This is a genomic window from Stenotrophomonas acidaminiphila, assembly GCF_001431595.1.
In the GTDB taxonomy this organism is placed as follows: domain Bacteria; phylum Pseudomonadota; class Gammaproteobacteria; order Xanthomonadales; family Xanthomonadaceae; genus Stenotrophomonas; species Stenotrophomonas acidaminiphila.
In genome coordinates, this window is record NZ_LDJO01000031.1 from 1 (window position 1) to 56,348 (window position 56,348).

Annotated in this window: 54 protein-coding genes (1 of these 54 running past the window's edge); 26 read left to right on the top strand and 28 right to left on the bottom strand. The window is 69.3% G+C overall.

Going from position 1 to position 56,348, the window contains the following annotated elements:
- Positions 1-73: 73 nt before the first annotated feature.
- From ABB33_RS11100 to ABB33_RS11110, 3 genes are all read right to left on the bottom strand, one after another.
- Entirely contained in the window at positions 74-685 is a 612-nt protein-coding gene (locus ABB33_RS11100; RefSeq protein ID WP_056932152.1) for a DUF937 domain-containing protein, read from the bottom strand.
- A gap of 252 nt (positions 686-937) precedes the next feature.
- Positions 938-2,581, bottom strand: coding sequence for a catalase (locus ABB33_RS11105; protein ID WP_056932153.1), 1,644 nt, complete (start codon positions 2,579-2,581; stop codon positions 938-940).
- A 139-nt stretch (positions 2,582-2,720) separates the two neighbouring features.
- Positions 2,721-3,380, bottom strand: coding sequence for a glutathione S-transferase family protein (locus ABB33_RS11110; protein ID WP_054664286.1), 660 nt, complete (start codon positions 3,378-3,380; stop codon positions 2,721-2,723).
- A 146-nt stretch (positions 3,381-3,526) separates the two neighbouring features.
- Between ABB33_RS11110 and ABB33_RS11115 the strand changes: the two genes are divergently transcribed.
- Entirely contained in the window at positions 3,527-4,231 is a 705-nt protein-coding gene (locus ABB33_RS11115; protein WP_054664289.1) for a helix-turn-helix transcriptional regulator, read from the top strand.
- Positions 4,232-4,287: 56 nt separating this feature from the next.
- Complete coding sequence (locus ABB33_RS11120; RefSeq protein WP_056932154.1) at positions 4,288-4,911, top strand: glutathione S-transferase family protein; 624 nt, start codon at positions 4,288-4,290, stop codon at positions 4,909-4,911.
- A gap of 438 nt (positions 4,912-5,349) precedes the next feature.
- Here ABB33_RS11120 and mutS read toward each other — a convergent pair whose 3' ends face one another.
- From mutS to ABB33_RS11155, 7 genes are all read right to left on the bottom strand, one after another.
- Entirely contained in the window at positions 5,350-7,905 is a 2,556-nt protein-coding gene (mutS, locus tag ABB33_RS11125) for a DNA mismatch repair protein MutS (protein ID WP_056932155.1), read from the bottom strand.
- A 356-nt stretch (positions 7,906-8,261) separates the two neighbouring features.
- Positions 8,262-9,275, bottom strand: coding sequence for an aromatic ring-hydroxylating oxygenase subunit alpha (locus tag ABB33_RS11130; protein ID WP_152985051.1), 1,014 nt, complete (start codon positions 9,273-9,275; stop codon positions 8,262-8,264).
- A complete protein-coding gene (locus ABB33_RS11135; protein ID WP_056932157.1) occupies positions 9,272-10,387 on the bottom strand; it encodes a hypothetical protein in 1,116 nt (371 codons plus the stop codon). Before ABB33_RS11135 ends, ABB33_RS11130 begins: the two co-directional genes overlap by 4 nt.
- Positions 10,384-11,508 carry an ATP-grasp domain-containing protein gene (locus ABB33_RS11140; protein ID WP_225546691.1) on the bottom strand — a complete coding sequence of 375 codons (1,125 nt, stop codon included), beginning with the start codon at positions 11,506-11,508 and terminating at the stop codon, positions 10,384-10,386. The genes ABB33_RS11135 and ABB33_RS11140 overlap by 4 nt, the downstream gene beginning before the upstream one ends.
- Before the next feature lie 35 nt (positions 11,509-11,543).
- Positions 11,544-12,383, bottom strand: a complete 840-nt coding sequence (locus ABB33_RS11145; protein ID WP_056932159.1) for an MBL fold metallo-hydrolase — start codon at positions 12,381-12,383, stop codon at positions 11,544-11,546.
- On the bottom strand, positions 12,370-13,362 hold the full coding sequence (locus tag ABB33_RS11150) for an NAD-dependent epimerase/dehydratase family protein (protein ID WP_056932160.1): 993 nt from the start codon (positions 13,360-13,362) through the stop codon (positions 12,370-12,372). The genes ABB33_RS11145 and ABB33_RS11150 overlap by 14 nt, the downstream gene beginning before the upstream one ends.
- Before the next feature lie 2 nt (positions 13,363-13,364).
- Positions 13,365-14,381 (bottom strand): beta-ketoacyl-ACP synthase 3, encoded by a 1,017-nt coding sequence (locus ABB33_RS11155; protein ID WP_056932161.1) that lies wholly within the window; start codon positions 14,379-14,381, stop codon positions 13,365-13,367.
- A 21-nt stretch (positions 14,382-14,402) separates the two neighbouring features.
- On the opposite strand from ABB33_RS11155, the gene ABB33_RS11160 reads away from it, so the two are divergent.
- Complete coding sequence (locus ABB33_RS11160; protein ID WP_225546692.1) at positions 14,403-15,284, top strand: helix-turn-helix domain-containing protein; 882 nt, start codon at positions 14,403-14,405, stop codon at positions 15,282-15,284.
- A 235-nt stretch (positions 15,285-15,519) separates the two neighbouring features.
- Here the strand turns inward: ABB33_RS11160 and ABB33_RS11165 are convergent, their stop codons facing one another.
- Together ABB33_RS11165 and ABB33_RS11170 are read right to left on the bottom strand one after the other, a co-directional pair.
- Positions 15,520-16,641 carry a metallophosphoesterase gene (locus ABB33_RS11165; protein ID WP_056932186.1) on the bottom strand — a complete coding sequence of 374 codons (1,122 nt, stop codon included), beginning with the start codon at positions 16,639-16,641 and terminating at the stop codon, positions 15,520-15,522.
- 67 nt (positions 16,642-16,708) lie between these two features.
- Entirely contained in the window at positions 16,709-18,142 is a 1,434-nt protein-coding gene (locus tag ABB33_RS11170) for a GGDEF domain-containing protein (RefSeq protein WP_056932163.1), read from the bottom strand.
- Between the two features lie 196 nt (positions 18,143-18,338).
- Between ABB33_RS11170 and ABB33_RS11175 the strand changes: the two genes are divergently transcribed.
- The 4 genes from ABB33_RS11175 (at position 18,339) to ABB33_RS11190 (ending at position 21,357) form a co-directional block, all read left to right on the top strand.
- Positions 18,339-19,142 (top strand): TlpA disulfide reductase family protein, encoded by an 804-nt coding sequence (locus tag ABB33_RS11175; RefSeq protein WP_054664303.1) that lies wholly within the window; start codon positions 18,339-18,341, stop codon positions 19,140-19,142.
- A 28-nt stretch (positions 19,143-19,170) separates the two neighbouring features.
- On the top strand, positions 19,171-19,983 hold the full coding sequence (gene dsbG, locus ABB33_RS11180; protein ID WP_056932164.1) for a thiol:disulfide interchange protein DsbG: 813 nt from the start codon (positions 19,171-19,173) through the stop codon (positions 19,981-19,983).
- 104 nt (positions 19,984-20,087) lie between these two features.
- Positions 20,088-21,035, top strand: a complete 948-nt coding sequence (locus ABB33_RS11185; RefSeq protein ID WP_056932165.1) for a cation diffusion facilitator family transporter — start codon at positions 20,088-20,090, stop codon at positions 21,033-21,035.
- Between the two features lie 70 nt (positions 21,036-21,105).
- Entirely contained in the window at positions 21,106-21,357 is a 252-nt protein-coding gene (locus tag ABB33_RS11190) for a hypothetical protein (protein WP_056932166.1), read from the top strand.
- Here the strand turns inward: ABB33_RS11190 and ABB33_RS11195 are convergent, their stop codons facing one another.
- From ABB33_RS11195 to ABB33_RS11245, 12 genes are all read right to left on the bottom strand, one after another.
- On the bottom strand, positions 21,358-22,089 hold the full coding sequence (locus ABB33_RS11195) for a sulfite exporter TauE/SafE family protein (RefSeq protein WP_225546693.1): 732 nt from the start codon (positions 22,087-22,089) through the stop codon (positions 21,358-21,360).
- Positions 22,090-22,091: 2 nt separating this feature from the next.
- Positions 22,092-22,292, bottom strand: a complete 201-nt coding sequence (gene ccoS, locus ABB33_RS11200; protein ID WP_056932167.1) for a cbb3-type cytochrome oxidase assembly protein CcoS — start codon at positions 22,290-22,292, stop codon at positions 22,092-22,094.
- Positions 22,292-24,721: a heavy metal translocating P-type ATPase gene (locus ABB33_RS11205; RefSeq protein ID WP_225546694.1), complete on the bottom strand. Its 2,430-nt coding sequence runs from the start codon at positions 24,719-24,721 to the stop codon at positions 22,292-22,294. Before ABB33_RS11205 ends, ccoS begins: the two co-directional genes overlap by 1 nt.
- Positions 24,722-24,729: 8 nt before the next feature.
- Positions 24,730-25,233: a FixH family protein gene (locus ABB33_RS11210; protein ID WP_056932169.1), complete on the bottom strand. Its 504-nt coding sequence runs from the start codon at positions 25,231-25,233 to the stop codon at positions 24,730-24,732.
- Positions 25,230-26,780 (bottom strand): 4Fe-4S dicluster domain-containing protein, encoded by a 1,551-nt coding sequence (locus tag ABB33_RS11215; protein WP_056932170.1) that lies wholly within the window; start codon positions 26,778-26,780, stop codon positions 25,230-25,232. The genes ABB33_RS11210 and ABB33_RS11215 overlap by 4 nt, the downstream gene beginning before the upstream one ends.
- A 147-nt stretch (positions 26,781-26,927) precedes the next feature.
- Positions 26,928-27,227 (bottom strand): hypothetical protein, encoded by a 300-nt coding sequence (locus ABB33_RS11220; protein WP_054664328.1) that lies wholly within the window; start codon positions 27,225-27,227, stop codon positions 26,928-26,930.
- Positions 27,224-28,156: a cytochrome-c oxidase, cbb3-type subunit III gene (gene ccoP / locus ABB33_RS11225; protein WP_225546695.1), complete on the bottom strand. Its 933-nt coding sequence runs from the start codon at positions 28,154-28,156 to the stop codon at positions 27,224-27,226. Before ccoP ends, ABB33_RS11220 begins: the two co-directional genes overlap by 4 nt.
- 5 nt (positions 28,157-28,161) lie before the next feature.
- Entirely contained in the window at positions 28,162-28,320 is a 159-nt protein-coding gene (locus tag ABB33_RS18230; RefSeq protein WP_082393911.1) for a cbb3-type cytochrome oxidase subunit 3, read from the bottom strand.
- Positions 28,317-28,946, bottom strand: coding sequence for a cytochrome-c oxidase, cbb3-type subunit II (gene ccoO / locus ABB33_RS11230; protein ID WP_056932171.1), 630 nt, complete (start codon positions 28,944-28,946; stop codon positions 28,317-28,319). The genes ABB33_RS18230 and ccoO overlap by 4 nt, the downstream gene beginning before the upstream one ends.
- Before the next feature lie 15 nt (positions 28,947-28,961).
- Positions 28,962-30,401, bottom strand: a complete 1,440-nt coding sequence (ccoN, locus tag ABB33_RS11235) for a cytochrome-c oxidase, cbb3-type subunit I (protein ID WP_054664337.1) — start codon at positions 30,399-30,401, stop codon at positions 28,962-28,964.
- Between the two features lie 195 nt (positions 30,402-30,596).
- Positions 30,597-31,055: an azurin gene (gene azu / locus ABB33_RS11240; RefSeq protein ID WP_056932172.1), complete on the bottom strand. Its 459-nt coding sequence runs from the start codon at positions 31,053-31,055 to the stop codon at positions 30,597-30,599.
- Positions 31,056-31,356: 301 nt separating this feature from the next.
- The gene (locus ABB33_RS11245) at positions 31,357-33,420 is read right to left on the bottom strand and encodes a 3-hydroxyacyl-CoA dehydrogenase NAD-binding domain-containing protein (RefSeq protein WP_056932188.1); all 2,064 of its coding nucleotides are present in this window, start codon (positions 33,418-33,420) and stop codon (positions 31,357-31,359) included.
- A 312-nt stretch (positions 33,421-33,732) separates the two neighbouring features.
- Here ABB33_RS11245 and rpoE point away from each other — a divergent pair, with 312 nt between their 5' ends.
- The 9 genes from rpoE (at position 33,733) to recO (ending at position 42,416) form a co-directional block, all read left to right on the top strand.
- A complete protein-coding gene (rpoE, locus tag ABB33_RS11250) occupies positions 33,733-34,353 on the top strand; it encodes an RNA polymerase sigma factor RpoE (protein WP_054664342.1) in 621 nt (206 codons plus the stop codon).
- A complete protein-coding gene (locus tag ABB33_RS11255) occupies positions 34,350-35,228 on the top strand; it encodes a sigma-E factor negative regulatory protein (protein ID WP_056932173.1) in 879 nt (292 codons plus the stop codon). The genes rpoE and ABB33_RS11255 overlap by 4 nt, the downstream gene beginning before the upstream one ends.
- Positions 35,229-35,352: 124 nt before the next feature.
- Positions 35,353-36,870, top strand: coding sequence for a DegQ family serine endoprotease (locus ABB33_RS11260; protein WP_056932174.1), 1,518 nt, complete (start codon positions 35,353-35,355; stop codon positions 36,868-36,870).
- 154 nt (positions 36,871-37,024) lie between these two features.
- Complete coding sequence (gene lepA, locus ABB33_RS11265; protein ID WP_054668627.1) at positions 37,025-38,818, top strand: translation elongation factor 4; 1,794 nt, start codon at positions 37,025-37,027, stop codon at positions 38,816-38,818.
- 43 nt (positions 38,819-38,861) lie between these two features.
- Positions 38,862-39,680: a signal peptidase I gene (gene lepB, locus ABB33_RS11270; RefSeq protein ID WP_056932175.1), complete on the top strand. Its 819-nt coding sequence runs from the start codon at positions 38,862-38,864 to the stop codon at positions 39,678-39,680.
- A 27-nt stretch (positions 39,681-39,707) separates the two neighbouring features.
- The gene (locus ABB33_RS11275) at positions 39,708-40,076 is read left to right on the top strand and encodes a DUF4845 domain-containing protein (protein WP_056932176.1); all 369 of its coding nucleotides are present in this window, start codon (positions 39,708-39,710) and stop codon (positions 40,074-40,076) included.
- Complete coding sequence (gene rnc, locus ABB33_RS11280) at positions 40,069-40,743, top strand: ribonuclease III (RefSeq protein ID WP_054664356.1); 675 nt, start codon at positions 40,069-40,071, stop codon at positions 40,741-40,743. The genes ABB33_RS11275 and rnc overlap by 8 nt, the downstream gene beginning before the upstream one ends.
- Positions 40,740-41,639 carry a GTPase Era gene (gene era / locus ABB33_RS11285; protein ID WP_056932177.1) on the top strand — a complete coding sequence of 300 codons (900 nt, stop codon included), beginning with the start codon at positions 40,740-40,742 and terminating at the stop codon, positions 41,637-41,639. Before rnc ends, era begins: the two co-directional genes overlap by 4 nt.
- 54 nt (positions 41,640-41,693) lie before the next feature.
- Positions 41,694-42,416 carry a DNA repair protein RecO gene (recO, locus tag ABB33_RS11290; RefSeq protein WP_056932178.1) on the top strand — a complete coding sequence of 241 codons (723 nt, stop codon included), beginning with the start codon at positions 41,694-41,696 and terminating at the stop codon, positions 42,414-42,416.
- A 23-nt stretch (positions 42,417-42,439) separates the two neighbouring features.
- Here the strand turns inward: recO and ABB33_RS11295 are convergent, their stop codons facing one another.
- The gene (locus ABB33_RS11295; protein ID WP_054664365.1) at positions 42,440-43,156 is read right to left on the bottom strand and encodes an Hpt domain-containing response regulator; all 717 of its coding nucleotides are present in this window, start codon (positions 43,154-43,156) and stop codon (positions 42,440-42,442) included.
- Positions 43,157-43,280: 124 nt separating this feature from the next.
- Between ABB33_RS11295 and rlmD the strand changes: the two genes are divergently transcribed.
- From rlmD to ABB33_RS11340, 9 genes are all read left to right on the top strand, one after another.
- A complete protein-coding gene (gene rlmD, locus ABB33_RS11300) occupies positions 43,281-44,618 on the top strand; it encodes a 23S rRNA (uracil(1939)-C(5))-methyltransferase RlmD (RefSeq protein WP_056932189.1) in 1,338 nt (445 codons plus the stop codon).
- Between the two features lie 212 nt (positions 44,619-44,830).
- Positions 44,831-45,334 carry a CYTH domain-containing protein gene (locus ABB33_RS11305; protein ID WP_056932179.1) on the top strand — a complete coding sequence of 168 codons (504 nt, stop codon included), beginning with the start codon at positions 44,831-44,833 and terminating at the stop codon, positions 45,332-45,334.
- 26 nt (positions 45,335-45,360) lie between these two features.
- Entirely contained in the window at positions 45,361-46,056 is a 696-nt protein-coding gene (locus ABB33_RS11310; protein WP_056932180.1) for a DsbA family oxidoreductase, read from the top strand.
- 54 nt (positions 46,057-46,110) lie between these two features.
- Entirely contained in the window at positions 46,111-47,118 is a 1,008-nt protein-coding gene (gene nagZ, locus ABB33_RS11315; RefSeq protein WP_056932181.1) for a beta-N-acetylhexosaminidase, read from the top strand.
- Positions 47,118-47,669 (top strand): hypoxanthine-guanine phosphoribosyltransferase, encoded by a 552-nt coding sequence (locus tag ABB33_RS11320; protein WP_054664375.1) that lies wholly within the window; start codon positions 47,118-47,120, stop codon positions 47,667-47,669. Before nagZ ends, ABB33_RS11320 begins: the two co-directional genes overlap by 1 nt.
- Positions 47,670-47,904: 235 nt before the next feature.
- Positions 47,905-48,651 (top strand): S-methyl-5'-thioinosine phosphorylase, encoded by a 747-nt coding sequence (locus ABB33_RS11325; RefSeq protein WP_054664377.1) that lies wholly within the window; start codon positions 47,905-47,907, stop codon positions 48,649-48,651.
- Between the two features lie 90 nt (positions 48,652-48,741).
- On the top strand, positions 48,742-48,948 hold the full coding sequence (gene cspE, locus ABB33_RS11330; protein WP_003488188.1) for a transcription antiterminator/RNA stability regulator CspE: 207 nt from the start codon (positions 48,742-48,744) through the stop codon (positions 48,946-48,948).
- 72 nt (positions 48,949-49,020) lie between these two features.
- A complete protein-coding gene (locus tag ABB33_RS11335; protein WP_056932182.1) occupies positions 49,021-50,250 on the top strand; it encodes an FAD-dependent oxidoreductase in 1,230 nt (409 codons plus the stop codon).
- A gap of 83 nt (positions 50,251-50,333) precedes the next feature.
- Entirely contained in the window at positions 50,334-51,977 is a 1,644-nt protein-coding gene (locus ABB33_RS11340) for an acyl-CoA dehydrogenase family protein (RefSeq protein ID WP_056932183.1), read from the top strand.
- A gap of 132 nt (positions 51,978-52,109) precedes the next feature.
- On the opposite strand, the gene ABB33_RS11345 is transcribed toward ABB33_RS11340, so the two are convergent.
- From ABB33_RS11345 to ABB33_RS11355, 3 genes are all read right to left on the bottom strand, one after another.
- Positions 52,110-52,505 carry a hypothetical protein gene (locus ABB33_RS11345; RefSeq protein WP_054664406.1) on the bottom strand — a complete coding sequence of 132 codons (396 nt, stop codon included), beginning with the start codon at positions 52,503-52,505 and terminating at the stop codon, positions 52,110-52,112.
- 210 nt (positions 52,506-52,715) lie between these two features.
- Entirely contained in the window at positions 52,716-53,057 is a 342-nt protein-coding gene (locus tag ABB33_RS11350) for a hypothetical protein (protein WP_054664409.1), read from the bottom strand.
- A gap of 122 nt (positions 53,058-53,179) precedes the next feature.
- The gene (locus tag ABB33_RS11355) at positions 53,180-54,355 is read right to left on the bottom strand and encodes a thiolase family protein (RefSeq protein WP_056932184.1); all 1,176 of its coding nucleotides are present in this window, start codon (positions 54,353-54,355) and stop codon (positions 53,180-53,182) included.
- A gap of 184 nt (positions 54,356-54,539) precedes the next feature.
- On the opposite strand from ABB33_RS11355, the gene ABB33_RS11360 reads away from it, so the two are divergent.
- On the top strand, positions 54,540-56,348 hold the 5' portion of the coding sequence (locus ABB33_RS11360; RefSeq protein WP_056932185.1) for an autotransporter serine protease. The gene runs 1,029 nt beyond the window's last position; the window shows 1,809 of its 2,838 coding nt (coding positions 1-1,809); it begins with the start codon at positions 54,540-54,542; its stop codon lies beyond the right edge, outside the window.

A 56,348-nucleotide genomic window follows, 5' to 3' on the forward strand; every position in this document is an offset into this window, starting at 1 on the left:
CAGGCCCGCAGGCCTGCGCCGGTGCCGTACCACCAGCGACGCCGCGGGCAGCGCCCGCCGCCGGAGCGGTGGCTCAGCGCTTGCCGCTGCCCAGCAGGCCGCTGCCGAGCCGGATCAGGTCGGATACACCGAGCTGGCCATCGCCGTCCTGGTCGAGCAGGCTGCCGAGCAGGCCGCCGGCAACACCCCCCTGCTGCACCACGTGCTGTTTTTCCTGGCCGAGCATCCGGCCCAGGCCGTCGGCATCGACCTGCGCCTGGTCGCCCGCGGACATGCGCTGGGCCAGGTAGGCCATCACCACCGGCGCGAGGATCCTGAGCAGTTGCCCGGCACGGTCGCTGCCCAGGCCGGTGGCCTGGGCCAGGCCGGCCTCGGCACGGCCCTGGCTGCCGCCGAAGATGTGGCCGAGGGTGCCGGCGCCGTTGGTGGCCGGGCTGTTTCCGCCGCCAAGCACCGCCCCGAGCACGCCGCCGATGTCCAGGCCGCTGTGGTTGTCCTGCAGCGCCCCCAGCAGGGCTTCGGCGCCCTGCGGCCGGGCGGCGTTGTTGCCCAGTGCGCCCATCAGCAGCGGCAGCGCGGCGCTGATCGCGCCTGCGGCCTGCTGGCTGTCCAGCCCCAGCTGCTGGGAGACCTGCTGCAGCGGTGCGCCCTGCAACTGGGCAAGAAGATCGTCGGTGAGGCTCATCGGGCGGGTCCTGGCGGTGAATGTGCATGGCCATGGTAGCGCCGCCGGGGACGGGCATGGGCGGCCATGCCGGCGGCGGACCCGGCCGGACGGGCCCGGTACGTGCGCCGCACAGCCATGGGGCGGGGGCATTGGGCGCGGCCCGGCAGCGGACGCCCCGTTGAGCGCCTGTCGGGCGAGGGCGGTGGGTGCGTGGGGTGATGGGCCGGCCGCGGCGCAACCGGCCCCGCCCGCAGGCGGGGCCGGGGACGTTTACAGCACGATGTCTTCCGCGCCTGGCGTGGCCCTGGGGAACCCGGCTTCCGGCCGTGCCGGTGCGAACGGGTCCGCCGGGCCGCTTTCCGCCAGCTTCCTCAACGCCGCCGCGACACCGGCGCCATAGGCCGGGTCGGCCTTGCTGCAGTTGTCCACGTGGCGCTGCTTGATGAAGTCAGGCGCATCGCCCAGCGCGCGCGCAGTGTTGTCGAACAGGCGCTGCTGCTGCGCCGGGTCGTAGCTGCGGAACAGCGCGCCGGGCTGGCTGAAGTAGTCGCTGTCGTCCTCGCGGAAATTCCAGAAATCGGCATCGCCGCGGATGCGCAGCGGCGGCTCGCGGTACTGTGGCTGCTCCTGCCACTGGCCGTAGCTGTTGGGCTCGTAATGCGGCAGCCCGCCGTAGTTGCCGTCCACGCGCATGGCACCGTCGCGGTGGTTGCTGTGCACCGGGCAGCGCGCCGCGTTCACCGGGATCTGGTGGTGGTTGACGCCCAGCCGGTAGCGCTGCGCATCGGAATAGGCGAACAGTCGCGCCTGCAGCATCTTGTCCGGCGACGGACCGATGCCCGGCACCAGGTTGCTCGGCGCGAACGCCGACTGTTCGACGTCCTGGTACCAGTTGTCCGGGTTGCGGTTGAGCTCGAACTCGCCCACTTCGATCAATGGGTAGTCGCTCTTCGGCCACACCTTGGTCAGGTCGAACGGATGGAACCGGTAGGTCTCGGCATCGAGCTCGGGCATGATCTGCACGAACAGCTTCCATTTCGGGAAATCGCCGCGCTCGATCGCCTGGAACAGGTCGCGGCCGTGGCTTTCGCGGTCCTTGCCGGCGAGCACTTCGGCCTGGGCGTCGGTCAGCGCCTCGATGCCCTGCTGGCTGTGGAAGTGGAACTTCACCCAGAAGCGCTCGCCGCCGGCGTTGGTGAAGCTGTAGGTGTGCGAACCGAAGCCGTGCATGTGGCGGAACGTGCGCGGGATGCCGCGGTCGCTCATCACCACGGTGACCTGCATCAGCGCTTCCGGCAGCAGGGTCCAGAAATCCCAGTTGTTGCGCGCGCTGCGCAGGTTGGTATGCGGGTCGCGCTTGACCGCCTTGTTGAGGTCGGCGAACTTGCGCGGGTCGCGCAGGAAGAACACCGGCGTGTTGTTGCCCACCAGGTCCCAGTTGCCTTCCTCGGTGTAGAACTTCAGCGCGAAGCCGCGGATGTCGCGCTCGGCATCGGCCGCGCCGCGTTCGCCGGCCACGGTGGTGAAGCGGGCGAACATTTCCGTCTTCTTGCCGACCTCGGAGAAGAGCCTGGCGCGGGTGTAGCGGGTGATGTCGTGGGTGACGGTGAAGGTGCCGAACGCGCCCGAACCCTTGGCATGCATGCGCCGTTCCGGGATCACTTCGCGGTTGAGGTTGGCCAGCTTCTCCAGCAGCCACACGTCTTCCATCAGCAGCGGCCCGCGCGGCCCGGCGGTGCGGCTGTTCTGGTTGTCCACCACCGGCGCGCCGAAGGCGGTGGTCATCGGCGTGACCGGTGCGTCGCCGTGCTTCTGGGCGGGGGTGGTACGGGTATCGCGCTGCGACTGCGCGGCCTGCGTCGGCGTGGGCGCGACATGGTACGGGCAGGTGGGTTTGCTGTCGTTGCTGCTCATGGCGGGCTCCTGGCTGGCATCTGGAAACATCGTGCAACGACGATAGCTACGGGTGGGTGAAATGGAAAATCGAATGATCCGCTCGGAGTAATAGGCCCCGTCTATGGCGTGACGCGCCGGTTGCGCCGGCTGCAAGGGGTCAGTCGCGGTCGGGCGCGCCCAGCGGGAACAGCGGCCGGTAGGGCCGGGCTTCGGCGACGGCGCGGGCGAACGAAGGCCGGGCGAGCAGGCGCGCCCGGTAGTCGCACAGCGCGCGATGGTGGGCGGCGATGCGGTGCGTCCAGTCGGCGTAGAACAGCGCCGGTGCGGCGGCGCAGTCGGCCAGGGTGAAGGCTGCGCCGGCCGCCCACTGCCTGCCGGCCAACTGGTCCTCTAGCCAGGCGTAGGCCAGCTCCAGCCGTTCCACCGCGCTGGCCAGTGCATCGCCGGCCTTGCCGTCGTCGCCGCTCAGCGCACCGCCGACCGCATGCTGCACCGGACTCATCACGTGCAGGTCGAAGAAGCGGTCGAGGAAGCGTACTTCCAGCGCGGCCTCCGGGGCGTCCGGCAGCAGCCGCACCGGGCCGGCATGCCGCTGCTGCAGGTACTCGATGATGATGCTGCTCTCCACCACGCTGCGCCCGTCGTCCACCAGCAGCGGGAACCTGCGCAGCGGCCAGCGCCGCAGCCATTCGGCCGCATTGTCCGGCGTGTCCGGACCCAGCATGCGGAACTGGAACGGCGTGGCGTTCTCGTACAGGGCGATGAGCACCTTCTGGGTGTACGAGGAGAACGGATGGCCATAGAGCTGCAGCGACATGGGAGCCTCCGCGGCGGATGCCGGCGATGGCAATGTGGGCGGAATGCCGGCGCCGCGCAAGGGGCACGGGCGGCCATGCCGATGCCGTGGACGGCCGCCATCTGCCAGACTGCGCATCGCCCCCGAACCCTCCTGGACCGCCCCGCATGAGCGAACGCGCCACCCGCCTGCTGCACCTGCTGGACGAACTGCGGCGGCGGCGCAACCCGGTGCGCGGTGCGCAGCTGGCCGAACAGCTGGGGGTGAGCCTGCGCACGCTGTACCGCGATATCGACGCGCTGCGCGGGCAGGGTGCGGACATCGGCGGCGACCCGGGCGTCGGCTACCAGCTGCGTGGTGGCTTCCTGCTGCCGCAGATGATGTTCTCGGCCGAGGAACTGGAGGCGATCGTGCTTGGCGTGCGCTGGGTGGCCTCGCACGCCGACCCGGACCTAGCCGCCGCCGCCGGCGCGGCACTGGACCGGGTCACCGGGGTACTGCCGGAGAACCTGCGGCTGCAGGTGGAGACCAGCGGCCTGTACGCGCCGCAGTGGCACCCGACCGAGCCGGAGCCCTGGCTGCCGGCGCTGCGCCGCGCGATCCGCGCCGGGCATGCGGTGCGCATCCATTACCGCGATGCCGAGGACCGCGCCAGCGAGCGGGTGATCTGGCCGTTCGCGATGGCCTTCCTGGCCGAGGTCCGGCTGCTGGCGGCCTGGTGCGAGATGCGCGGCGATTTCCGCCATTTCCGCGCCGACCGCGTGCTGGCCCTGCACGATACCGGCCAGTGCTACCCGGAGCAGCGGCACCGGCTGCTCAAACGCTGGGGCGAGCAGCGGCGGCAGCGCAAGGCGCTGGCTGCCGACTGCTGACAGCCGCTGTCAGCAGCCCCCGCGCACACTGCCGGCTCCCGCCACAGGAGCTCGCCATGCACACGTTGGTTTTCTACACCCACCCGTTCTCCCGCGGCCGCGTCGCGCGCTGGATGCTGGAAGAGACCGGCCTGCCCTACGAGGAGGTCATCCTCGATTACGGCACCACGATGAAGGCGCCGGAGTACCTGGCGATCAACCCGATGGGCAAGGTGCCGGCGCTGCGCCACGGCGACAGCGTGGTGACCGAGAACGCGGCCATCTGCCTGCACCTGGCCGAACAGGTCCCGGACCAGCACCTGCTGCCGCCGCCGGGTTCACCGGCACGTGGCGAATGCTACCGCTGGGTGCTGTTCGCCGCCGGTCCGCTGGAGTCGTTCATCAGTGCACGCCGGCATGGCGCGCTGGCACCGGCGAGGGAGGCGGGCTACGGCAGCGAGGCCGACCTGATGCGCACCCTGGAAGGTGCGCTGGCAGGCCGGCGGTATCTGGTGGGGGACCGGTTCAGCGTCGCCGATCTGTACATGGCGGCGGTGCTTGGCTACTACATGCGGATGGGCGAGCTCGAGCCCAGGCCGGCGTTCGAAGCGTATGCGGCGGCGCACCTGCAGCGGCCGGCGGCAGTGCGGGCCAACGCGCGGGACGATGCGCTGGTGGCGGCGCGGGCGGAGAGTGCCTGAGCGAGGCACGCTGCCCACCGTTGCCGTTGCCGTTGCCGTGCTTGTGAAGTTGCTCTGCTTTTGACTTCCGGATTCCCTTCCGCAGCGACGGAGCCGACGGACAAGACCCCGCAGGGGCGACGTGCAGGGACGCATGTCGTTTTTCGACACGACAGGGGCGAACCGGAAATAGGCGAAGCACTGCTTCGCCCCGGTGAGCGGGCTGGCGCCTTGAGGCGACTGCCCCGGCCCCAGCTGCATCGCAGCTGGGGCGTGTCGAAAAATCCCGGAGGTGGAGTGGACCCAGCCCGCGTAGCGGGTTGGGCGCGTAGGCAGGGGATCCGGAAGTCAAAAGCCATCGGGCAACTGCAGAATCACGGGCAACCGCAACCGCAACCGCAACCGCAACCGCAACCGCAACCGCAATTGCAGCGGCATGCAGTCAGTGAGCGATTCCGCTCACAGCAACGACTTCATCCGGTACAGCGCTTCCAACGCCTGCTTCGGCGTCAGCTCGTCCGGATCGATCGCCTGCAGTGCTTCCAGTGCCGCCGAGGACACGGGCGCGAACAGGCCGAACTGCTGCGGCGCATCCAGGGCCTGTGGCGCCATCTGCGCGGCGTGGGTCTCGCCACCGCGCTGTTCCAGCTCGGCCAGGCGCCGCCGCGCCTGCGCCACGGTGGCACGGGGCAGGCCGGCCAGCGCGGCCACCTGCAGGCCGAAGCTGCGGTTGGCCGGGCCGTCCTTGACCGCGTGCATGAACACCAGCGTTTCACCGTGTTCCACCGCGTCCAGGTGCACGTTGGCGATGCCGCTGGGACCGCCCTCGTGCGGCTCGTCGGCCAGTGCGGTCAGTTCGAAGTAGTGCGTGGCGAACAGGGTGTAGCAGCGGTTGACGTGGGCAAGGTGGCGCGCGACCGCGTCGGCCAGGGCCAGGCCGTCGTAGGTGGAGGTGCCGCGGCCGATCTCGTCCATCAGCACCAGCGAGTGCGCGGTGGCGTGGTGCAGGATGTAGCTGGTCTCGGCCATTTCGACCATGAAGGTCGACTGGCCCTTGGCCAGGTCGTCGCCGGCGCCGATGCGGGTGAGGATGCGGTCGATCGGGCCGATCACCGCGCGGCTGGCCGGCACGAAGCTGCCGATGTGGGCCAGCAGCACGATCAGTGCGTTCTGCCGCATGTAGGTCGATTTGCCGCCCATGTTCGGGCCGGTAATGACCAGCATGCGCCGCTGTGGGTGCAGGTCCAGGTCGTTGGGCTCGAACGGCGCCTCGCGCACCGCTTCCACCACCGGGTGGCGGCCGCGCTCGATCTTCAGGCACGGCGCGGTGTCCAGTTCCGGCCGCGCCCAGTCCAGCGCCTGCGCGCGTTCGGCGAAGCAGGCCAGTACGTCCAGCTCGCTCAGCGCGGCGGCGCAGCGCCTGAGCGGTTCCAGGCGCTCGCCGATGGTATCCAGCAGGCCTTCGTACAGCAGCTTCTCGCGCGACAGCGAGCGCTCGCGCGCCGACAGCACCTTGTCCTCGAAGTTCTTGAGTTCCTCGGTGATGTAGCGCTCGGCGTTGGTCAGCGTCTGGCGCCGGGTGTAGTGCACCGGCGCCTTGTCGGCCTGGCCCTTGCTGATCTCGATGTAGTAGCCGTGCACCCGGTTGTAGCCGACCTTCAGGTTCGCGATGCCACTGCTCTCGCGTTCGCGCGCCTCCAGGTCGATCAGGAACTGGTCGGCATGGGTGGACAGCCGCCGCAGTTCGTCCAGTTCGGCATCGAAGCCCTCGGCGATCACCCCGCCGTCGGACAGCTTGAGCGGCGGTTGCGTGGCGATGGCGCCGGCCAGCAGGTGCGCGCTGTCGTCGTGCGAGCCGAGCTCGGCTCGCAGCTGCTGCAGGCGTGGCGAATCCAGCGCCTCCAGCTGCGCGGCGATCGCCGGCAGCATGCCCAGGCCGTCGCGCAGGGTGGAAAAATCGCGCGGGCGCGCCGAGCGCAGCGCCATGCGGGTGAGGATGCGCTCGATGTCGCCGAGCGCGCGGAACGACTCGCGCAGGTCGGCGTCGGCGCCGCGGTCGATCAGCGTCGCCACCGCGTGGTGGCGCTGCTGCAGTACCTCGCGCAGGCGCAGCGGGCGGTGCAGCCAGCGTCGCAGCAGGCGCCCGCCCATCGGCGTCACCGTGCTGTCGAGCACGCCCAGCAGGGTGTTGCGGGTGTCGCCGTCCACGCGCGTGTCCAGCTCCAGGTGGCGGCGGGTGGCGGCACTCATCGCGATCGCCTCGCCGGCGGTTTCCACCGCGATCGAGGTCAGGTGCGGCAGCCGCTGCTTCTGGGTTTCCTCGACATAGCCGAGCAGCGCGCCGGCGGCGGCGGTGGCGCGCGGCTTGTCGTCGATGCCGAAGCCGGAAAGATCGTGCAGCTTGAAGAAGGCCAGCAGCTGGCGGCGGCCGCTGTCGGCATCGAACAACCATGGCGCGCGGCGGCGCACGCCGCTGCGCTGGCGCAGGAATTCCGGCCAGTTCTCTTCGTCCGGCACCAGCAGCTCGGCCGGTTCCAGCCGCGCCAGCTCGGCTTCCAGTGCGTCCTCGGTCTCGACCTCGTTGACCATGAAGCGGCCGCCGGCCAGGTCGGCCCAGGCCAGGCCGTAGCCCTGCTTGCTGCGCGAAAGCGCCATCAGCAGGGTGTCGCGGCGCTCGTCCAGCAGGGCTTCGTCGGTGACCGTGCCGGGGGTGACGATGCGCACCACCTTGCGTTCGACCAGGCCCTTGGCCAGCGCCGGGTCGCCGATCTGCTCGCAGATCGCCACCGACTCGCCCAGCGCCACCAGCCGCGCCAGGTAGCCCTCGTAGGCATGCACCGGCACCCCGGCCATCGGGATCGGCGCGCCACCGGAGCTGCCGCGCTGGGTCAGGGTGATGTCCAGCAGCCGCGCGGCCTTGCGCGCGTCGTCATAGAACAGCTCGTAGAAATCGCCCATCCGGAAGAACAGCAGCAGGTCCGGGTAATCGGCCTTGGCCGCGAAGAACTGCTTCATCAACGGCGTTACTTGTGCGGTTGGTTGTACTTCTTTCGTATTCAATGGCTTATGTGGATTTTTGGAGCAAGTTGTCTTGCTCATGAACATTATCGGTGTATGCCATTACTTGGTAGGTACTTCCCAAGTTGGAGCAACAGCTTACGCGTTTTTCCAATGCTCTTTGGTAGGGTGAACAAGGGCGCAAAACAGGCTCTGGGCAGCTGTGGAGTGTTCATCGGGTACCCATGCGGGACATGGCGACTTGAGAACGACTTCATTGACAGCGGTAGAGGGTAATGATCCCAAGTGGCCATTTGAACCGATTCGCCCCCGGCGGACATCGATTTACCGACAATGACCGCGGCAGATCCTGCCTAGAGCATCATCTGCACTTCCCGCGTCGTCGGGAGCTCGGGCCATTCGCCGTTCGTCCAGAATTGTTCCAGCGCGCCGCGCAAGATGTCCAGGGAGGTCGAGGCGCCATTCCGGTTGCCGAACCGCTGCTTGTTCATGGCTTGCAACCGGAGCATTTCCGTGTCCTGGGCATTGACCCGTTTCAGGAACGGCCAGGCCAGCAGGCGTACTGCCCAGGCCGGCGCCCAGCGGCCTTCGACATGCAGGGCGACGAAGACATCTGTCGTGTCCTGCGTCCGCGGCGTGAAGTGCAGGTCGATCAACACTCGGCTGCCGTTCGCATAGGCATATTCCAGCCGGGTACTGCCGGGTGCGGCGAAGTGCGCGCGTTCGACGATGCGTTTGGATTCGAACAGTCGATACAGCAGCCCGGATTGGGAAGGCATGCCGTGGTACTCGACGGTAAAGCCTTCTGCCGTGGTATGGAAACCGACGGTCGCCGGCACGCGGCGATCATCGCGCCGGACCAGTCCGGCGTGAATGAAGTGCGTATGCATCGGGTCGAGGAAGTTCTCCATCGCGTCGACCACGTTGGCCGGCCAGCAGGTGCGCCACAGGAAGCGGCGTGTGTTCGGATCGGTCGCGCGGATCATGGCATTGGGCTCGGTCGCGCCGGTACGACCCGGCCGCAGCCAGACGAAGCCGTCGAGCTCGCACGTGGCGAAGGCGTGGACACGCACGTCGGGCAGTGCGATATCCGGCGGCAAACCGGGGATATCGCACAGGCGCCCATCCGCACCGAACGACCAGCCGTGGTACGGACACGCCAGGCGATCGCCTGAGACGCGGCCGGCGGATAGCGGTGCGTGGCGGTGCGGGCAGCGGTCTTCCAGCGCAATCAATGCACCTGCGCCTGTGCGTGCCAAGGCCAGATGTCTGTCCATGACCGAAATCGCCATCGGCCTCGGCCCGACCTCGTCGGCGCGGGCCACTGCGTACCAGTGCGCGAACAGCGAGGGATGCCAGGGCTTCACAGGCGGTACCTGCGCAGCAATGGAATGCCGATCCGGCACGTGGTCGATGACAGCGCATCGACCGCGATGCGCGTGCGCGTCGGAAGGTGGCGTGCGTAGACCGCGCTGTACTCGATCGAGGGCATGCCGCCACGGAGACGTTTGAAGCCTGCTGCACCTGCGCTGAAGTTCAGCCGCCAGCCGTGCTCGAGGCAGGCACGGTAGGCGCAAGCGGTCGTCAATCGATACAGTGCCGACTTTTGCGGCTGCGTTGTGTCATAGCCGACGATGGGCGCTGTAGCCGTGCGCCCCATGCGGAACAGGCCGATAACGCACGTCAGCCGGCCGTCGGCATCACGGAAGCCCTCGAACGCCAGCAGGCCAGCGTGGTGCCAGCAGCGCAGGAACGCCTCGCTGTACATCGGATTGAAACGCGAATACTTGCCGATGTAGAGCAGGGCATATAGTTCGGCGATGCGCGCGTAGTCAGTGTCGGTGATGTCCTGGTCCCGGCAGTGCCGCAACGAGGTCTTCCGCGGCAGCGCCAGATCGCGCTTCAAGTTGCCATGCATGCCTGCCAATGCGCCGATATCGGCGTACAGGTAAACCTGGCGGCTGGCGACGAGGCGGCAACCGGCCGCCTGCAGTGCCTCGAGCCAGTCGGCGTTGTCATGCTCATTGAGCGAGCGGAACCATAGCGCATGGTGGGGCCAACGGGCGACCGCTTGCTCCAGCAATACACCGGGATCCAGCCACGCCCGCGGCGGGTACAGGTTGGTCGACAACAGCCAGTTGTTGATCGCCACGGCATGGTCGATTCCGGCCCAGCCCAAGGACCGCCCGATCGACGAGATCATGCGCAGCGATGCCGGCGCCATCCAGCCGGGAAGGTAGCGTGCACTCTCCTCAGCGGCGCAATCAGCGTAGGTGGTGCGTGGCGAACAGACCCACGCGTCACCGGCGCGGCCGTCGTGAACGGTCACGGGCAGGTCGCCGGCAGCGCAGCGGATCGTTTCGACGCGCGCATGCAGATTGGATATCAGCGTTTCCGTCGCGCGGCCGGCATGAATCGTCGCAAAGGCACGGGCGCGTGCCGCGAAGCTCTCCTCATCGGCGGCGGCAAGTGCGGTCATACGCCCAGTGCCTCCAGTGGTTCGCCGTCCCATTCGATGTCGCGTGTCGCCGCCTCGCGCAGGCTGCAGCGCTGCAGGAGCGCCAGCCGTGAGTAGGAAGCCAGGTCGCCGATGCTGCCTGCCGGCGGCAGGCGATCGCCGGGTACCGAGATCACGTCATCCGCACGCTGGAAGTCTCTCAACCACTTTCCAAACCGTCGGTTCCTCACTGCCGCCGGCAACCCCGCCATCGTCATCAGCGCGGCGATCATCTTCGGCTTTGCGGGCCAAGGTTCGCGCAGATCGCCATCGCCGAGCAGCGCCGTCGGCAGATCCGCAGCGAACGGGAATAGGTGCAGACCGCTGGTCGCGCGCGGATTGCATTCCAGCGCCAGCGCTTCGCCGTCGCAGGTTTCGATCCAGTCGAAGGAAACCTGGCCGCTGTATCCGGTCCCGCGGACGAAGGCAGCGACGGCATCGTGGATCGCGGGCCGTCGCACCGGGTCGAAGTAATAGCTCGAGCTGCGCGCCAGCCGATACGCGGGGCGGTAGATCACGTGCGCCAGCAGCCGGCCGCGGTCGGCGATGGCATAGCTGCACAGTTCATCGCCTGTGACGAAGGCCTGCACGACCCAATCGCCCAGCGGCGGCAGCTCCGGCGCATCGCCCGTGATGCCATGAGGGTACAGGCGCACGTGCACGCCGAAGCGTGAGAATTCAGGCTTCACCACGACTGCTCGACCGCGCGCCCATTCACGTGCCTGGGCCAGTGTGCGCACGCGGCCGCTGGCCGGGGTAGGCATGCCGTTGCTGCGGGCGATGCGGACGAACTCCCATTTGCTGTGCAATGCCGCCAGCTTGTCGAATTCATCCACCGCGACGTGCAGTTCGCGTGGCAACGCGGTGCGGTGGCGTGAAAGATGCAGCGCTTCCTCGCAGGTCGGCACCAGCAGATCGATGCCCCGGGCGGTGACAGCGTGGTTGAGGTCGGCGACGAAGCCACGGGCGTCGTGGCGCGGTGACCGCAGCGAATGGGTCCCGGTGACCGAGGACGACCAGCCCGACAGGCGGCACGGAATGCTGTCGGCGATATGCACTTCCCAACCGTGGCGGTGGAAGCGGCGCGCATGGTCCAGTGCCACCGGTGCGCGGCCTCCGAGGATCAGGACCCGACATGTCATCGTTGCCGCTCCCGACGGGGACGCCACTCGTGGCAATGCGAAGGCACGATGCGCAGTCGCGGGGTGGTGCGATGCAGATCATGCAGCCGGGCGAGCGTATCGCGATAGGCAGTGGTGTCTCCGAGCCAGCTGGTGACCAGCGCGGGCGGTGGCGCATTGTCGCGAATCGCCTGCGACGACCAGCTGGCGTCCGCAACCAGGAAAACGGGGCCGTTTCCGTCATCGAACAATGCGCCGAAATGTCCGGCAGCATGGCCCGGTAGTGGCACCAGCAGCAGGCTGGCGTCGCCGAACAGATCGTAGCCATGGCCGAAATGGTCGAACGGCGGTTGCAGTTCCCGCGCCGGTCGGTCTTCGAACCAGTGCAGCGACGCGTGCTGTTGCCGTTCCAGCAAGGACGGCAGCAGGCCCACGCGCAGCGCACCCAGGCGGGAGCGCCCGTGCAGGTCGTCCCACGCCGCGCGCGAACAGGCAACGCGTGCGCCCGCGAAATCGGCCAGCCCACCGACATGGTCCCCATGCAGGTGCGAAACCACCACCCAGCCGATGTCCTCCGGTGCAACGCCATCGCGGTGCAGTTGTGCCGCCAGCGATTCGCATGGTGACAGATTGACGGGCGTGACCAGCCGATACAGCCGCTCCGGGAACCGCGCGGTGGCGTCCAGGAAATGTCCGGAATAGCCGGTGTCGAACAGGATCCGGCCGTGCTCCGGGTGCCGCAGCAGCGTGACCAGGGCGGGAAACTCGCACGCGCGCGGCGAAGCGCCCCGGCGGGTCGCCAGTTCGGGGTGTGTGCAATGCCCGGCTTCGTAGAGCCGCCATTCAAGCGTGGCCATGGGTCTCCCACCAGCGTGCGAAGCGGGCGAGGCTGGCCTGCATGTCCGTGTGTGGGCGGTAGCCCAGTTCGCGCTGCGCGCGCGTGATGTCCAGTGTTTGCGAATAGCCGATCACGCCAATGCCGTAGCGGCTCAAGCGGGGTTCCGGCCGGCCAGCCCGCAGCCGGGACAGGCACTCGGACAACGTTGCCAGCGCCAATGCCGGTGCGCGCGGCACCGACACCAGCCTCACGTCGCGGCCGAGTGCGGCGAACAGATTTTCGAGCAGCGTACGCACGCGCACCGGCTCGCCGTTGCTGACGTTGTAGGCGCGGCCGTTGGCGGGCAGATCGGCATCCACGCAATGCGCCATCAGTGCGACGAGGTTGTCGACGTGGGTAACATCAATCAGTGCACGACCGCCGTCGACTAGCGGAAACCAGCCGCGTGCGGCCACGGCCATCAGTCGCGGCAGGATCGCGCGGTCGCCTTCCCCATATACCGCGCGCGGACGCAGGATCAGCGTCTGCATGCCATCTACGCACGCGTCGCGCACCAGACATTCAGACTCCCACTTGCTGCGTGCGTACTCGGTGATCCAGCGTGGCGGGGGAGTGAACTCCTCGCCTACGCCGAACTGGTCGCGGAACCGGAAGTAGATGCTCGGCGAGCCGAGATGGACGAAGCGGCTAACGCGCTGGCGCCGCGCGGCGTCGAGCAGTCGCGCGGTCGCGGTCACGTTCGCCCTGCGGAACGCCTCGGCGGAGCCCCATGGCGCGGACAATGCCGCGCAGTGCACGACGACGTCGCATCCGGCGAGGAGCGGCTCGAGCGCGTCGCCTGCCAGGTCGGCGGCAACGGGCCGGATCAGGCCGTCGCCGGCAGGCAGCCGGGTCGGATCGCGGCCGGTGGCAATGATCTGGTGTCCGGCAGAGGCCAACCGCCGCACGGCGTGGCTGCCGATGAAGCCGGTAGCGCCGGTGACCAGGATCTGCGCCATGCTCAGTACCTCAGTACCGCGCCGGCGAACGACAGGCCGGCACCGGAGCCGACCATCGCGAACAGGTCGCCGCGGCGCAGATCGCCGTGCTCTATCGCGTGGTGCAGCGCCAATGGAATCGATGCCGCCATCTGGTTGCCGTGCGTTTCCAGGATCCGCACCAAACTATCCTGCGGCAACCGCAATGCGCGTTGCAGGTGGTCCAGCGCTTTCACGCTGGCCTGGTGCGGGACCAGCCGCTTCAGATCCCCGGCCGCCACGTTCGCGCGGTCGAATAGCGCGCGCATGAAGCCGGGCAGCTTCTGCGCGGCCAAACGGTAGGTCGCGCGCCCGGACATCTCGAAGCGCGAGGCGGCTGAGAATTGTCCGGCGCCATCGGACAGGCGCACGCGGGTACCGCCGGCGCGCACCTGGCAGAATTCCGTGCCTTCGCTGTGGGTTTCCATGTGTGTAGCCAGCAGGCACGAAGCGTCACCTTTCCCGGCTGCTTCCACGACGACCGCGGCTGCGCCGTCGCCGAACAGGGCGGCGGTGTCCGTATCGTCCCAGTCGAGTCCAGCCGAAGCGACTTCGCCGGCGACCAGCAGCACGCGGCGGAAGCGGTGCGTCGCGATCGCCGAGGCGACCAGGTCCAGTGCGACCAGAAAGCCTAGGCAGGTGGCGTTGACATCGAAGGCCGGAATACGGCTGCCCGACAGTCCCAGTCGCCGCTGCACCAATGCGGCGGTGCAGGGGATCGCCTGCTCCATCACCCCGGAAACGCTGATCACCGCATCGACCTGGTCGGCGCGCAGGTCGGCGCGCCGCAACGCATCCTGTGCCGCCTGCGCAGCCATCATCGAAGCCGGCTCGTCGGCGCCGGCGAAATGCCGGTAGTCGATCCCCACATGGCGCCGGGTCCAACCGTCGGGCTTGCTCCATCGACGGTCGAACTCGTTCGAGTCCACCCGGCGCGATGGGATGTACTCGCCCGTTCCCAGGATGCGCAGCGGTATCGGATGCGGGGAGTCGTGGTCCATTCGACAGGTTGTTCGGTTGAGGTGAGCGAGAGCCTGTTCGACCCATCGAATGGCGGCAAGCAGCGGGAGCGCGGAGCGCAGTTGATGCTCGGGAAGGTATCAAATAGTGATACTTTTTGCGTCGATCAACTCGCTGGAAGGTCAATCATGTCGGGGTCAAAGCTCATCCTGCGCGGTATCCGTGAACTGCTGCGGGCGAGGGGCATGACCTATCGCGACCTTGCCGCACAACTGGGCGTCAGTGAGCCGACGGTGAAGCGCGACCTCAGCCGGGGCAATTTCTCGCTGGGGCGATTGGACCGCATCTGCGAAGTCCTCGGAGTCGGCATGGAGGAGCTGATCCGCGGCGATGGACAGGGCCCGGTCCTGTTGACCGAATTGAGCGACGTGCAGGAGCAAGAGCTGATCGCCGATGCCCGCCTGCTGCTGATCACTTACCTGGTGCTCAACGACTGGAAATTCGCGGAAATTATCGCCGCTTTCCACATCGACGAGAATGAACTGGTCTCGCTTCTGCTCAGGCTGGACGCGATGCGGCTGGTGGACTACAGGCCGCCGAACCGGATCCGCAAGCTGACCGCGCGCAACTTTTCCTGGCGCAAGGATGGCTCGGTCCATCGGTTCTTCATCGAGCACATCCTTCCGGAGTTCTTTGCCGCGCGTTTCGATGCACCGACCGATGGCTTCCACTTCATGGGCGGATCGCTGTCCGATGGTTCGATGCGCTATATCGCTGCGGAAATGTCCCGCCTGGCGCGCGAGTTCGATGCTCTCGCACGCCAGGATGCAGCCTTGCCATTGGAGGCGCGCAGTGGCTGCAGCGCAGTGTTCGCATTGCGCAGTTGGGAGTACTCCGCATTCACCAGGCTACGACGGGCCACCAATCCCAGCCAGTCCCGATAGCGGATGTGATCGCCCGTATTGACGGAACGGAGGGCTGTTGAAAATTGGCTCGGGGAGGGACCGGGTGCTGCATTCCCACCCTCACTTCGCCTTCTTGTCGGTGCCTGGCGACGAACTGCCGCATGCCCCCGCGTCCCTGCCGGTCCAGGTCGCCCGTAGGGAACCTGCGATATCCAGCACGCTGCGGCCGGCTTCCGTCGAGGAACGATGGCGGCGCCGGCAGCCGCGTGGCGGGTCAGTCGCCCGCGTCGAGGGTCCCCTCGGCCAGCGCCACCCGGGAGCCGTCGAGCAGGCCGCGGCTGAGTTTCCCGTTTTCGATGAACAGCAGTTCGCCGTTCTCGCCGTTCTTGATGCTGCTGTCGATGGCGATGACGCGACCGCCGTGGAACGTGCTCACGTGCGGCATCGAGGTATGGCCTACGACGATGCGCTCCAGCCCCAGCTGGTCGAGCAGGTTCTGCACGCCGGCGGTATCCAGGCGCCCGTCGAAGTAGCCGCGGTACCAGATCGGGCTGGTCTTGCCGTCGTACAGCGGCGCGGTGGCCGGATCGGCCTTGACCTCGGCCTTGGGGCGCCCGAGCGATGCCTGGTAGGCGGCATTGGTGGCGACCGGGTCCAGTGCCAGTTGCAGCGCCTCGGGCGAGATGCCGCCGTGCAGGAACAGCGTGCCGCCGACGCGCAGCAGCACCGGACGGGTGCGCAGCCACTGCCCGATCACCGAATCGGCGCCATACAGCTGCGGATAGCTGCGGCCGAGCAACTGCGCGCTGCGCAGGTACTTGGGGTTGACGTAGCGCAGGTCGTCGTACAGCACCATGGTCTCGTGGTTGCCGAGCACGAAGTGCACCGCACCACCGGCAGCTGCGGCCTGCTGCTGCAGGCCGTACAGCAGCCAGAACACCTCGGTGACCTGCGGGCCGCGGTCGAACACGTCGCCGGCGATCACCAGGGTGTCGCAGCCCAGCGTCCACCGGTCCTGCTCATCGATGACCCCGTTGGCACGCAGCAGTTTCACCAGCAGGCCGTACTGGCCGTGGATATCGGACACCGCGACGATGCGCGCGGCCGGCGGCAGCAGCGCCGTGGCCACCGGCAGCGGTGGCGCCACGGCGACCGGGTGCGGATAGCCGCAGCGTGCCGCAACCGTGGCCTGCGCGTCGTCCAAGGCCTGCTCCTGGACCGCGTCGTCGCAGATCCAGCGGGCGTGCAGACGGCCGTCCTCCCGGAATACGTAAGGACCGTCGGCATCGACATGCACCGGTTCGGTGACCGGCGGGGCGGCCAGCACGGAGGTGCTGGCGAACAGCACGAAGCAGGCCAGGAGCATGCGGCGGAACGACGGACGGCAAGTCGGCATCGGGCTTTCCTGTGGCGGTGGCGGTCCGATCATGCCACGTGCCCAGCATGCGATGGCCGGTGCCGGCTCAGCTGCGCTGCAGCGCGATGCGTCCCGGCGCCTCGGGCAGCGAGCCATCGGCCAGCACCACGCGGTTGCGGCCACGCTTCTTGGCCTGGTACATCGCCGCGTCGGCGCGGGCCATGACCCGCTCGTAGTCCGGATGGCCGTCATGCACGGCCACGCCGATGCTGGTGGTGATGTCCAGCCCGCCGCCGTTGGCCAGCACCACCGGCGACTCGGCCACGCGCCGGCACAGGCTGTTGGCGATCACCAGGGCCTGCGGCTCGTCCACCGCCACCAGGACCACCACGAACTCCTCGCCGCCGTAGCGGAATACATAGTCGCTGCCGCGGGTGAACTGGCCGAGGATGGTGGCCACGTGCTGCAGCGCGCGGTCGCCCACTTCGTGGCCGTGTTCGTCGTTGATCGTCTTGAAATGGTCCAGGTCCAGCAGCAGCACCGCGAAGCTGCTTTGCGATTTGGCCGCCAGTTCGATTTCGCGGCGCAGCACGGTGGGCAGGAAGCGCCGGTTGAGCAGGTTGGTCAGCGTGTCGCAACCGGCGTCGAGTTCGCCGATGCGTTCGAACAGCATGCCCAGCAGGCTGCGGACCTGGCTGACGCGGCCGCGGATGTCCTGCAGCTGGGTAGCGCGCACGCGGGCGTCGTTCTCGTCGTGCAGGGTCTGCTGCAGGGCATCGTCGATCTCGCCGATGAGCTCGCAGATCTGCCGGGTCTCGGCGCTTTCGCCGAAGCTTGGCACGCCCTTGTGGGTGAACCACAGCCCGAACTCCGAGCCTGCCAGCGACTGGAAGCCGGCGGTGTCGCACTGGCTCGCCAGGGCGTAGAGCAGGGTGTTTTCCCAGTCCAGCAGCAGTGCGCGCTGGCGCTCGCGCTCGGTGCCCACGTTCTGCACCAGCGAGAACAGGCGGTAGGCGGCATCGGTACGCGAGGAGCGTTCGCGCGCGTTGGAATAGGCCAGGGTCATGCCTTCCAGCGCCATGTCGAACGAGGCGGTGAGGCTGGCCACGGCTGCGTGCGCGACCTGGCCGTGGCCCGCCAGCGTGGCGATGGACTGGAACAGGCGCTGCTTCAGAACGCGGGTGCCGCGTGTCACCAGGTCCACGGGGATGCCCACGCGGGCGTGGACGTCGCCGATCACGCGCTGTGCGGCGATCAGGCCCTCCACGTCGTCCGGAGTGGCGCGCAGCAGGCCGTTCACCCAGCGTTGCATGGCCGGCTGCAGGCGAGTGCGTACCTGTTCATGCGACAGCAGGCGCGAGGCGCGCGGGTCGCCCATCATCACCTGGTAGAAATGCACCGCCATCTCCGCCGCGCCCGTTTCCGCCATCGCCGCCAGCACCTGCGCCGCTTCGGGGCCGGCCTCGACCAGGTTCCTGCGCCAGTCGGCGGCAAGGCTGTTGTCGTCGTGGTCGGCGCGGGGAGAGGGGGTGTTGGGCATGGCGATTGCGGGGATGTGGCGGGGCGAAGAGACATTATCGGCCGTAGCCGCTACTGTTTGAGGGCTTATCCGCAACGGTCCATGCCAACGTGTCATCCAGCGTTTTTTCTTTCGCTTTGCCTCCAGCGTGCGCGCAACTGCCGGATGTGATCCGGCTCCTTCCCGTTCAGGTTTACCTGCCGCATGGCGCTGCGCCATGTCGGTGATCAGTGCCGGGCCGTTTCCGTTGATGGCGGTGCTGGGTCTGGTCGCGGCCCTGATCGCCTGGTTGTTCGCGCGCGGGATGGCCAGTGCCGCCGATGGCGCACGCCGCCGCGCCGGCGCGGTGGTGCTCGACGCGTTCCTGCTCGGCGTCCTGGGTGCGCGCGTGGCGCACGTACTGTGGCACGCGGCGGACTATCTGCCGCAGCCGCTTTCGATCATCCGCCTGGGCGATGGCGGGTATTCGGTCTGGGCCGGCGTGGCCGTGGCGTCGGCCTATGCGTTGTGGCGGACCCGGCGCCAGGCTCCGCGCAGACCGGTATTGCTCGGGTTGGCCGCGGGCGCCGCGTTCTGGCTGGTCGGCAGCATGGCGCTGTTCGCGGTGCAACGCTCGACCATCGTCCTGCCCGACATCGTATTGAGCGACATGCAGGGCAGCGCGGTGCCGCTGTCCGCCCACGCTGGCAAACCGCTGGTGGTGAACCTGTGGGCGAGCTGGTGCGGTCCGTGCCGGCGCGAGATGCCCACCCTGGCGCGCGCGCAGGCGGAGCACCCGCAGGTGGCCTTCGTATTCGCCAACCAGGGTGAGGACGCCAGCGAGGTTGCCGATTACCTGCGCGCCGAAATGCTGGCGCCGGGGAACATTCTGCTGGATCCGGAGTCGGAGCTGATGCGCCTGACCGGTGCGCGCGCGCTGCCGACCACGCTGTTCTTCGACGCCGACGGCCGGCTGCGCCGCGCGCACATGGGCGAGCTGTCGCGGGCCACGCTGGAAATGCGCCTGCGCGAGCTGCAATGACTTCCCGATTCCTCCTGCGAGATATGCGATGACCCGTTCCCGTCCCCTCCTGCTGTTGCTCTCGGCCTCGATGCTGGCGCCGGCCGCCTGCGCCCGCGATGGCGGCGCCGCGCCGCCGGCCTCCCCCCAGGCTGCCAGCACCGCCGCCGCCGAGCCGGAGGTGGTCAAGACCCTGCGCGGGCAGGGCGTGGAGTTCATGGGCACGTTCGACACGCCGGTGGGATTGACCGGCTACGCCGGCGTCGCCGGGCAGCGTCCGCTGGCGGTGTACGTGTCCAGCGACGGGCAGCATGCGATCGTGGGTACCCTGGTCAATGCCAAGGGCGAAGACGTCGGTGCGGCCAAGCTCAAGGAGCTGGTGTCCGGGCCGATGGGCGCCAAACTGTGGCAGCGGGTCGAGGCCAGCCACTGGGTGGCCGACGGCAAGGCCGACGCGCCGCGCATCGTGTATGCCTTCAGCGACCCCAACTGCCCGTACTGCAATCGCTTCTGGGAAGCCGCACGCCCGTGGGTGGAGTCGGGCAAGGTGCAGATCCGGCAGATCCTGGTGGGGGTGATCCGCGAGGACAGCGCCAACAAGGCCGCGGCGATCCTCGGCGCGGCGTCGCCGGAGCAGGCGCTGCAGCAGAACGAGCGCGATTTTTCCCGCGGCGGCATCAAGGGCCTGGCCAAGGTGCCGGCCGAGATCGAGGCCAAGCTGCGCGACAACGAACTGGCGATGCTGGAGCTCGGGTTCCAGGGCACGCCGGGCATCGTCTTCAAGGACGCCGACGGCAGCGTGCAGACACGTTCGGGCCTGCCGCAGGGCGACGACCTGCAGGCGGTGCTGGGACCGCGCTGATCGCGGCACCAGTGGGTTGAGCACGACGCTGCGGGCGGCGGTGATGTAATAGTCTCCGCCGCACCGGGCTGACTAAGCTGGCGGCGTCCTGCACGGAGCCCGCCATGAGCCACGACCACAACCACGTCCCCAGCGAGATACGCCACGAAAAGCCCCTGTGGTGGGCGCTGGCGCTGACCTCGTCCTACCTGGTGGTGGAGGTGGTCGGCGCGTTCATGACCAACAGCCTGGCGCTGTTGTCCGATGCGGCGCACATGGCCACCGACGCACTGGCGCTGGTGATCGCGCTGACCGCGGTGCGGCTCAGCCGGCGCCCGGCCGATGCGCGCCGCACCTATGGCTACGCGCGGCTGGAAGCGCTGGGCGCGCTGGCCAACGGCGGCCTGCTGTTCGCGGTAGGCCTGTACATCCTGTGGGAGGCCGTGGGCCGCTTCCGCGAGCCACAGGCCGTCGCTTCCACCGGCATGTTGTGGGTGGCCTGCTTCGGCCTGCTGGTGAACCTGATCGCCATGCGCCTGCTCAGTGCCGGCAGTGGCGAGAGCCTGAACGTCAAGGGCGCCTACCTGGAAGTGTGGAGCGACATGCTGGGCTCGGTGGCGGTGATCCTCGCCGCGCTGGTCATCCGCTTCACCGGTTGGACCCTGGTCGATCCGATCCTCGCCGTGCTGATCGGCCTGTGGGTGCTGCCACGCACCTGGGTGCTGCTGCGCGACGCGCTGAACGTGCTGCTCGAAGGCGTGCCCAAGGGCATCGCGCTGGCCGACGTGGAGCAGGCGCTGCGCGGCCATGCCGGCGTCACCGGCATCCACGACCTGCATGTCTGGGCGCTGGGTTCGAGCACGCCGGCGTTGACCGCGCACGTGGTGACGACGGCCACCGGCCAGGACGCGGACACGCTGCGGCGCGCGCTGGCCGCCATGCTGCACGAGCGCTTCGGCATCGATCACGTGACCCTGCAGGTGGAGGCCGACCATTGTGGCGATGCCTGCGCCGTGCACGCGCGGCAGGGCGCGCACGACGACGGGCACGACGGCCACGATCACGGGCATTGAGCGGCATTGCCGGCGGGCCACGTAGGTGTCGTATCCTCGGCGACAGGGCACCGCGCAGCGGAGGCCGTGCATGAAAACCGCGCAGGAAATCGTCGATTCGCGCCTCGTGCTGCGTTCGCTCTGTGCCGCGCTGGCGCTGATGGGCATGGCGGCGATGGCGTATCGGGTGCATCAGGTCGCCATCGGCCGCATCCCGTTCGATTACTGGCTGCCGGTGTCCCTGCTCGGCGCACTGTATGTCGCATGCCTGTTCGGCCATGTCGCGCTGAAGGGCCGGCTGCCGTCGTTCATGGCCAGGGCCGGCGGTTCGGCCGGCGATTGATCAGCGGGATTGCAGTGGCTGGCAGCCCAGCGCGCTGAGCACGCCATGCAGCGCCGGCACCTGCATCAGCCACGGGGTGGCGATGGTCAGCAGGCCGGCGGCGAGGATGAAGCCGGCCAGCGCCACGCGCAGGCCCGGGCGCTGCAGCCAGCGGCCCATGCGCGCACCGGACCAGGTCAGCGGCAACATCACCGGCAGGGTGGCCAGGCCAAACACGGCCATCACCAGCGCGCCACCGAGTGCGTTGGCCTGCAGCCACGCCACGCTCAGCAGGCTCAGGCTCAGGCCGCAGGGCATCCAGCCCCACAGCGCGCCCAGCGCCAGGCGGCGCCACGCGCGGTCCGCCGGCAGCAGGTGCCGGTGCAGGGGCCGCAGCCATTGCCACAGCTGCTGGCCGGGACGGGCCAGCAGGTCCAGGCGGCCGCCACGGCCGAGCAGGCGCAGCGCCAGCAGGACCAGGGCCAGGCCGGCGGCGACGCGCACGCCCAGCGCCAGGGTGTCGCTGCGCGCCAGCCGCAGGATGCCGCCCCCCAGTCCACCGGCCAGCGCGCCGGCCACGGTGTAGCCGGTGACACGGCCGAGATTGGCCTGCCAGGCGACGCTCAGGGCGCGGCCCGGGGCCATCGCCGGGAAGCCGGTGGCGATGCCGCCACACATCACCGCGCAGTGCAGCCCGCCGAGCAGGCCGGCGACGAACGCGGCGGCCAGGACCGGGATGTCCAGTGGCAACACGTTCAGTCGCGACCGCTCGGCTCGCCGGCACGGGCGTGGGCGTCGCCGGCGGGCGGCGCGGGACGGTCGTTGTCCTCGAGGATGTCCAGCGCCGGGGTGTCGAGATCATCGAACTGGCCGCGCTTTACCGCCCAGACGAAGGCGGCCACGGCCAGCCCCAGCAGGATCAGGCTGATCGGGATCAGCATCAGCAGGATGGCCATCAGGGTGCCTCCATGGGTGTCTTGAGCCGCGCCAGGCGCAGGGCGTTGAGGGTCACGATCAGTGATGACAGCGCCATGCCCAGCGCTGCCAGCCACGGCGTGACCCAGCCGGCCGCGGCCAAAGGCAGCGCCAGCAGGTTGTAGCCGGTGGCCCAGGCCAGATTCTGGCGGATGATGCGCTGGGTGGCACGTGCCAGCGTGATCGCGGCCGGAATCCGGCGCAGGCCGCCGCCGGTGGTGACCAGGTCGGCGGCACGGTGCGCCAGCGAGGCGCCTTCGCCCATGGCGATGGAGACGTCGGCGCCCGCCAGCACCGGTGCGTCGTTGAGGCCGTCGCCGACCATCGCCACCACCCGGCCTTCGGCCTGCAGGCGCCGCACCAGCGCCAGCTTGTCTTCCGGCGACTGCCGCGCGTGCGCATCGTCCAGCCCCAGTGTCGCGGCCATGCGGCGCACCGCCGCCTCGCCGTCGCCGCTGGCCAGGTGCACGCGCAGGCCCTGCGCGCGCAGCGCGGCCAGCGCCTGCGCGGCGTCGTCGCGGGCGCGCTCTTCCAGTACGAAGCGGGCCGCGGCGCGCTGGCCGTCGCCCAGCCACAGTGCGCCATCGTCCTGGCGCGCGGCGGCGAAGTCGGCCCGGCCCAGGCGCCAGTGGCGGCCATCGACCACCCCCTGCACGCCGCGCCCGGGAACCGCCTCGACCCGTGCCGCGCCGAGGGCGGTGGCGTCACCGCGGGTGAAGGCGGCGGCCAGCGGATGGCCGCTGTCGCGCTCCAGGGCCGCGGCGATATCCAGCGCGCCGGCCGTATCCAGCGCGGGGTCCAGCACCTGGGTGGCGGCCAGCACCGGGCGGCCGTCGCTGAGCGTGCCGGTCTTGTCGAACACGATGTCGGTGGCGCGCGCCAGCGTGTCCATTGCGTCCGCGCGCACCGCCAGCAGGCCGATGCGGGCCAGCGCACCGTGCGCGGTGGCCAGTGCCGCCGGCACCGACAGCGACAGCGCGCAGGGACAGCTGATCACCAGCAGGGCGAGGGTGACCTCCAGCGCGCGTTCGGGCTGGTAATGCCACCAGCCGGCGAACACGACCAGCGCCACCGGCAGCAATGCCAGCACGAAGCGGCTGCCGATGCGGTCGGCCAGGCGGGCCAGCGCCGGCCGGTGCGCCTGGGCCTGTTCGACCAGTCGTGCCAGCTGCGACAGGCGCGTGGAAGTGCCGGTGAGGGTGACGCGCAGCCGCGCCGGGCGTTCACGACAGACGGTGCCGGCATAGACCGGCTCGCCGGGCTGCTTGCGTACCGGGGCCGATTCGCCGGTCAGCAGCGCCTCCTCGAACCAGGCCTCCTCGCCGCCGTCGCCGAGCAGCACGCCATCGGCCGGTACCGCTTCGCCGGCCGCCACACAGGCCACGTCGCCGACGCTCAGCGCCGCCAGCGGCACCGCTTCGCGCTGGCCGTCGGCGCGTTCGCGGGTGGCGAAGGCCGGGCGTGCGCGCGCCAGCGCGTCGACCTGGGCGCTGGCCACCGAGCGCGTGCGCTGTTCGAGCATGCGCGCGGCCAGCAGCAGGAACACGAACATCACCGCCGCGTCGTACCACACATGCGGCCCGCCGCGAATGGTCTCCACCAGGCTGGCCAGGTAGGCGAGCAGGGTGGAGCTGGCGATCAGCACGTCCATGCCCAGGCGGCGCTCGCGCAGTTCGCGCATCGCCCCTGACAGGAATGGCCAGCCGGAGTAGAACACCACCGGCGTGCACAGCAGGAACGTCAGCCAGCGGAAAAAGTCGCGCGTGGGCACCGGCATGGTGCTGTTGAAATCCAGGTACAGGGCTTCTGCCAGCATCATCGCCTGCAGCATGCCCAGGCCGGCGATGCCCAGCCGCAACAGCCAGCGCCGGCGTTCGCGGGTGCGCTGCCGCTCGGCGGCCTCGCTGCCGGCCAGGTACGGGCGGTAGCCGAGCATCGCCAGCCGCTGCAGCGGTGCCGACAGCGTGGTGCGGGCCGGGTCCCAGGCGATGCGGATGCGGCCGGTGACGGCATTGGCGCCGCAGTCGATCACGCCCGGTTCGCGCGCCAGCGCACGATCGATCAGCCAGGCGCAGGCGGCGCAGCGCATGCCGTCGGTCAGCAGGGTGATCTCGCGGCCGCCATCGACCGCGCGGCTGTGCTCGGCCTGCACGTCGGCGCGGTCCCAGACCGCCAGATCGGGCAGCACTTCGCCCACGCGCGCGCCATTGGCGCTGCGCAGGCGGTAATACCCGTCCAGGTCGGCGCTGGCGATCCACTCGGCCGCGGCGGCGCAGCCATGGCAGCAGAACGCATGCGTGCTGCCGTCCAGCATCGCCATGTGGGGCTGGGCCGGCAGTGTTTCGCCGCAGTGGTGGCAGGTGCCGGTGGCCGCCATGACGGCGGGCGACCGCGCCGGATCGGCGATCACGTCCGGGCTCAGTGTTCCCCGCCCAGCGAGGGAGAGAGGCGGGCGGCATGCTGCTGCTTCGGCAGCCGGCCGTGCAGGCGCCAGCGGCCTTCGCCGTCGCGCAGCTGCACGACCCAGTCGTGCTCGCCGTCCACGGCCTGCTGGACACGCCAGCCCGGGCCCTGCGGCAGCAGTTCCAGGCGCAGGTCGTCGGACTGGCGGGTAGGGTGTTCCAGCACCAGTTGCAGCGGGACGCCGGTGGCGAACTTGCCGGTGGCCGGGAGTACCTCGACCACGCCGTCCTCCACGCGCAGCACCGCGCTCAGGCCCAGCTTGGCGGCCGCTTCGTCCGGCCCCAGGTCGGTGGTCTGGATCTGCGACACGCGCTGCACCGGATCGGACACCACGTCGGCGCCGCCGGAGCGCACGGCGATGATCACCAGCCCGACGCCGGCCACGATCGACAGCAGCGGCAGGCCGACCACCAGCCAGAACACGGGGACCCGCCAGGGGGATTTGGAACGTTCGTTCATTGCACCGGACCAAAGAAACTGCTTTCGACGACGCGCTTTTCGCCGCCACCCTCGCGCTCGACCACGAAGCGCAGCGCACGGCGGCCGCTGACCTCGCCGTCGGCCACCACGTTCAATGCCACCGGCAGCACCTGCTCGGGACCGGCCTGGACCTCGGTCTGGCCCTGCAGGCGCAGGCCGGCGTCGGCAGGCTCCAGGGTGATGCGGTAGCGCCGGGTTTCCTGGCTCTTGTTGATCAGCTTGAGCGTGTAGTCGTTGGCGATGCTGCCGTCGGCGGACTGCCGGTACAGGGCGTTGCGGTCGCGCAGCACTTCGGCGATGAGCTCGCTGCGATGGCCCACGCCCCACACCCAGGCACCGCACAGCCCCAGCAGGAGCAGGCCGTAGACGAAGATGCGCGGGCGCAGCACGCGGGTCGGCTTGCCGTCGATGGCGTTCTGCGTGGAGTAGCGGATCAGGCCATGCGGGTAGCCCACCTTGTCCATGACTTCATCGCAGGCGTCGATGCAGGCACCGCAGGCGATGCACTCGTACTGCAGGCCGTTGCGGATGTCGATGCCGGTCGGGCACACCTGCACGCAGATGGTGCAGTCGATGCAGTCGCCCAGTTCCTCGGGGGCGAACTTCGGCAACGGCGCGACGTCGGCCAGCTCGCCGTCCCAGGTGATCGTGCCCTTGGCGTGCGCGGCCTGGGTGGCGGCGGACGGATGGCGCCCGGCGCGGAATACGTAGTCATAGGCGACCGACGGGATCAGCAGGCCGCGCGCGCGCTCCAGCACGCTGGTCAGGCCGCGCTTGCGCGGGCCGCGCGGTTCGCCGCGCATCGGGTCGTAGGCGATCAACAGCGTGTTGCGGTCGAACATCGCGCTCTGGAAGCGCGCATACGGGCACATGTACTTGCATACCTGCTCGCGCAGGACGCCGGCGTTGCCCCAGGTGGCCAGCGCGTAGAACAGCACCCAGAAGGTCTCCCAGCCGCCCCACTCGAACGGCAGCAGGCGCGCGCCCAGGTCCTTGATCGGGGTGAAGAAGCCGACGAAGGTGAACCCGGTCCACAGCGCGAACAGCAGCCACAGCAGGTGCTTGCTGCCCTTGCGCAGCACCTTCTCGCGGTTCCACGGGCCGGCATCGAGCTTCATGCGCCGCGGGCGGTCGCCCTCGGTCCAGCGCTCCATCCACAGGAAGGTCTCGGTCCACACCGTCTGCGGGCAGGCGTAGCCGCACCACAGGCGTCCGGACAGCGCGGTCGAGAAGAACAGCGTCATCGCCGCGATGATCAGCAGCAGCGCCAGGAACAGGAAGTCCTGGGGCCAGAACACCAGCCCGAAGATGTAGAACTTGCGTGCCGGCAGGTCGAACAGCACGGCCTGGCGGCCGTCCCACGACAGCCATGGGAACAGGTAGTACATGCCCAGCAGCCACACCACCGCGGCCACCCGCAGGCGGTTGAAGCGTCCCGAGACGTCGCGCGGATAGACCTTGCGCTCGCTGACGTAGAACGAATTGCCCTGTTCGTCCACGACATCCAGCGGAATGCGCTTGCTCATGGCAGGCGTCCGGTGGCGGGCGGCGAGGGCGGAAGCGGGAACGGGCGGTTGACGGTCATGGCGTATGCGGGGCGTGTTGCTGCGCGGGAGCGGTCAGTATCGGTTTGAAACGAATGCAAGGAAGCGACGGATTGTCGCAGCCGCCGCTCAGCGGTCCGGCGGCAGGGCGCGGTTGAAGCGGCTGGCGGGCCGCAGCAGGATCCAGGTGAACAGGCTGGACGAGGCGGTGGCCAGCCAGAACATGGCGAAGCCCAGCGTATAGCCGAGCTCGCGTGAAATCTGCAGGTCCGGGAAGGTCATGTCGCGCAGCGTCAGCGGGTCGACGAAGGCGAAGAACACCATCGTCGCCACGCCGGCGGCGAAAAAGCTGGGCCAGGCGATGGCCCCCACGCGCTGGGCAAGCGGACGTGGGGGGTGGTCGAAGCGTGGCTCGCTGAAGTCGGTCACTTTGCGCTCGTGCTGGCCTTGGTGTCAGCCTGATTATGCGACAACGACCAGACATAGGCAGCGACCAGGCGGACGCGGGTCTCGCCGAGCAGTTCGCGGTGCGCCGGCATGCTGCCGTGGCGGCCTTCGGTGATCGTCTTGTACAGGCTTTCACGGCTGTTGCCGTAGAGCCAGTAGTTGTCGGTCAGGTCCGGCGCGCCGATGTCCTGGTTGCCCTTGCCGTCGACCCCATGGCAGGCCACGCAGACGCCCTCGTAGAGCTTCTTGCCGCGGGCGGCCATGTAGTTGTTCTGCAGGGTTTCCGGGGCCGACAGGGTGCGCACGTAGGCGATGGTGTAGTCGATCGCCTCCGGGCCGCCCATGCCGGTGAGCACGGTACCCCACTCGGGCATGATGCCTTCGCGGCCGTCCAGCACCGTTTCCAGGACGCGCTCGGGCGAGCCGCCCCAGTGCCAGATGTCGTCGGTCAGGTTCGGGTAGCCGATGGCACCCTGGCCCGAGGAGCCGTGGCAGGTGGCGCAGGTGTTGCCGAAGATCGAGCGGCCCAGCGCCAGTGCCTTGGGATCCTTGGCCAGCTGGTCGATCGCCTTGCCGGCATACGGCTTGAAGGTCTGCTCGAGCTTGGCGTCCTCGACGGCCTTCTCCTTGGCGTGCTCGCCCTTGGAGGTCCAGCCGCTGTAGCCGGGGATGTTGCCCAGCCCGCCATACCAGAACAGGTAACCGATGCTGAAGAAGATGGTCAGGTAGAACAGGTTGATCCACCAGCGCGGCAACGGCTTGTTGTACTCGGTGATGTCACCGTCCCAGGTATGCAGCGTGTCCTCGGGCTTCGGGTCGCCCGGACGGCGGCGCGCGGTCCACCACAGCAGCCACACGCAGCCCAGGATGTTCAGCGCAACCAGGGCGATGACGTACCACGTCCATCCCATGCTCATCATCCGCGCTCTCCCCCGTTGCCGTATTGCACGTTGTCATCTTCCAGCGGCAGGCGTGCCGCATCCTCGAACTCACGCTTGCGCTTCGGGCTCCAGGCCCAGATCCAGCCGCCGACGAACAGCACCAGCAGCAGCGCGGTCACGATGCCGGAGATCATTGCTGGCCTCCCCGCGGCGCGTGCCGGCCCAGTCCCTGCAGGTAGGCGACGACCGCGTCCAGCTCGGTCTTGCCCTTGACGTCCTCTGCGGCGCTGGCGATCTGCTCGTCGCTGTAGGGGTCGCCCAGGGCCTTGAGCGCGCTCATGTGCCGGGCCACGGTGGCGCCGTCGACCTGGTTCTTCTCCAGCCATGGGAAGCTGGGCATGTTCGACTCGGGCACCACGTCGCGCGGATTGATCAGGTGCACGCGGTGCCAGGCATCGGAATAACGGCCGCCGACACGCGCCAGGTCCGGACCGGTGCGCTTGCTACCCCACTGGAAGGGACGGTCGTAGACCGATTCGCCCGCCAGCGAGTAGTGGCCGTAGCGCTCGGTCTCGAAGCGCAGGGTGCGCACCATCTGCGAATGGCAGTTGTAGCAGCCTTCGCGGACGTAGACGTCACGGCCGGCCAGTTCCAGCGCCGGGTAGGGCTCGACGCCCTCCAGTGGCTTGATCGCCTCGGCCTGGAACATCAGCGGCACGATCTCGGCCAGGCCGCCGAACGACACGGCGACCGCGATCAGCACCGCCATCAGGCCGACGTTCTTCTCGACTTTCTCGTGGGGATTCTTGTTCTCGCTCATGGGGTTCCTTCCTCCTCAGGCACGCACTTCGGAGGCGTCGACGGGCAGCAGCGGCTGCGGTTCGATCGCGGGGGCGGTACGCCAGGTACGCCAGACGTTCCAGGCCATCAGGCACATGCCGCTCAGCACGACCAGGCCGCCGCCGAGGCGGATCAGGTAGTACGGATAGGTGAACTTCAGCGATTCGACGAAGGTGTAGGTCAAGGTGCCGTCGTCGTTGGTCGCGCGCCACATCAGGCCCTGCATCACGCCGGCGATCCACATCGAGGCGATGTAGAGCACCACGCCGATGGTGTGCAGCCAGAAGTGCGTGTCGATGGCCTTGACCGAATACATCTGCTCGCGGCCCAGCAGCTTGGGCATCAGCGCGTAGATCGAGCCGATCGAGATCATCGCCACCCAGCCCAGCGCGCCGGCGTGGACGTGGCCCACGGTCCAGTCGGTGTAGTGGGAGAGCGAATTGACCGTCTTGATCGACATCATCGGGCCTTCGAAGGTCGCGATCATGTAGAACGACACCGCCACGATCAGGAACTTCAGGATCGGGTCGGTGCGCAGCTTGTGCCACACGCCGGACAGGGTCAGCACGCCGTTGATCGCGCCACCCCACGACGGGGCCAGCAGGATCAGCGAGAACACCATGCCCAGGGACTGCGCCCAGTCGGGCAGGGCGGTGTACTGCAGGTGGTGCGGGCCGGCCCACATGTAGACCGCGATCAGCGCCCAGAAGTGCACGATCGACAGCCGGTAGGAGTACACCGGGCGGCCGGCCTGCTTGGGCACGAAGTAGTACATCATTCCCAGGAAGCCGGCGGTCAGGAAGAAGCCCACCGCGTTATGGCCGTACCACCACTGCACCATCGCATCCACCGCGCCGCTGTAGACCGAGTAGGACTTGGTCGGGCCGGCCGGGATGGAGATGTTGTTGACGATGTGCAGCAGCGCGATGGCGATGATGAAGCTGGCGTAGAACCAGTTCGCCACGTAGATGTGCTTGACCCGGCGCTTGGCGATGGTGCCGATGAACAGCACCGCGTAAGCCACCCACACCGCGGCGATCAGGATGTCGATCGGCCATTCCAGCTCGGCGTATTCCTTGCCCTGGGTGTAACCCAGCGGCAGGGTGATGGCCGCGGCCACGATCACCAGCTGCCAGCCCCAGAACACGAAGGCCGCCAGCTTGTCCGATATCAGCCGGACGTGGCAGGTGCGCTGCACCACGTGCAGGCTGGTCGCTATCAGTGCACAGCCACCGAAGGCGAAGATCACCGCATTGGTATGCAGTGGTCGCAGCCGCCCGTAGCTGAGCCACGGTATGCCTTCGCCGAGCGTCGGCCAGTAAAGCTGGGCGGCGATGATCACGCCTACCAGCATGCCCACGATGCCCCAGACCACGGTCATCACCGCGAACTGGCGCACCACCTTGTCGTTATACGTCCCCTGCACGCTTTGCATGCGGCCTGATCCTCGGTCTGAACGGGGAAAATCATCCCCCGTGTGGAGCACTCCGGGCATTGACTTGAATCAATGCGTGTCCCGGGCGGTTTGCAGCCATCCAGGGGGTGTGTTCCATGGATGCCATGCTGAACAGTATATGACGGAGGCCCGGGCGACAGGGTCGCCCGGGCCTCCGATGCATTGCGAGGTGAATCAGCGGGTTACGATCAGCTTGCCCTTCATCATGGCCGAATGGCCCGGGAACGAGCAGTAGAAGCTGTAGTCGCCGCCGGCGGTCAGCTTGTTGCCCGGGAAGCGGACCTGGGTCTTCTGCCCGCCACCGATCAGTGTGGTGTGGGCGATCACCCGCGCATCCTTGGGCTGCACGTAGTTGTTGGCGACGCCGGCACGGATCGCGTCACGGTTGACGCCGGCCATGTCGGCGGTGGTGGAGACCACCACGTTGTGGCCCATGGCGGTGGCCGGAAGCTTGCCGGTGTGGGTCAGCTCGATGGTGACGGTGGCGCAGCTGGCCGAAACGGTGGCTTCCTTGAGATCGAACTGCATCGCGTCGTTGCCCTTGAGCGAGACAGTGCAGTTGCCGGCAGCCTGGGCCGCGCCCGCGGCGCCGACGAGGGCCAGGGCGAGGAGAAGACGGCGCGAGGTTTTCATGGGTGTTGCTCCTGTGGGATAGGGAATGGACGCGGCGCGGGGCCTGGTCGTCACGGCCTGGCGCGACACTGCGCCAGACGACGCGCATAGAGTCGTTCCAGGCGGGCTTCATCGCCTTGATCTGGGTCAATCAATCCAGCGCTGGCGCATGCCGGCACGCCATGCATTCATCCACCATCCACCGGTGAGTGCGCGGCCGCTGCCGCCGCCGTGGCGGCAGGGTCGATGGGTGCGTGCGCCAGGGAACTCCCGGGGCTGCCACGCCGCCCCGGGGAGCCTGCCTGCGTGCCGGACCGGCCGCTCAGGCAATGGGTGCGCGAAGGACCGGCATGTCCCAGCCCGGACGCGGCGCGAAACGGTCGCCGTGGCGTGCCTGCAGGGTCCGGAGTTTTTCCACCAGGGCATCGGCGCCGGTGGCGCGGACGTGCTGGATCGGGCCGCCGCGGAACGGCGCGAAGCCGGTACCGAAGATCACCCCGGCATCGAGCAGGTCGGCATCGGCCACCACGCCATCGTGCAGGCAGGCCACCGCCTCGTTGAGCAGCGGCAGGATCAGGCGGTCCTCCAGGTCCGACGGCGCCTGGTACTCCCTGGCCACTTCCGGCTTCACCGCGCGGCCGTTCTCCCACTTGTAGATGCCCTGGCCATCCTTCTTGCCGCGCTTGCCCGGCTCCACGGCGGCCAGCGCGGCCGGGATCTGCAGGCCCAGGAACGGCGCCAGCTCCCTGCCGACGCTGGCGGCCACGTCCAGGCCGACGGTGTCGAGCAGTTCGATCGGGCCCATCGGCATGCCGAACTTCACCGCGGCGCGGTCGATCACCGGGCCGGGGATGCCTTCGGCATAGGCGGTGGCCGCCTCCAGCATGTACGGGAACAGCACGCGGTTGACCAGGAACCCGGGGGTGCCGGCCACCGGCACCGGGAACTTGCCCAGCGCCTTGCAGAATGCGGCCAGCCGCTGTTCGGTCTCCGGCGCCATGCGGTCGTGGTGGATGATCTCCACCAGCGGCATCTGCGCCACCGGGTTGAAGTAGTGCAGGCCGGCGAACCGGGCCGGCTGCGCGATGTGTTCGCGCAGCTCGTCCAGCGGGATCGAGGAGGTGTTGGTGGTCAGCAGCGCGTCGGCCTTCAGCCGCGGCTCCAGCGTCTGGTACAGCTCGCGCTTGGCTTCGGGGTTCTCGATGATCGCCTCGATCACCAGGTCGGCGCTGGCCACGCCGTCGCCGGCCAGGTCGGGCTTCAGCCGTGCCGCCACTTCCGGGCGCCTGGCCGGATCCTTCACCTTTTTCTCGAACAGGGCCTGGGCACGTGCCATGGCCGGGTCGATGAAGCGCTGTTCGCGGTCCTGCAGGGTCACGTCGAAGCCCTTGTAGGCCGCCCAGGCGGCGATGTCGCCGCCCATCACCCCGGCACCGACCACATGTACGTGGCGGATGTCCGACGCCTTGCCGCCCAGCGCCTTGAGCCGCTCGGTCAGGAAGAAGATGCGGATCAGGTTGCGCGCGGTCGGGCCGCCGGCCAGCTTGACCACCGCGCGGCGCTCGGCGTCCAGACGTGCCTGGATGCCGCTGCCGCCGCTGCGCTCCCAGGTCGAGATCAATGCGTATGGTGCCGGGTAATGTTCCTTCTTCGCCTTGCGCGCGACCTGCTTGGCCATCTGCGGCGCCAGGATCCTGCGTGCGAGCCAGGTGTTGGTGGCCCAGGCGGTGGCGCGCTGCCTGAACGGCCGGGTCACGCCCGACTGCAGCAGCGATATCGCCGCGTCGACCAGGACCGCCGGTGCGGCGACCTTGTCGACCAGGCCGATGCCGCGTGCGGCCGAGGCCGACAGGGTGCGCCCGGTCAGCATCATGTCCATCGCCGCCGGGGCGCCGACCAGGCGCGGCAGGCGCGCGCTGCCGCCCCAGCCCGGGAAGATGCCCAGCTGGGTCTCGGGCAGGCCGATGCGGGTGGACGGATCGCTGGACGCCACGCGGTAGCGGCAGGCCAGGGCCAGTTCGGTGCCGCCGCCCAGGCAGTGGCCGTGGATCGCGGCGACGGTGGGGCAGGGCAGCTCTGCCAGTTTCTGGTAGGTGGACTGGCCGCGGCGGATGGCGTCGTTGACGGTGCCGCGGCGGTCGAACTCCTGGAACTCCTTGAGGTCGGCGCCGGCGATGAAGCCGGCGGCCTTGGCCGAGCGGACCACCACCCCCTTGGGCGGGTCGATCGCCAGCCGTTCGACGATGTCGCCCAGCTCCAGCAGCACGTCCTGTGACATCGCGTTGACCGGACTGTCGCGGCGGTCCAGGGCGAGCACGACGAAGCCGTCGTCGCGGATCTCGGCCTGCCAGTGAGTGAAGCGGAGCCCATCGAAACCTGAAAGCATGGGACGTTCCATCCGGTTGTGTATGGAGAAGATCGCTATGATCCAGAGGTTGTTTCCCCGGCGTCAAATCCCAATGCTCTGGGAAGCAGGGGCGTTCGTGCCGGCCGGTCGTGGCCGACAGGCTATCCGAACGCAGGTTGCAGGGTGTGTACGTGCCCTTCGCGCGCCTGGCCGTGGCGCGGGGGCGGTGGCCGCAATGTAAACATGCTCTGAAGGACGGTGCGGCGCTCCGGGGACCGGACGCTGAACTTTTTCCGCCACAGGCGGTCTCATTGCCCGACGTCGGTTGGGCTGACAGGAGTGCGGCCCTTTATGGCCGAGGTTGAAACACCGCAGGAGCTGGATCTGGAGCTGGTCCGGCGCGTGCAGCGCGGCGAAAGCGCGGCGTTCGATGTCCTGGTGCGCAAGTACCAGCACCGCATCGTCGCGTTGATCGGGCGCTACATCGCCGACTGGAGTGAATGTCAGGACGTGGCCCAGGACACTTTTGTTCGCGCCTACCGCGCGATCGGGAATTTCCGTGGCGACGCCCAGTTCTATACCTGGTTGCATCGAATCGCAGTGAATACCGCCAAGAATTACCTTGCCGCGCACAACCGGCGCCCGCCGACCGACGATATCGATATCGGCGATGCCGAGCAGTTCGACGCCGGTGCGCGCCTGCGCGACACCGACACGCCCGAACGCGAACTGATGCGGCAGGAACTGGAACAGACCGTGATGAAGGCGGTCGACGCGCTTCCCGAGGAGCTGCGTTCGGCCATCACGTTGCGAGAGGTGGAAGGCATGAGCTACGAGGAAATCGCACACAGGATGGGCTGCCCGATCGGCACCGTGCGTTCGCGGATATTCCGTGCCCGCGAGGCCATCGACGTGCAGTTGCGTCCGCTGCTGGATACCGCCAGCGCCACCCGTGAAAGGAGCCGCGCATGAATGTTTCCGGCCGCGTCGATGCGGCGGCGGGCAATGCCGCCGACAAGTTCGAACTTCATTACCGGCAGCAGTTGTCGGCACTGGTCGATGGCGAGCTGCCCACCGACGAGGCGCGTTTCCTGCTGCGCCGGCTCCAGCACGACGGCGAGTTGTCCGGCTGCCAGGAGCGCTGGCAGCTGCTGGGCGACGTGCTGCGCGGCCAGGCCTGCGCCCCGGCACCGGCCGGCTTCGACCTCAGGATCCGCGCGGCGATCGAAGCCGGTGCGGGGCAGGCCTCCCCTGCATCCGAACGGCAGGTTCGTCGCGGTGGCTGGCGGCGCTGGGGCGGGGGCGCCGCGCTGGCGGCCTCGGTCGCGGCCGTGGCCCTGTTCATGGCGCGCGGGCAGTTGCCCGGACCGGCCGTGCCGGAGACCGTGATCGCCACCGCCGCCCAGGTTCCGGCGGCCACGGTGGTGGCCGATGCCGACCCGGCCGCGGGTGCCGGTACCGAGGCCGGCACCGAGGCCGGGCTGGCCGCCGCGGCGCCTGCCGTGGCCGCCGTGGCGTTGCGGCGTGCGGATGCATCGGTGCGGCGTGGCAGCGCCACCCGTACCCAGCAGGCGGCGCGCAGCGTGGCTGCACGCCAGGCCGAGCCGGCGCGCGCGGTGGCCGCGCAGGCACCGCCGCCGGCGCTCCGCCGCGATCCGTTCGCCGACCCTGGTGGCGTGCTGCAGGCGCGTCCATGGCCGCGCTCGAGCCTGTCGCCGGCACTGTCGGGCACCGCCCTGAATGCCAGCGCGCCGACGGAAGGCGGGGCGACCTTTTACCCGTTCGAGCCGCGGCTGCCATCCCAAGGGGGACAGGCGGCCCCGGACGCGCAGCCGGCGCGGCCCTGAGCAGGCACTTCTTCCCGCACCGGCGGCCATGCGCGGCGGGTGCGGTTTCCCGGGATTTCCCCGTCTGGCGCTCGATGCCGGGCGGAGCGTGTTTCTTCACTTTCCAATCGGAGGCTCGAGTCTGATGACCCACCGTATCCATACGCGGCTGTTCGGCCTGCTGGCAATGACCCTGCCGCTGGTCGCCTGTGCCCAGAGCAACGCCCCCACCGCTCCCGCCGAACAGGCGGTCGCCGCGCGCCCGGCTGCGCCGGCCCCGCAACTGGTGAGCGGCCTGCCCGATTTCACCCAGCTGGTGGACCGGGTCGGGCCCGGCGTGGTGAACGTGGAAACCGTGATCGGCCCGCGGCGCGGTCCGCGCATGGCGGGCGGCGCGCGGCCGGACATGGACCAGCTGCCGGAGTTCTTCCGGCGCTTCTTCGGCCCGGACTTCCAGATGCCCCGCGAGGCGCCGGAAGACGGCCCGCGCGGCCGCGGCATGGGCTCGGGCTTCATCATTTCCGCCGACGGCTACGTGCTGACCAATCACCACGTGATCGACGGCGCCGAGACGGTCAAGGTCAAGCTCAGCGACCGCCGCGAGTTCGACGCCAAGGTCGTCGGCAGCGACGAGCAGTACGACGTGGCGCTGCTGAAGATCGACGCCAGGGGCCTGCCGACCGTGCGCGTGGGCGATTCCAATACGCTCAAGCCCGGCCAGTGGGTGGTGGCGATCGGCTCGCCGTTCGGCCTGGACCATTCGGTCACCGCCGGCATCGTCAGTGCCACAGGCCGCAGCAACCCCTACGCCGAACAGCGCTACGTGCCGTTCATCCAGACCGACGTGGCGATCAACCAGGGCAATTCCGGCGGCCCGCTGCTCAATACCCGCGGCGAAGTGGTCGGCATCAATTCGCAGATCTTCTCGGCGTCCGGTGGCTACATGGGCATCAGCTTCGCCATTCCGATCGACCTGGCGATGAGCGCGGTGGAGCAGATCAAGAAGACCGGCAAGGTCAGCCGTGGCCAGCTGGGCGTGGTGGTCGAGCCGCTCGACTCGCTCAAGGCCCAGGGGCTCGGCATGCCGGACAGCCGCGGCGCGCTGGTCAACCAGATGGTCGAGGACAGCCCGGCCCGCAAGGCGGGCCTGGAAGTCGGCGACGTCATCCGCTCGGTCAACGGCACCGAGATCGCCGCCTCCAGCGACCTGCCGCCGCTGATCGGCGCGATGCCGCCGGGCAGCAAGGTCCGGCTGGGCATCCTGCGCGACGGCAAGCCGCGCGAGATCAGCGTGACCCTGACCGAACTGGCCGAGGACGCCGCACGCCCGGCCAATGCCCCGGCCGCGGCCGGCGGCGACAAGCCGCAGGCCGGCGCCAACGCCCTGCTGGGGCTGGAGGTGGCCGACCTGACGGCCGCCGAGCGCCGCCAGCTGGGGCTGGACGCCGGCGAGGGCGTGCGCATCACCGCGGTGAACAGCCAGGCGGCGCGCGAGGCGCGGCTGTCGCCAGGCATGGTGGTGCTGCAGGTCGGCCGGACCCCGGTCGGCAGCGTGGCCGCGCTCAACCGCGAGCTGGCCGGCTACAAGAAGGGCGACGTGGTGATGCTGCTGGTGCGGGCGGGCGGCAACAGTGCCTTCGTCGCGGTCCGGGCCGGCGGCTGAGCCTGGCCTTCATCAAGCTGTACGCAGGGGCCGCCTCCGGGCGGCTCCTGCCGTCCGGGCCGGCGGCCTGTGCGGGCTGGCCGCCTGGCGTGCGATAATGGCGCGTTATCCTGACGACGCGACGCGCCGCCGCCACCTTATGTCTGCCGATTCGATGCGGAACATCCGCAATTTCTCCATCATCGCCCACGTCGACCATGGCAAGTCCACCCTGGCCGACCGCATCATCCAGATCTGTGGCGGCCTGACCGCGCGCGAGATGGAAGCGCAGGTCCTGGACAACAACCCGATCGAGCGCGAGCGTGGCATCACCATCAAGGCGCAGTCGGTGTCGTTGCCGTACACCGCGCGCAATGGCGAAACCTACTACCTGAACTTCATCGACACCCCCGGCCACGTCGACTTCTCCTATGAAGTCAGCCGTTCGCTGGCGGCCTGCGAGGGCGCGCTGCTGGTGGTGGACGCGGCGCAGGGCGTGGAAGCCCAGTCCGTGGCCAACTGCTACACCGCGGTCGAGATGGGCCTGGAAGTGGTGCCGGTGCTGAACAAGATCGACCTGCCGACCGCCGACATCGAGCGTGCCAAGGCCGAGATCGAGGCGGTGATCGGCATCGACGCCACCGACGCGGTACCGGTGTCGGCCAAGACCGGCCTGAACGTGGAGGAGGTGCTGGAGGCCATCGTCCACCGCATCCCGCCGCCGGCCCCGCGCGATACCGACAAGCTGCAGGCGCTGATCATCGACTCCTGGTTCGACAACTACCTGGGCGTGGTCTCGCTGGTGCGGGTGATGCAGGGCGAGGTCAAGACCGGCGACAAGCTGCTGGTCATGTCCACCGGCCGCAACCACCAGGTCGACGCGGTGGGTGTGTTCACCCCCAAGCGCAAGGTCACCGGCAAGCTGTCGGCCGGCGAGGTGGGCTGGATCACCGCGTCGATCAAGGACGTGCACGGCGCGCCGGTCGGCGACACCCTGACCCTGGCCGCCGACCCGGCGCCGGCGCCGCTGCCCGGTTTCCAGGAAATGCAGCCGCGCGTGTTCGCCGGCCTGTTCCCGGTCGACGCCGAGGACTACCCGGACCTGCGCGAGGCGCTGGACAAGCTGCGCCTGAACGACGCGGCGCTGCGTTTCGAGCCGGAAAGCTCCGAGGCGATGGGCTTCGGCTTCCGCTGCGGCTTCCTCGGCATGCTGCACATGGAGATCGTGCAGGAGCGCCTGGAGCGCGAGTACGACCTGGACCTGATCAGCACCGCGCCGACCGTGGTCTACGAGGTGCTCAAGAGCGACGGCTCCATCGTGATGATGGACAACCCCGCCAAGCTGCCGCCGGTCAACCAGGTCGAGGAGATCCGCGAGCCGATCATCCGTGCCAACGTGCTCACGCCCGAGGAGTACATCGGCAACATCATCAAGCTGTGCGAGGAAAAGCGCGGCAGCCAGATCGGCATCAATTACCTGGGCAGCCAGGTGCAGATCAGCTACGAGCTGCCGATGGCCGAGGTGGTGCTGGACTTCTTCGACAAGCTCAAGTCGGTCAGCCGCGGCTACGCCTCGCTGGACTACCACTTCGTGCGTTTCGAGGCCGGTCCGTTCGTGCGCGTGGACGTGCTGATCAACGGCGACAAGGTCGACGCGCTGTCGCTGATCGTGCACCGCAGCCACGCCGACCGCCGCGGCCGCGAGCTGTGCGAGAAGATGAAGGACCTGATCCCGCGGCAGATGTTCGACGTCGCCATCCAGGCCGCCGTCGGCTCGCAGATCATCGCCCGCACCACGGTCAAGGCGATGCGCAAGAACGTGCTGGCCAAGTGCTATGGTGGCGACATTTCGCGCAAGAAGAAGCTTCTTGAGAAGCAGAAGGAAGGCAAGAAGCGCATGAAGCAGGTCGGCCGCGTGGAGATCCCGCAGGAAGCCTTCCTGGCCGTGCTGCAGATGGACAACAAGTGACCGGCGCCTGCCGCCGGGACCCGTGCATAGCGAAGGATGACGAATGAAATGGTTTGAAATCGCCCTGGTGGTGCTGACCCTGGGTTCGGGCCTGGTCCTGCTGCTGGACAAACTGTTCCTGGCCAAGCGCCGCGCGACCAAGGGTGGCCTGCTGGACAGCGAGGAACCGGCGGTCGTCGATTACTCGCGCGCCTTCTTCCCGGTGCTGGCGGTGGTGCTGGTGCTGCGCAGCTTCATCGCCGAGCCGTACAAGATCCCGTCCAGCTCGATGATGCCCAACCTGCTGATCGGTGATTTCATCCTGGTAAACAAGTTCGCCTATGGCATCCGCCTGCCGATCACCAACACCAAGGTGATCCCGACCGGCGAGCCGCGTCGCGGCGACGTGGTGGTATTCCAGTTCCCGGGCCATCCGGACATGCCCGGCGACCCGCAGCGCGGCGAGAATTTCATCAAGCGCGTCATCGGCCTGCCGGGCGACCGCATCGGCTTCCACGGCGACACCCTGTCGATCAATGGCCAGCCGCTGGCCTACGAGGTCAAGGGCGAGTACGTGGGCAAGGGCCGCGGCGCCGAAATGAACGGCGCCACCCTGCTCAGCGAGGCATTGCCGGGCCGCACGCATACCGTGCTGGAGTACCTGGGGCGCGCCAACCCGGCCGGCCAGGGTGACTGGCAGGTGCCGCAGGGCCAGTACCTGGTCATGGGCGACAACCGCGACAACAGCGACGACGGCCGTTTCTGGGGCTTCCTGCCGGAGCAGAACCTGCGCGGCAAGGCGTTCCTGATCTGGCTCAACTGCAGTGGCTGGTTCTGCAAGGACGGCTTCGAGCCGTCGCGGATCGGCTCGGGCATCCAGTAACCTAGGCGCAACCCGGGGGAGAACGCTATGAATCGCAAGCAAGGCGGCATGACGCTGACGTCGTTCCTGATGGTGCTGGCCGTGGTCGGTTTCGCCCTCTACGTCGGCATGAAGCTGTTCCCGATGTACCAGGAGTTCTACGCGGTCAAGACCTCGATGAAGGCCCTGGCCAAGGAGCCGGGCACGTCCGATCCGTCCAGGGCGCAGGAGCTGTTCTTCAAGCGCATGGACATGAACTACTCGGACAGCGTCAAGCGCGACAACATCAAGTTCGACCGCATCGATGGCGGCGTGCGCATGAACGTGAGCTATGAAGTGCGCCGCCCGCTGGTGGGCAACCTCGACATCGTCGGCCGCTTCGAGAACTCCCAGGACCTGACCTCGCACGGTGAGTAGGACGGTGACGCGGGGTGACCGCATCGGCCACCCGTTCCGGGATCCGGGTCTGCTGCAGCAGGCCCTGACCCATCGCAGCGCGGGCGCGCCGCACAACGAGCGCCTGGAATTCCTGGGCGACAGCATCGTCAACCTGATCGTGGCCGAGGCCCTGTTCGCCCGCTGGCCCAAGGCCGACGAGGGCGCGCTGACCCGGGCGCGGGCGGCGCTGGTGTGCGAAGGCGCACTGGCGGCCATGGCCCGTACCCTGGAACTGGGCCAGCGCCTGACCCTGGGGCCCGGCGAGATGAAGTCCGGCGGCCACCGCCGCGACTCGATCCTGGCCGATGCCTTCGAGGCGGTGGTGGCGGCGATCTACCTGGACGCCGGTTTCGAGGCCTGCCGCGCGCGGGTGCTGCCCTGGTTCGACGCGCCGATGGCCGCGGTGCCGGTCGGCAAACCCGAAAAAGACCCCAAGACCCGCCTGCAGGAATGGCTGCAGGCGCGGCAGAAACCGCTGCCGGTCTATGAACTGGTATCGGAAACCGGCGATGACCATGCCCGGCATTTCCGGGTACGCTGCCGCCTGACCGACCCGGACGTGACCACCGAGGGCGAAGGCAGCTCCCGGCGGCTGGCCGAACAACAGGCGGCTGCGGCCGCGATCGAGCAACTGGATTCCAAGTGAACGACACATCCTCCCACCGCTGTGGCAGCGTCGCCGTCATCGGCCGCCCCAATGTCGGCAAATCGACCCTGACCAACGCCCTGGTGGGCGCCAAGGTCAGCATCGTCTCCAACCGGCCGCAGACCACGCGCCACCGCCTGCTGGGCATCGCCACCTTCCCCGAGGGGCAGCTGGTGCTGGTCGATACCCCCGGGCTGCACCGCCAGCAGAAGCGGGCGATGAACCGGGTGATGAACCGTGCCGCGCGCAGCTCCCTGGAGGGCGTGGACGCCGGCCTGCTGGTGATCGAGGCCGGGCGCTGGGACGAAGAGGACACGCTGGCCTTCAACGTGCTGCGCGACGCCGGCATCCCGGTGCTGCTGGTGGTCAACAAGGTCGACCGCCTGAAGGACAAGGGCGCGCTGCTGCCGTTCCTGCAGGAGATCACCGAAGGCCGCGATTTCGCCGGCGTACACCCGATCTCGGCGCAGAAGCGCAATGGCCTGGAAGCGCTGGTGCGCGACGTGCTCAAGCTGCTGCCCGAGGCCCCGCCGATGTTCGGCGAGGACGAGATCACCGACCGCAGCCAGCGGTTCCTGGCCGGCGAACTGGTGCGCGAGCAGCTGATGCGCCAGCTGGGCGAGGAACTGCCGTATGCGACCACGGTGGAGATCGAGCGCTTTGCCGAGGACGGCAACCTGCTGCGCATCGGTGCGGTGATCTGGGTCGAACGCGAGGGCCAGAAGGCCATCGTGATCGGCAAGGGCGGCACGCGGCTGAAGGAAATCGGCGCCAAGGCCCGCCTGCAGATGGAGCGGCTGTTCGGTGCCAAGGTGTTCCTGGAAACCTGGGTGCGCGTGCGCGAGGGCTGGTCGGACGACGAAGCCGCGCTCAGGGCCTTCGGGTACGGCGAGTAACCGGCAGGCGGGCGTGCCGGGCGGTCCGCCCGCCCGCGCCCGCGGCGAGCGCCAATGCGGATCGACGACGAACCCGCCTATGTGCTGCATGCGCGCCCCTGGCGCGAGACCAGCCTGCTGGTCGAGGCGCTGACGCTCGCGCATGGCCGCATCGGCCTGCTGGCGCGTGGCGTGCAGGGACCGAAAAAACAGCTCCTGCGCGCGGCCCTGCAGCCGCTGCAGTCGATCCGCCTGGATGCGGTGATGACCGGCGAACTGGCGCAGCTGCGCCGTGCCGAGAGCCAGGACGCGGCGCCGCGCCTGCATGGACAGTCGATGCTGGCCGCCTTCTACGTCAACGAACTGGTGCTGCGGCTGGCGCCGCGCCACGACCCCTTGCCCGAGCTGCACCATGCCTATGGCCAGGTCCGCCACCAGCTGGCCGATGCGGCCGGCCTGGCGTGGGCCCTGCGGCGCTTCGAGCGCGACCTGCTCGATGCGCTGGGCTTCGGTTTCGACTGGACCTGCAGCGCGGACGGGCAACCCATCGACCCGGCCGCCCGCTACCGGCTGGATCCGCAGGAGGGGCCGCTGCGCCTGCTGAGCGAGCGCAACGCCGCCGAGCGCCGGGGCCTGGCCACCGGTGCGGCGCTGCTGGCGCTGGCCGCGGACCAGGCGCCGGCCGCGGCCGACCTGGCCAGCCTGCGGCCGCAGATGCGCGCGGTGCTGCTGCACCATCTGGGCGGGCGCGGGCTCAAATCCTGGGAAATGCTGGGTGAGCTGAAGGGCGGGAGCTAGCAACCTCCGAGCGGTCGGCGGGCTCAGTGCAGCAGGGCGCTCACCGCCGCGTCGAACTGGCGCCGCGCCATGTCCGACTCCGGCGCCTGGTGCAGTTGCCGTACCGCGCGGCCGAGCCGCGAGGCGCCGACGAAGCCGCAGCTGGCCTGCAGTCGGTGCAGTTGCCTGCGCAGGGCGCCGTCGTCATGCTGGCGCAGTGCCACCGAAACGGCGTCGCGGGCGACCGGCAGTTCGGACAGGAACAGTTCGCGCAGCGCCACGACATGGGCCTGCTGGCCGTTGAGCGCGCTCAGCGCCGCGCTCTCGTCCCAGTCCGGCGCGACCGCGTCCTCGCCCGCCGGGGCGTGTCCGGCTGCGGCCTGGCCGAGGCAGTCGCGGACCGCGGCGAGCAGTTCGGCGCGGGTCATCGGCTTGACCAGCACCCGCTCGAAACCGGCCGCGTGCAGCGACTGCCGGACGCCCGCGCCATTGTCGGCGGTGTGTGCCAGTGCCGGGACCTGCGGGTGCAGTGCGCGCAGGCGCTGCAGCAGCGCCTGGCCGCTGCCGTCGGGGAGATGGGCGTCCACCAGCCACAGGTGGTGGCGGGTGGCGCTGCCCATCTGCAATGCCTGAGCGACCGAACCGGCGACATCGACCGCGGCCGGCAGTGCTTCCAGTGCGGCCCTGAAAAAGCCCTGGCTGGTCGCGTCGTCCTCGACCAGCAGCAGGCGCGGTGGATCCACCTGGGCATGCGTATTCATCTGCTGCCTCCATGTCAGCTGTGCCGGGCATGATTGGCGATGTGGCGCTGCCACGCAAGCGGCGGAAGTCAGGCCGATGTGCATCTGCGACAATGTCGCCCCGCAACCCGCAGCCTTCCGCCACGTGGCCCGATCCAGATCCCGCATAGACAAGACCCCGTTCCAGACCGACATCCTCGACCTCAGCCATGACGGCCGCGGCGTCGCCCGCCGTGAAGGCGAGGGCGGCAAGGTGACCTTCGTGGCCGGTGCCTTGCCTGGCGAGACGGTGATGGCCGAGCAGACCGGCAAGAGCCGCCATTTCGACGAAGCGCGGACCGTGGAAGTGCTCACCGCCTCGCCGCACCGGGTGCAGCCGCGTTGCCCGCATTTCGGTGTCTGTGCCGGCTGCGTGCTGCAGCACCTGGACGAGGGCCAGCAGATCGTGGCCAAGCAGCAGGTGCTGATGGACAACCTGACCCGCATCGGCCACGTCAGCCCCGGTGCGGTGCTGCCGCCGCTGGTGGGCGACAACTGGGGCTACCGGCGCAAGGGCCGTTTCTCGGTGCGCCGGGTCGAAAAGAAGGACAAGACGCTGGTCGGCTTCCGCGAGCAGGACCCGCGCTTCGTCGCCGACCTGTCGCAGTGCCTGACCGTGATCCCCGAGATCGGTACCCGGGTGGCGGCGCTGTCGGCCTTCATCGAGGGCCTGGACGGCAAGCGCGACATCCCGCAGATCGAATTCATCGGCGGCGATGCCGCCATCGCCCTGACCGTGCGCCACCTGCAGCCGCTGTCCGACGCGGACCGGCAGGCCTGGCAGGCGTTCGGCCAGCAGCATGGCTTTGCCATCTACCTGCAGCCGGGTGGACTGGAGTCGGTGCATCCGTTGTGGCCGGCCGAAGGCGTGCCGCTGTCGTTCGCGCTGCCGCAGTGGGACGTGGAGCTGGCGTTCCGCCCGCTCGACTTCATCCAGGTCAATGCCAAGCTCAACCAGCAGATGATCGCGCATGCGCTGGCGCTGCTGGACGCACAGCCGGACGAGCGCGTGCTCGACCTGTTCTGCGGGCTGGGCAACTTCACCCTGCCGCTGGCGCGTACCGTGCGCGAGGTGGTGGGCGTGGAAGGCGAGGCCGGGCTGGTGGCGCGGGCGAAGGAGAACGCGCAGCGCAACGGGCTGGACAACGCGCAGTTCTTCGCCGCCGACCTCACCCAGGACCAGCGCGGTGCGCCGTGGATGCGGCAGGGCTTCGACAAGCTGCTGCTCGACCCGCCGCGCTCGGGTGCGATCGACGTGCTGCAGCAGCTGCCGCTGAAGCAGTTCCAGCGCATCGTCTACGTCAGCTGCCACCCTGGCTCGCTGGCGCGCGACGCCGGCTACCTGGTCAACGAGCAGGGCTTCACCCTGGTGTCGGCCGGTGCGATGGACATGTTCCCGCATACCGCGCACGTGGAAAGCATCGCGGTGTTCGAGAAAAAATGAAATCCGCGCACAGGGACGTGCGCTGCTCCTGCGAGGGATTCGCATAGGTGAAATCCGCGCACAGGGATGTGCGCAGCTCCTGCGAGGGACTCGCATAAATGAAATCCGCGCGCATGGATGTGCGCCGTTCCTGCGAAGGATCCGCACCAGTCGAATACGCGCACATGGACGTGCGTTGATTCCGTGAGGGATCCACACCTGCGAGGTTCCGGATGGGTATCGAGATCGAGCGCAAGTTCCTGGTCACCGACGACGGCTGGCGCGCCGCCGCGCACGCCGTCATCCCGATGGCGCAGGGCTACATCAATGACATGGCGGCGATGGACAGCGGTGCGCAGAAGGCCTCGGTGCGGGTGCGCATCCAGGGCGACGCGGCGTACCTGAACATCAAGTCGCGCGAGCTTGGGCATACCCGCCAGGAGTTCGACTACCCGATTCCGGTGGACGAGGCGCGCGCGCTGCTGGCGCTGTGCGTCGGCGGCCTGATCGACAAGCGCCGCCACCTGGTCAGGCATGGCGGGCTGCTGTGGGAGGTGGACGAGTTCCTCGGCGACAACGCCGGGCTGGTGGTGGCCGAGGTGGAGCTGCAGCATGCCGGACAGCCCGTCGACAAGCCCAACTGGGCCGGTACCGAAGTGACCGACCAGTCCCGTTACTACAACCTCGCGCTGGCCTCGCATCCCTATACCCGGTGGGATGCGGACGAGCGCGCCTGAACCCCCATCGAAACGAAGGAATCCCCATGCGCATCGACATCTGGTCCGACGTGGTCTGCCCCTGGTGCTGGATCGGCAAGCATCGTTTCCAGCGTGCGCTGGAACTGATGGGCGACAAGGCCCCGCAGGTGGAGGTGCGCTGGCACCCGTTCCTGCTCGACCCGGGCGCCGACACCACCCCGGTGCCGCTGCGCGAGGCCTACGCGGCCAAGTTCGGCGGCGCCGAGCGCACCGCGCAGATGCTGGCGCAGACCCAGTCCACCGCCCGCGCCGAAGGCCTGCCGATGGATTTCGACCGTGGCCAGGTCCGGGTGACCACGCTGCCGGCGCACCGCCTGCTGTGGCTGGCCGGGCGCGAGGGGGTACAGGAAGCGGTCGGCGAAGCGCTGTTCCGCGCCCATTTCGAACAGGGCCGCAACCTGGCCGACCCGGAGGTACTGGCCGCGGCCGCCGCTGCCGGCGGCATTGCGGCCGCGCGCGTCGAGGCCCTGCTGGCCTCGGACGAAGGGCTGGCCGAGGTCCGCGCCGGGCTGGGACAGGCGCAGGCGCTGGGCATCCAGTCGGTGCCGACCTTCGTCATCAACGGCCGCTACGCGGTGCAGGGCGCGCAGCCGCCGGAGGTGTTCGCGCAGGTGCTGGAGAAGGTCGCCGCCGAGCTGGCACCGGCGCCGGTCGCCGGCAACGATGAACCGGCCTGCGGCGCGGACGGCTGCAGCGTCTGACGTGGCGGGCGCCATCTGCGACAATGCCCCGCTTGGCCGTATGGGAATCCGCACATGCTTCTGATCGGCGTCGCCGGTACCACCCTGACCGCACAGGAACACGATTGGCTGCAGCATGACGCCGTGGCCGGCGTGGTGCTGTTCAAGCGTAATTTCGCCTCGCGCGACCAGGTGGTCGAGCTGACCGCGGCGATCCGCGCCGCCACCGCGCGTCCGCTGCTGGTGGCGGTGGACCAGGAAGGCGGCCGCGTGCAGCGCTTCCACGCCGGCTTCACCGAACTGCCGCCGCTGGAGGGCTTCGGCCGGCTGCACGCCACCGACCCGGACGCGGCGCTGGCGCTGGCCGAACAGCATGCCTGGCTGATGGCCAGCGAAATCCGCGCTACCGGGCTGGACCTGAGCTTCGCCCCGGTGGTGGACCTGGGGCGCGGCAACCTGGCCATCGGCAGCCGCGCCTTCGCCGAGGACCCGCAGGTCGTGGCGGCGCTGGCGCAGGCCTACGTGCGCGGCATGCACGCGGCCGGCATGGCCGCCACGCTCAAGCACTTCCCGGGCCACGGCACGGTGCGCGAGGACACCCACCACGACACCGCCATCGACCCGCGCCCGCTGCACGAGCTGGAAGCGCAGGATCTGCTGCCGTTCCGCGCCGGCATCCAGGCCGGCGCCGATGCGGTGATGATGGCCCACGTGGTCTACCCGCAGGTGGCGCCGCAACCGGCCGGCTGTTCGCCGCGCTGGATCAACCAGATCCTGCGCGAAAAGATGGGCTTCCGCGGCGTGGTGTTTTCCGACGACATCGGCATGGCGGCCTCGTCCGCCGCCGGTGGCGTCAGCGCCCGGGTCCGTGCCCACCTGGACGCCGGCTGCGACGTGGTGCTGGTCTGCCACCCGGAGCTGGTCGAAGAATCGCTGCAGGCCGTGGCCGGCCGCAGCCTCAACACCGCCGCGCTGCTGGGCCTGATCGCCCACGGTGCCATGGGCTGGGGCGGCCTGCTGGCCGACGCCCGCCACGGCGACACCCGAACCCGTCTGCTCGAAACTCTTGGAAGAACCGCCTGATGTCCAAACTCACTCTCGAACAAGCCGTGGCCCAGGCCGACCTGCTGGTCGATCGCCCCGCCATCGACAAGGCCATCGCCGGCATCGCCGACGCCATCGCGCGCGACTACAAGGGCGAGGTCCCGGTGTTCCTGTCGATCATGAACGGCGCGCTGCCGTTTGCCGGCCAGCTGGCGCTGGAACTGGGCGCGCGCGGCCAGGACGCGCAGTTCGACTACATGCAGGCCTCGCGCTACCACGGCGAGAGTGGTGGCGAGCTGGTCTGGAAGCACCGCCCGGTGTCCTCGCTGTTCGGCCGCCGCGTGCTGCTGGTGGACGACATCCTCGACGAGGGTTTCACCCTGCAGGGCGTGCGCGACTGGTGCCTTGAGCAGGGCGCCACCGACGTCCGCATCGCGGTGCTCACGGTCAAGAAGCACGACCGCTGCCTGGACGGCGTCAAGGCCGACTACGCGGGCATCGAACTGCCGGACCGCTTCGTGTTCGGCTTCGGCATGGACGTGAGCGAATCGCTGCGCTCGCTGCCGGCGATCTACGCGATGAAACAGTAACAGCAAGGCCGGGCATCGGCCGGCACGCGCGATCGCCTCGCGCTGCCGCCCCACGGTCTGCGCCGCGAACCGTGGGCCCCGTCTCCCGCCTGCCATGCACCCCGGACCCAGGGGGCCGGGCCCCGGTCAGCTTCCGGAGCGCACGACGCTGGCGGGTGCCGGTCATCGGCCGCTAGGATGACCGGGCCGCGCCCCGCGTCGCCTTCGACTGCGAACAGAACACCAGGAAACAACGATGGACGATATCGCACTGGCCGTGATCGGCGGCACCGGTGTCTACAAGCTTGCCGCGCTGGACGACGTCCAGACCCATGAGGTCCAGACCCGCTACGGGGCGCCGTCCGGCCCGGTGCGCATCGGCCGGCTGGATGGGCGCCGGGTGGCGTTCCTGGCCCGCCATGGCGAAGGGCATTCGATCCCGCCGCACAAGGTCAATTACCGCGCCAACCTGGCCGCGCTGAAGCAGCTGGGCGCCACCCGCGTGCTCGCGCTGAACACCGTCGGCGGCATTGGCGACGACTTCGGCCCGCGCGTCCTGGCCTGCCCGGACCAGCTGATCGACTACACCTGGGGGCGGATCTCGACGCTGTGCGAGGAGGAGGGCAGCGAGGTGCTGCACGTGGATTTCGGCCACCCGTACACGCCAGCGCTGCGCGCCCAGGTGCTGGCCGCGGCGCGTGCGCGCGGCGTCGCGGTGCATGACGGCGGCTGCTATGGCGCCACCCAGGGGCCGCGCCTGGAGACCATCGCCGAAATCGCGCGGATGCGCCGCGACGGCTGCGACCTGGTCGGCATGACCGGCATGCCCGAGGCCGGGCTGGCGCGCGAGCTGGGGCTGGATTACGCCTGCCTGGCGATCGTCGCCAACTGGGCGGCGGGCTGCGGCGACGCGGCCGAGATCACCATGGACGAAGTGCTGGCCAACGTCGCCGCGGCGTCGGCGGGGCTGCCGGCCCTGGTGGGGGAACTGGCCCGGGGGTGATTGTCATCCCGGCCCAAGCTTTGCATACTCAGCGAGTGCGCTTCATTCAGCGTGCATCAATCCATTCATCGAACAAGGTCTCGCATCACCATGCCGAACGGTACCGTCAAGTGGTTCAACGACGCCAAGGGATTTGGCTTCATCTCACCGGAGGACGGCAGCGCCGATGTCTTCGCGCACTTCTCCGCGATCAATTCCAAGGGTTTCCGCAGCCTGCAGGAAGGACAGCGCGTCAGCTATGACGTGACCCAGGGCCCGAAGGGCGCCCAGGCTTCCAATATCACGCCGGTCGAGTGATCCACTCGGCTGTGCCGGAAAAACCCCGCCGAGGCGGGGTTTTTTTTTAGGCCGCCGGACCCGGGAAACGCAATGGACAGGTCATTGGATATCGCCATCGTCGGTTACGGCACGGCCGGCCAGTCGCTGGCCGTGCTGCTGTCGCGCGACGGCCACCGCGTGCAGGTGTTTGAGCGCGCGCCGCGGCCCGGGCCGGTAGGCGCGGGCTTCCTGCTGCAGCCCAGCGGCTTGCAGGTGCTGTGGCGGATGGGCCTGCTGCCGCAGGTGCTGGCCCATGGCGCGGTGGTGCGCCGCCTGTACGGCGAGACGCCCTGCGGCCGCGCGGTGATGGACATGCGCTACGCCGGGCTGGATGCGCGCCTGCACGGGGTCGGCATGCAGCGCGGGGCGCTGTTCTCGCTGCTGGACGCGGCCTGGGAGCATGGCGACGCACTGCACGTGGACCGCTGCATCGTCGCCATCGACGACAGCCTGCGCCGGGTTCGCGACCAGCATGGGCAGTGGCACGGGCCATTCGACCTGGTGGTCGCCACCGACGGCGCCGCGTCGGCGCTGCGCGCGCAGGTGCGCGGCACGCGGCTGGACCGCCCGTACCCGTGGGGGGCGCTGTGGTGCCTGCTGCCCGCGGGCGACTGGCCGTTCGCCGACGAACTGCGCCAGCGCTACGTGGCGGCGCGGCGGATGATTGGCCTGCTGCCGGTGGGTACGCGCCCCGGCGACACGGTGCCGCGGTTGAGCTTCTTCTGGAGCCTGCCCGGCGACGGCTTCAGTGCCTGGGAGCAGGCCGGGCTCGAACCCTGGCTCGACGAGATCGGGCAGCTGTGGCCACAGGCGCGACAGCGCCTGCAGGACATCACCCTGCCGTCGCAACTGGCGCGGGCCAGCTACCGCGACGCGGTGATGGACCGCTGGTACCGCGGTCGCCTGGTGCTGGCCGGCGACGCCGCGCATTCGATGAGCCCGCAGCTCGGGCAGGGCGTGAACATGGCCCTGCTCGACGCCCTGGCCCTGCGCGACGCACTGCGCGGCCAGGCCGATGTCGATGCGGCGTTGGCGCACTACCAGGCCATGCGCCAGGCGCATGTGCGCCTGTACCAGTTCTGGAGCCGCTGGCTGACCCCGCTGTTCCAGTCCGACCGCGACTGGATCGCACATGCGCGCGACCTCCTGTTCAGGCCGCTGGGACGCATGCCGGGCGGGCACGGGCACATGCTGCGCGTGCTCAGCGGCACCCAGCAGGGTGTATTCGGCGCGCTGCCGCTGGCGCCGGAGTTCGTGCGCGCGCTTGCCGGCGACGACTGAGCCGGGGCCGCCGCACGCCGCGCCGTCGCCGCCGGCGCGGTGCGGCAGAATGGGCGGCATCCTCCCGTGCGCAGGGGCCGGCCATGAACACCGATGCAGCGCCGTTCGAAACCCACGTGGTATTCAACCAGCCGCCGCCGTTTCCCGAGTGCAACCTGTGGCGCGACGACCGCGTGCTGCGCGAAGCGGTCGCGCGCGAAGGCGGCGAGGCGTTCGCCACGCTGCTGGATGGCTATGGCGCGCTGGCCGGCGGCGAACTGTACCGGCTCGGTTTCGATGCCAACCGGTACAGGCCGCTGCTGCGCACCCACGATGCGCAGGGCCTGCGCGTGGATACCGTGGATTTCCACCCCGCCTGGCATCGCCTGATGGAACAGGCCAAGGCGCATGGCGTGGCCGGGCTGTCGTGGCGGCAGCCACAGGCCGGTGCGCACGTCGCGCGTGCCGCGTTGAGTTTCCTGCACCACCAGGCGGAAGCCGGCAGCAGTTGCCCGCTGACCATGACCCACGCCGCGGTGCCGGTGCTGCGCCGCGAGCCGGCGCTGGCCGAGTGGGCGGCCAAGGCCGCCGCACCGCACTACGACCCGCGCGACGTACCTATCGCCGGCAAGGCCGGCATCACCGTGGGCATGGGCATGACCGAGAAGCAGGGCGGCTCGGACGTGCGCAGCAACCGCACCTGCGCGACCCCGCTGGCGGGCGAGGGCGAGTACGCCCTGGTCGGGCACAAGTGGTTCCTGTCCGCGCCCATGTCCGACGCCTGGCTGGTACTGGCGCAGGCCCCCGGCGGACTGAGCTGCTTCCTGATGCCACGGCGGCTGCCCGACGGCGCGCGCAACGCCTTCCGGCTGATGCGGCTGAAGGACAAGCTCGGCGACTGGGCCAACGCCTCCAGCGAGGTCGAGTTCTGCGGCGCGTGGGCAAGGCGCATCGGTGCCGAAGGGCGTGGCGTGGCGACCATCATCGAGATGGTGATGCTGACGCGGCTGGACTGCATGCTCGGCGCGGCGGCGGAAATGCGCATGGCGCTGGCCCAGGCACTGCATCATGCGCGGCACCGCCGCGCGTTCGGCCGGCGCCTGGTCGAGCAGCCGCTGATGGCCAACGTACTGGCGGACCTTGCGCTGGAGTCGGAGGCGTCCACCGCGCTGGCGATGCGCGTGGCGCGCGCGGTGGATGCGGCCGCCCGCGACCCGGCGGAAGCGGCGTTCGCACGCGTTGCCACGGCGCTGGGCAAGTTCTGGCTCTGCCGGCGGGCGGCGGGCTTCGTCAACGAAGCGCAGGAGTGCCTGGGTGGCGCCGGCTACGTCGAGGAATCCATGCTGCCGCGCCTGTACCGGCAGGCGCCGCTCAATTCGATCTGGGAAGGCAGTGGCAACGTGCAGTGCCTGGATGTGCTGCGCGCGCTGGCGCGCGAACCGCAGTCGCGGCAGGTGCTGCTGCACGAACTGGAGCAGGCGCGTGGACATGATGCCGCCTACGATGCCGCGTTCGATGCGTTGCCGCCGACAGGCGAGGGCGAGGTGGTCGCCGAGGCCATGGCGCGGCGCATGGCCGCCTCGCTGGCGATCCTGCTGCAGGCCGCCACGTTGCTGCGTGCCGGCAGCCCGGTGGCGGCCGCGTTCATCGCCGCGCGGCTGGCGGCGCCCATGCCCCCGGCCTACGGCATGCTGGACGCGTCGGTGGCGTTCAGCGACATCCTGGAACGGACCGTGCCCTCGCGCTGATACCACCACGGCCACCTTGTCGGCCGCAAGCGCGGCGGCCGTGGATCCGCAGAGGGGCCGTGTCGCCGCCAACGCGGGGACCGCGCAGCCGCCCGGCGGGGGCGGCTGCGCGATCGAGACGAGGCTACCCGGTCAGTGCTTGGCGTCGTCGGCCTTCTGGCGGGCCTTCTCGGCCGCGTCGTGCGCTTCGTCGGCGACCTTCTGTGCGGCGTCCGCGGTCGCCGCGCTGGCATTGGCCGCGGCCTCCTTGGCCGCTACCGAGGCATCGTCCGCCGCGGCGCTGGTCGCATTGGCCGCGCGGTCCAGTGCCTGCTCCGACCTGGCGGCCGCCTCGCGGGTGGCGTCGGCAGCGCGGTCGGCGGCATTGCGGGCGGCGTCGGCCGCCGATTCACCGGCGTTGCGCGCGGCTTCGGCAGCGTGGTCGGCCGCGGCTTCGGCATCACGCTTGGCCTGTTCGGCATTGGGGTCGTTGCAGGCGGACAGGGCCAGCATCAGGCTGCCGGCCAGCAGCGGGACAAACAGCTTCATCGCGTTCTCCTGGTTTGGGGGACGACGCGCGCAGCGTAGGGTGAGGCGGATTCAGATTGCGTCAACGCCGCCGGTGCCTCATGCAGCAACTGCGCGGGCCTGCGGCCAGCGCGCCCGCACCGCATGCGCACGCTGGAGCTGGGAGAGGAGACAAAAAAAAAGCCGCTGGCGAACCAGCGGCTTTTCTGACTTGCGTCGAAGCAGAAGTTATTACTTCTTGGCTTCTTCGGCAGCGTCCTTGGCCTTGTCGGCCACGTCTTCAGCAGCCTTGGCGGTGTCGGCAGCGGCGCCGGCAGCGGCGTCGGTGGCGGCGCCAGCAGCGGCGGCAGCGGCGTCACCAGCGGCGTCAGCAGCGGTGGCGGCGGTGTCGGCAGCAGCCTGGGCGGCGTCGGCGGTTTCGGCGCCGGCGGCAGCAGCCTGGTCAGCGGCGGCCTGGGCGTCGGTGGCGGCTTCGTTGGCCGAAGCAGCGGCGTCCTGGGCAGCTTCCTGCTTCGAGCAGGCGGCCAGGGCCAGGCCCAGGGCCATCGCGATCAGCAGCTTGTTGATGCTCATTGTGTGAATCCTCGTCGTTAGATTAGGCAACGCGCCATTGCGCGCCTTAAACATGATGACAAGCCCATTTGGACTGTCAAGCGACCGCGCATTCATTTTTGTAAAAAAGGTATTAAGCCCAATCAAATCAATTCGATGGCGATGGCAGTTGCTTCGCCGCCGCCGATGCAGAGGGAGGCGATGCCACGCTTGAGGCCACGGCTGCGCAACGCGTTGACCAGCGTGACCACCAGGCGCGCGCCCGAAGCGCCGATCGGATGGCCCAGCGCGCAGGCGCCACCGTTGACGTTGAGCTTGTCATGCGCGATGCCCAGCTCGCGGATCGGAGCCATCGCCACCACCGCGAAGGCTTCGTTGATCTCGAACAGATCCACGTCGCCGACCTGCCAGCCGGCCTTGTCCAGCACCTGCCTGACCGCGCCGATCGGCGCGGTGGTGAACCACTCCGGCTCCTGCGCGAAGGTGGCGTGGGCGACGATCCGGGCCAACGGCTGCACGCCGCGACGCGTGGCTTCGCCGGCGTCCATCAGCACCACGGCGGCGGCGCCGTCGGAGATGCTGGAGGAGCTGGCGGCGGTGACGCTGCCATCCTTCTTGAAGGCCGGCCTCAGGGTCGGGATCTTGGCGATGTCGGACTTGCCCGGCTGTTCGTCCTGGTCAACCTCGACCTCGCCCTTGCGGGTGGCGACCTTGACCGGAACGATCTCATCCTTGAACGCGCCCGCGGCCTGCGCGGCCTGCGCGCGCCTGACCGACTCGATGGCGTAGGCGTCCTGCTCTTCGCGGGTGAAGCCGAACTTGGCGACGGTGCCTTCGGCGAACACGCCCATGGCCTGGCCGTCGTAGGGGTTGGTCAGGCCGTCCCAGGCCATGTGGTCCACCGCCTGGAAGTTGCCGTAGCGGTTGCCGGTGCGCGAGTTGGGGATCATGTGCGGCGCATTGGACATGGACTCCATGCCGCCGGCGACGACGATGCTGGCCGAGCCGGCCTTGATCAGGTCGTGCCCCAGCATGATCGCTTTCATGCCCGAGCCGCACACCTTGTTGAGCGTGGTGCAGCCGGTGCTGGCGGGCAGGCCGGCAGCGAGCGACGCCTGGCGCGCCGGTGCCTGGCCCAGGTTGGCCGGCAGTACGCAGCCCATGATCACTTCGGAAACATCGGCGGCGGCGACGCCGGACTGTTCCATGGCCGCACGGATCGCCGTGGCGCCGAGGGTCGGGGTGGGGACGCCGTTGAACTGGCCGAGGAAGGAGCCGATGGCGGTGCGCTTTGCGGCGGCGATGACGATGTCGGACATGTGCGGTCTCGGTTGTATCCTGCAACGATTATCGAAAGCCGCCGGCGGGGTGCCCATTGGACCAACGGCACATCCCGGCAGACAGCGGTTTGTCGTTGCAGTATAGAAGGTGAGCCACCGCATGGCCGGCAGGTGGCACTACCCGACGGGATTCCGGTGTCCGGCCAGTCATGGGGGAGAGGGGATGCGCAGCACGTTCAGGGGCTACAACGCACTGGCCGCTTCGATGGCATTGGCGCTGGCCGCATGCGGTGGCGGTGGTGGCAGCAAGTCGAGCCCGCCACCGCCGCCCAATCCGCCGCCGACCTCGCCGCCGCCGACCACGACCACACCGCAGCCGGCAATGGACGCGCATCTGGCGCTGACCAACGCCAGGGCCGCGCAGGCGGCCGGCTTCACCGGTGCTGGCATCCGCATCGGCGTGGTCGATTCGGGTGTGATGCGCAACCATCCCACGCTGGCCGGGCGGGTGGTGGCCAATTTCAGCTACGTGGATCCGCGCCGCAACAATCTGGCGGTGGACGACGTGGTCGGCCATGGCACCACGGTGGCGCAGCTGGCCGCCGGTGCCGCCGCCGGGCAATGGCCCGGTGGCATCGCGCCGGGCGCGCGGATCGTCTCGGCGCGCATCATCAACGACGAGCGGCCCAAGGACGACGGGTCCGGGCAGGGCAACGAGGTCACCGGTGGGCTGGGGATGAGTGGCGTCCATGACGACCTGATCCGCGCCGGCGTGCGCATCATGAACAACTCCTGGGGCGGGCTGTACTGGACGCGGCCGACGGTGACGGCGCAGATCGCCGCCGAGTACCGCCCGTTCATCGTCGGCAACGACGGGCTGGTGGTGTTCGCCACCGGCAACGAATCGCGCGCCAATCCCAGCGACATGGCCGCGCTGCCGAGCCAGCCGGGGGAGAACGGTTCGCGTCCGGCGGCCGACCTGGAGCGCGGCTGGCTGGCGGTGGCGGCGCTGGATACGGCCAATCCGAGCCGCCTGGCCGATTACTCCAACGCCTGCGGCGTGGCCAGGAACTACTGCCTGGTGGCGCCGGGTACGTCCGCCTTCGTCGGTCCCAATGCCACGGCGTCGAACCTGTCCTACTACTACGGCAGTGGCACCTCCTACGCCGCGCCGCTGGTATCGGGTGCGGCGGCGCTGGTGTGGCAGGCCTTCCCGTACTTCGACAACAACCTGGTGCGGCAGACCCTGCTGGGCACCGCCACCGACCTGGGCGATCCCGGCCCGGATGCGGTGTTCGGCTACGGCCTGCTCAACGTCGGCAAGGCGGTGAAAGGCCCGGCCCGGTTCGACTGGGGCGATGTGGCGGTGGGCGTCAACCAGTTGGGGCTGGGGTCGGTCTGGAGCAACGACATCAGCGGCACTGGCGGGCTGATAAAGCGCGGCCCCGGTGCGCTGAGCCTGGCCGGCACCAATACCTACGGCGGCGCTACCCGTATCGAGCAGGGCACGCTGGCGTTGCGCGATGGCGCCTCGATACGTTCCAGCGTCACTGTCGTGGCGCAGCCCGACCCGACGGGTGCGGCCCTGCAGTTCATGGGCGGCACGACCCGGGTGACGGGCAACGTGGACAACGGCGCCAGCATCGTGATGCTCGGCGGCGGCAACAGCAGCACCATCGATGGCGACTACCTGCAGCGCAGCGGTGCGCGGCTGCTGATCGCGCTGGGCATCAATGCCCTGCAGGTGACCGGCACGGCCACGCTGCAGGGGGGCGGGGTGCTGGTCAACGGGGTGGTGGCCGGCTACGTGCCGCAGGACGGCACGCGGCAGGACCTGATCCATGCCGCTGGTGGCGTCAACGGGCAGTTCGACGCGGCTCCGGCCGCCACCCAGAGTGCCGGGGTGGCGCTGCTGCAGGCCGGCTACGGCTATGACAGCCACAACGCGTGGCTGGACCTGCAGCGGGTCAACGTGACCGCGGCCGCGCGTGCCGCCGGCATGGATGCGGCGACGCTGGCCGCGGCGCAGCGG

Bases quoted from the DNA above. Each gene is read 5' to 3' on its own strand.
- ABB33_RS11210 (WP_056932169.1), bottom strand. From the start codon at position 25,233: ATGAACGAACGTTCCAAATCCCCCTGGCGGGTCCCCGTGTTCTGGCTG.
- ABB33_RS11325 (WP_054664377.1), top strand. From the start codon at position 47,905: ATGGACGATATCGCACTGGCCGTGATCGGCGGCACCGGTGTCTACAAG.
- ABB33_RS11215 (WP_056932170.1), bottom strand. From the start codon at position 26,780: ATGAGCAAGCGCATTCCGCTGGATGTCGTGGACGAACAGGGCAATTCG.
- ABB33_RS11310 (WP_056932180.1), top strand. From the start codon at position 45,361: ATGCGCATCGACATCTGGTCCGACGTGGTCTGCCCCTGGTGCTGGATC.
- ABB33_RS11120 (WP_056932154.1), top strand. From the start codon at position 4,288: ATGCACACGTTGGTTTTCTACACCCACCCGTTCTCCCGCGGCCGCGTC.
- ccoO (WP_056932171.1), bottom strand. From the start codon at position 28,946: ATGAGCGAGAACAAGAATCCCCACGAGAAAGTCGAGAAGAACGTCGGC.
- ABB33_RS11305 (WP_056932179.1), top strand. From the start codon at position 44,831: ATGGGTATCGAGATCGAGCGCAAGTTCCTGGTCACCGACGACGGCTGG.
- dsbG (WP_056932164.1), top strand. From the start codon at position 19,171: ATGACCCGTTCCCGTCCCCTCCTGCTGTTGCTCTCGGCCTCGATGCTG.
- ABB33_RS18230 (WP_082393911.1), bottom strand. From the start codon at position 28,320: ATGATCTCCGGCATCGTGACCGCGCTGCTGCTGGTGCTGTTCGTCGGC.
- ABB33_RS11295 (WP_054664365.1), bottom strand. From the start codon at position 43,156: ATGAATACGCATGCCCAGGTGGATCCACCGCGCCTGCTGCTGGTCGAG.
- ABB33_RS11135 (WP_056932157.1), bottom strand. From the start codon at position 10,387: ATGACCGCACTTGCCGCCGCCGATGAGGAGAGCTTCGCGGCACGCGCC.
- ABB33_RS11335 (WP_056932182.1), top strand. From the start codon at position 49,021: ATGGACAGGTCATTGGATATCGCCATCGTCGGTTACGGCACGGCCGGC.
- ABB33_RS11165 (WP_056932186.1), bottom strand. From the start codon at position 16,641: ATGCCGACTTGCCGTCCGTCGTTCCGCCGCATGCTCCTGGCCTGCTTC.
- ABB33_RS11145 (WP_056932159.1), bottom strand. From the start codon at position 12,383: ATGGCCACGCTTGAATGGCGGCTCTACGAAGCCGGGCATTGCACACAC.
- ABB33_RS11175 (WP_054664303.1), top strand. From the start codon at position 18,339: ATGTCGGTGATCAGTGCCGGGCCGTTTCCGTTGATGGCGGTGCTGGGT.
- lepB (WP_056932175.1), top strand. From the start codon at position 38,862: ATGAAATGGTTTGAAATCGCCCTGGTGGTGCTGACCCTGGGTTCGGGC.
- ABB33_RS11100 (WP_056932152.1), bottom strand. From the start codon at position 685: ATGAGCCTCACCGACGATCTTCTTGCCCAGTTGCAGGGCGCACCGCTG.
- ABB33_RS11185 (WP_056932165.1), top strand. From the start codon at position 20,088: ATGAGCCACGACCACAACCACGTCCCCAGCGAGATACGCCACGAAAAG.
- ABB33_RS11355 (WP_056932184.1), bottom strand. From the start codon at position 54,355: ATGTCCGACATCGTCATCGCCGCCGCAAAGCGCACCGCCATCGGCTCC.
- ABB33_RS11115 (WP_054664289.1), top strand. From the start codon at position 3,527: ATGAGCGAACGCGCCACCCGCCTGCTGCACCTGCTGGACGAACTGCGG.
- ABB33_RS11155 (WP_056932161.1), bottom strand. From the start codon at position 14,381: ATGGACCACGACTCCCCGCATCCGATACCGCTGCGCATCCTGGGAACG.
- ABB33_RS11255 (WP_056932173.1), top strand. From the start codon at position 34,350: ATGAATGTTTCCGGCCGCGTCGATGCGGCGGCGGGCAATGCCGCCGAC.
- ABB33_RS11150 (WP_056932160.1), bottom strand. From the start codon at position 13,362: ATGGCGCAGATCCTGGTCACCGGCGCTACCGGCTTCATCGGCAGCCAC.
- ABB33_RS11345 (WP_054664406.1), bottom strand. From the start codon at position 52,505: ATGAAGCTGTTTGTCCCGCTGCTGGCCGGCAGCCTGATGCTGGCCCTG.
- ABB33_RS11260 (WP_056932174.1), top strand. From the start codon at position 35,353: ATGACCCACCGTATCCATACGCGGCTGTTCGGCCTGCTGGCAATGACC.
- ABB33_RS11275 (WP_056932176.1), top strand. From the start codon at position 39,708: ATGAATCGCAAGCAAGGCGGCATGACGCTGACGTCGTTCCTGATGGTG.
- ABB33_RS11320 (WP_054664375.1), top strand. From the start codon at position 47,118: ATGTCCAAACTCACTCTCGAACAAGCCGTGGCCCAGGCCGACCTGCTG.
- ABB33_RS11190 (WP_056932166.1), top strand. From the start codon at position 21,106: ATGAAAACCGCGCAGGAAATCGTCGATTCGCGCCTCGTGCTGCGTTCG.
- nagZ (WP_056932181.1), top strand. From the start codon at position 46,111: ATGCTTCTGATCGGCGTCGCCGGTACCACCCTGACCGCACAGGAACAC.
- ABB33_RS11110 (WP_054664286.1), bottom strand. From the start codon at position 3,380: ATGTCGCTGCAGCTCTATGGCCATCCGTTCTCCTCGTACACCCAGAAG.
- recO (WP_056932178.1), top strand. From the start codon at position 41,694: ATGCGGATCGACGACGAACCCGCCTATGTGCTGCATGCGCGCCCCTGG.
- rpoE (WP_054664342.1), top strand. From the start codon at position 33,733: ATGGCCGAGGTTGAAACACCGCAGGAGCTGGATCTGGAGCTGGTCCGG.
- ccoP (WP_225546695.1), bottom strand. From the start codon at position 28,156: ATGGGATGGACGTGGTACGTCATCGCCCTGGTTGCGCTGAACATCCTG.
- mutS (WP_056932155.1), bottom strand. From the start codon at position 7,905: ATGAAGCAGTTCTTCGCGGCCAAGGCCGATTACCCGGACCTGCTGCTG.
- ABB33_RS11105 (WP_056932153.1), bottom strand. From the start codon at position 2,581: ATGAGCAGCAACGACAGCAAACCCACCTGCCCGTACCATGTCGCGCCC.
- ABB33_RS11340 (WP_056932183.1), top strand. From the start codon at position 50,334: ATGAACACCGATGCAGCGCCGTTCGAAACCCACGTGGTATTCAACCAG.
- ABB33_RS11170 (WP_056932163.1), bottom strand. From the start codon at position 18,142: ATGCCCAACACCCCCTCTCCCCGCGCCGACCACGACGACAACAGCCTT.
- ABB33_RS11245 (WP_056932188.1), bottom strand. From the start codon at position 33,420: ATGCTTTCAGGTTTCGATGGGCTCCGCTTCACTCACTGGCAGGCCGAG.
- cspE (WP_003488188.1), top strand. From the start codon at position 48,742: ATGCCGAACGGTACCGTCAAGTGGTTCAACGACGCCAAGGGATTTGGC.
- ccoS (WP_056932167.1), bottom strand. From the start codon at position 22,292: ATGGCCATCCTGCTGATGCTGATCCCGATCAGCCTGATCCTGCTGGGG.
- ccoN (WP_054664337.1), bottom strand. From the start codon at position 30,401: ATGCAAAGCGTGCAGGGGACGTATAACGACAAGGTGGTGCGCCAGTTC.
- ABB33_RS11350 (WP_054664409.1), bottom strand. From the start codon at position 53,057: ATGAGCATCAACAAGCTGCTGATCGCGATGGCCCTGGGCCTGGCCCTG.
- azu (WP_056932172.1), bottom strand. From the start codon at position 31,055: ATGAAAACCTCGCGCCGTCTTCTCCTCGCCCTGGCCCTCGTCGGCGCC.
- lepA (WP_054668627.1), top strand. From the start codon at position 37,025: ATGCGGAACATCCGCAATTTCTCCATCATCGCCCACGTCGACCATGGC.